This window comes from Streptomyces sp. NPDC030799 (assembly GCF_055572255.1).
This window is the reverse complement of sequence record NZ_JBVIDS010000008.1, coordinates 234226-291896: the sequence shown is the minus strand read 5'-3', so window position 1 is coordinate 291896 and position 57671 is coordinate 234226. Positions and strand designations below refer to the sequence as shown.

48 protein-coding genes and 1 tRNA gene (2 of these 49 only partly in view) are annotated in these 57671 nt (G+C 71.5%); 27 read left to right on the top strand and 22 right to left on the bottom strand.

From position 1 onward, the window contains the following. From gltB to ACZ41I_RS21960, 3 genes are all read left to right on the top strand, one after another. Positions 1-3712, top strand: partial view of a glutamate synthase large subunit gene (gltB, locus tag ACZ41I_RS21970; protein WP_363213595.1) — the 3' portion only. It extends 881 nt beyond the left edge of the window; only the last 3712 of its 4593 coding nucleotides appear in the window; its start codon lies off the left edge, out of view; its stop codon occupies positions 3710-3712. Further along, a complete protein-coding gene (locus ACZ41I_RS21965; protein WP_363213596.1) occupies positions 3705-5168 on the top strand; it encodes a glutamate synthase subunit beta in 1464 nt (487 codons plus the stop codon). Before gltB ends, ACZ41I_RS21965 begins: the two co-directional genes overlap by 8 nt. A gap of 128 nt (positions 5169-5296) precedes the next feature. Continuing rightward, positions 5297-6022: a VWA domain-containing protein gene (locus ACZ41I_RS21960; RefSeq protein WP_399770084.1), complete on the top strand. Its 726-nt coding sequence runs from the start codon at positions 5297-5299 to the stop codon at positions 6020-6022. A gap of 1 nt (position 6023) precedes the next feature. On the opposite strand, the gene ACZ41I_RS21955 is transcribed toward ACZ41I_RS21960, so the two are convergent. Next, positions 6024-7034 carry an acyl-CoA dehydrogenase family protein gene (locus tag ACZ41I_RS21955; protein WP_468514853.1) on the bottom strand — a complete coding sequence of 337 codons (1011 nt, stop codon included), beginning with the start codon at positions 7032-7034 and terminating at the stop codon, positions 6024-6026. Then, entirely contained in the window at positions 7034-8173 is a 1140-nt protein-coding gene (locus ACZ41I_RS21950; protein ID WP_468514852.1) for an acyl-CoA dehydrogenase family protein, read from the bottom strand. Before ACZ41I_RS21950 ends, ACZ41I_RS21955 begins: the two co-directional genes overlap by 1 nt. A 60-nt stretch (positions 8174-8233) precedes the next feature. On the opposite strand from ACZ41I_RS21950, the gene ACZ41I_RS21945 reads away from it, so the two are divergent. From ACZ41I_RS21945 to ACZ41I_RS21935, 3 genes are read left to right on the top strand one after another with little or no spacing between them, the layout of a single operon-like run. After that, on the top strand, positions 8234-9019 hold the full coding sequence (locus ACZ41I_RS21945; RefSeq protein WP_468514851.1) for an SDR family oxidoreductase: 786 nt from the start codon (positions 8234-8236) through the stop codon (positions 9017-9019). Positions 9020-9040: 21 nt separating this feature from the next. Further along, positions 9041-9652 carry a TetR/AcrR family transcriptional regulator gene (locus ACZ41I_RS21940; protein WP_363213601.1) on the top strand — a complete coding sequence of 204 codons (612 nt, stop codon included), beginning with the start codon at positions 9041-9043 and terminating at the stop codon, positions 9650-9652. Positions 9653-9692: 40 nt separating this feature from the next. Next, positions 9693-10850 carry an acetyl-CoA C-acetyltransferase gene (locus ACZ41I_RS21935; protein ID WP_399770092.1) on the top strand — a complete coding sequence of 386 codons (1158 nt, stop codon included), beginning with the start codon at positions 9693-9695 and terminating at the stop codon, positions 10848-10850. On the opposite strand, the gene ACZ41I_RS21930 is transcribed toward ACZ41I_RS21935, so the two are convergent. Genes ACZ41I_RS21930 through ACZ41I_RS21915 form a run of 4 tightly spaced genes read right to left on the bottom strand, consistent with a single transcriptional unit; the run spans position 10834 to position 14242 of the window. Beyond that, positions 10834-11910 carry an NAD(P)H-dependent flavin oxidoreductase gene (locus ACZ41I_RS21930; protein WP_468514850.1) on the bottom strand — a complete coding sequence of 359 codons (1077 nt, stop codon included), beginning with the start codon at positions 11908-11910 and terminating at the stop codon, positions 10834-10836. The genes ACZ41I_RS21935 and ACZ41I_RS21930 overlap by 17 nt on opposite strands. Continuing rightward, positions 11910-12665, bottom strand: coding sequence for a CoA-transferase subunit beta (locus ACZ41I_RS21925; RefSeq protein WP_363213605.1), 756 nt, complete (start codon positions 12663-12665; stop codon positions 11910-11912). The genes ACZ41I_RS21930 and ACZ41I_RS21925 overlap by 1 nt, the downstream gene beginning before the upstream one ends. Next, positions 12662-13498: a CoA transferase subunit A gene (locus tag ACZ41I_RS21920; protein WP_468514849.1), complete on the bottom strand. Its 837-nt coding sequence runs from the start codon at positions 13496-13498 to the stop codon at positions 12662-12664. Before ACZ41I_RS21920 ends, ACZ41I_RS21925 begins: the two co-directional genes overlap by 4 nt. Next, the gene (locus tag ACZ41I_RS21915; protein WP_468514848.1) at positions 13499-14242 is read right to left on the bottom strand and encodes an enoyl-CoA hydratase family protein; all 744 of its coding nucleotides are present in this window, start codon (positions 14240-14242) and stop codon (positions 13499-13501) included. It abuts the gene before it with no gap. Between the two features lie 94 nt (positions 14243-14336). Between ACZ41I_RS21915 and ACZ41I_RS21910 the strand changes: the two genes are divergently transcribed. Then, a complete protein-coding gene (locus ACZ41I_RS21910; RefSeq protein WP_468514910.1) occupies positions 14337-15110 on the top strand; it encodes an SDR family oxidoreductase in 774 nt (257 codons plus the stop codon). Between the two features lies 1 nt (position 15111). After that, the gene (locus ACZ41I_RS21905; protein ID WP_468320146.1) at positions 15112-16017 is read left to right on the top strand and encodes an SDR family oxidoreductase; all 906 of its coding nucleotides are present in this window, start codon (positions 15112-15114) and stop codon (positions 16015-16017) included. Between the two features lie 6 nt (positions 16018-16023). Here ACZ41I_RS21905 and ACZ41I_RS21900 read toward each other — a convergent pair whose 3' ends face one another. Beyond that, a complete protein-coding gene (locus ACZ41I_RS21900; protein ID WP_468514847.1) occupies positions 16024-16506 on the bottom strand; it encodes a MarR family winged helix-turn-helix transcriptional regulator in 483 nt (160 codons plus the stop codon). Between the two features lie 122 nt (positions 16507-16628). Here ACZ41I_RS21900 and ACZ41I_RS21895 point away from each other — a divergent pair, with 122 nt between their 5' ends. After that, on the top strand, positions 16629-18068 hold the full coding sequence (locus ACZ41I_RS21895; protein ID WP_468514846.1) for an MFS transporter: 1440 nt from the start codon (positions 16629-16631) through the stop codon (positions 18066-18068). A 226-nt stretch (positions 18069-18294) separates the two neighbouring features. Here the strand turns inward: ACZ41I_RS21895 and ACZ41I_RS21890 are convergent, their stop codons facing one another. Next, positions 18295-19176, bottom strand: coding sequence for a hypothetical protein (locus tag ACZ41I_RS21890; RefSeq protein ID WP_363213611.1), 882 nt, complete (start codon positions 19174-19176; stop codon positions 18295-18297). Positions 19177-19234: 58 nt separating this feature from the next. Next, entirely contained in the window at positions 19235-20995 is a 1761-nt protein-coding gene (locus ACZ41I_RS21885) for a glycoside hydrolase family 35 protein (RefSeq protein WP_468514845.1), read from the bottom strand. Positions 20996-21093: 98 nt separating this feature from the next. On the opposite strand from ACZ41I_RS21885, the gene ACZ41I_RS21880 reads away from it, so the two are divergent. The 6 genes from ACZ41I_RS21880 (at position 21094) to pyk (ending at position 29687) form a co-directional block, all read left to right on the top strand. Then, positions 21094-22011 (top strand): helix-turn-helix domain-containing protein, encoded by a 918-nt coding sequence (locus tag ACZ41I_RS21880; RefSeq protein WP_468514844.1) that lies wholly within the window; start codon positions 21094-21096, stop codon positions 22009-22011. A 5-nt stretch (positions 22012-22016) separates the two neighbouring features. Further along, complete coding sequence (locus tag ACZ41I_RS21875) at positions 22017-22364, top strand: chorismate mutase (RefSeq protein WP_363213614.1); 348 nt, start codon at positions 22017-22019, stop codon at positions 22362-22364. Positions 22365-22533: 169 nt separating this feature from the next. Further along, positions 22534-25092 carry an aminopeptidase N gene (gene pepN / locus ACZ41I_RS21870; RefSeq protein WP_468514843.1) on the top strand — a complete coding sequence of 853 codons (2559 nt, stop codon included), beginning with the start codon at positions 22534-22536 and terminating at the stop codon, positions 25090-25092. Between the two features lie 254 nt (positions 25093-25346). Continuing rightward, positions 25347-26705, top strand: coding sequence for a pyridoxal phosphate-dependent decarboxylase family protein (locus ACZ41I_RS21865; RefSeq protein WP_468514909.1), 1359 nt, complete (start codon positions 25347-25349; stop codon positions 26703-26705). Continuing rightward, positions 26702-28114, top strand: coding sequence for a lysine N(6)-hydroxylase/L-ornithine N(5)-oxygenase family protein (locus ACZ41I_RS21860; RefSeq protein ID WP_399770110.1), 1413 nt, complete (start codon positions 26702-26704; stop codon positions 28112-28114). Before ACZ41I_RS21865 ends, ACZ41I_RS21860 begins: the two co-directional genes overlap by 4 nt. Before the next feature lie 136 nt (positions 28115-28250). Next, positions 28251-29687, top strand: a complete 1437-nt coding sequence (gene pyk / locus ACZ41I_RS21855) for a pyruvate kinase (protein ID WP_363213617.1) — start codon at positions 28251-28253, stop codon at positions 29685-29687. A gap of 76 nt (positions 29688-29763) precedes the next feature. On the opposite strand, the gene ACZ41I_RS21850 is transcribed toward pyk, so the two are convergent. Further along, a tRNA-Leu gene (locus ACZ41I_RS21850) sits at positions 29764-29838 on the bottom strand. A 98-nt stretch (positions 29839-29936) separates the two neighbouring features. Here ACZ41I_RS21850 and ACZ41I_RS21845 point away from each other — a divergent pair. Then, positions 29937-30593 carry an ANTAR domain-containing response regulator gene (locus ACZ41I_RS21845; protein WP_363213619.1) on the top strand — a complete coding sequence of 219 codons (657 nt, stop codon included), beginning with the start codon at positions 29937-29939 and terminating at the stop codon, positions 30591-30593. 132 nt (positions 30594-30725) lie between these two features. Here ACZ41I_RS21845 and ACZ41I_RS21840 read toward each other — a convergent pair whose 3' ends face one another. The 7 genes from ACZ41I_RS21840 to ACZ41I_RS21810 all read right to left on the bottom strand — a co-directional run bounded on the left by ACZ41I_RS21840 (position 30726) and on the right by ACZ41I_RS21810 (position 39837). After that, positions 30726-31442 (bottom strand): ABC transporter ATP-binding protein, encoded by a 717-nt coding sequence (locus ACZ41I_RS21840; RefSeq protein WP_363213620.1) that lies wholly within the window; start codon positions 31440-31442, stop codon positions 30726-30728. Then, positions 31439-32395, bottom strand: coding sequence for an ABC transporter ATP-binding protein (locus ACZ41I_RS21835; RefSeq protein ID WP_468514842.1), 957 nt, complete (start codon positions 32393-32395; stop codon positions 31439-31441). Before ACZ41I_RS21835 ends, ACZ41I_RS21840 begins: the two co-directional genes overlap by 4 nt. Positions 32396-32401: 6 nt before the next feature. Next, positions 32402-34186, bottom strand: coding sequence for a branched-chain amino acid ABC transporter permease (locus tag ACZ41I_RS21830; protein ID WP_468514908.1), 1785 nt, complete (start codon positions 34184-34186; stop codon positions 32402-32404). A 5-nt stretch (positions 34187-34191) separates the two neighbouring features. Continuing rightward, positions 34192-35130: a branched-chain amino acid ABC transporter permease gene (locus ACZ41I_RS21825; RefSeq protein WP_363213622.1), complete on the bottom strand. Its 939-nt coding sequence runs from the start codon at positions 35128-35130 to the stop codon at positions 34192-34194. 108 nt (positions 35131-35238) lie between these two features. Then, positions 35239-36447 carry a branched-chain amino acid ABC transporter substrate-binding protein gene (locus ACZ41I_RS21820; RefSeq protein ID WP_468514907.1) on the bottom strand — a complete coding sequence of 403 codons (1209 nt, stop codon included), beginning with the start codon at positions 36445-36447 and terminating at the stop codon, positions 35239-35241. A 537-nt stretch (positions 36448-36984) separates the two neighbouring features. Then, positions 36985-37476 (bottom strand): hotdog fold thioesterase, encoded by a 492-nt coding sequence (locus ACZ41I_RS21815; RefSeq protein WP_363213624.1) that lies wholly within the window; start codon positions 37474-37476, stop codon positions 36985-36987. 48 nt (positions 37477-37524) lie between these two features. Next, entirely contained in the window at positions 37525-39837 is a 2313-nt protein-coding gene (locus ACZ41I_RS21810; protein WP_468514841.1) for an FdhF/YdeP family oxidoreductase, read from the bottom strand. A gap of 200 nt (positions 39838-40037) precedes the next feature. Here ACZ41I_RS21810 and polA point away from each other — a divergent pair, with 200 nt between their 5' ends. Both polA and ACZ41I_RS21800 read left to right on the top strand, forming a co-directional pair. Next, positions 40038-42764 carry a DNA polymerase I gene (gene polA / locus ACZ41I_RS21805; protein WP_468514840.1) on the top strand — a complete coding sequence of 909 codons (2727 nt, stop codon included), beginning with the start codon at positions 40038-40040 and terminating at the stop codon, positions 42762-42764. 346 nt (positions 42765-43110) lie between these two features. Beyond that, positions 43111-43521 (top strand): hypothetical protein, encoded by a 411-nt coding sequence (locus ACZ41I_RS21800; protein WP_468514839.1) that lies wholly within the window; start codon positions 43111-43113, stop codon positions 43519-43521. Here ACZ41I_RS21800 and ACZ41I_RS21795 read toward each other — a convergent pair. Further along, positions 43439-44299, bottom strand: coding sequence for a DUF4184 family protein (locus ACZ41I_RS21795; RefSeq protein ID WP_468514838.1), 861 nt, complete (start codon positions 44297-44299; stop codon positions 43439-43441). The genes ACZ41I_RS21800 and ACZ41I_RS21795 overlap by 83 nt on opposite strands. A gap of 316 nt (positions 44300-44615) precedes the next feature. Here ACZ41I_RS21795 and ACZ41I_RS21790 point away from each other — a divergent pair, with 316 nt between their 5' ends. From ACZ41I_RS21790 to pgfA, 3 genes are all read left to right on the top strand, one after another. Continuing rightward, positions 44616-46367, top strand: a complete 1752-nt coding sequence (locus ACZ41I_RS21790) for a lytic transglycosylase domain-containing protein (protein WP_468514837.1) — start codon at positions 44616-44618, stop codon at positions 46365-46367. A gap of 158 nt (positions 46368-46525) precedes the next feature. Next, complete coding sequence (locus ACZ41I_RS21785; protein WP_363213631.1) at positions 46526-46660, top strand: SPW_0924 family protein; 135 nt, start codon at positions 46526-46528, stop codon at positions 46658-46660. Positions 46661-46688: 28 nt separating this feature from the next. Further along, positions 46689-47681, top strand: coding sequence for a cell envelope lipid trafficking protein PgfA (gene pgfA, locus ACZ41I_RS21780; RefSeq protein ID WP_399770128.1), 993 nt, complete (start codon positions 46689-46691; stop codon positions 47679-47681). Here the strand turns inward: pgfA and hrpB are convergent. Both hrpB and ACZ41I_RS21770 read right to left on the bottom strand, forming a co-directional pair. Then, positions 47671-50196, bottom strand: coding sequence for an ATP-dependent helicase HrpB (gene hrpB / locus ACZ41I_RS21775; RefSeq protein WP_468514836.1), 2526 nt, complete (start codon positions 50194-50196; stop codon positions 47671-47673). The two genes, pgfA and hrpB, sit on opposite strands and share 11 nt — an antisense overlap. Positions 50197-50266: 70 nt before the next feature. Then, positions 50267-51103, bottom strand: coding sequence for a class I SAM-dependent methyltransferase (locus ACZ41I_RS21770; RefSeq protein ID WP_399770510.1), 837 nt, complete (start codon positions 51101-51103; stop codon positions 50267-50269). A gap of 364 nt (positions 51104-51467) precedes the next feature. Here ACZ41I_RS21770 and rpsA point away from each other — a divergent pair, with 364 nt between their 5' ends. The 4 genes from rpsA (at position 51468) to ACZ41I_RS21750 (ending at position 55288) form a co-directional block, all read left to right on the top strand. After that, positions 51468-52958 (top strand): 30S ribosomal protein S1, encoded by a 1491-nt coding sequence (gene rpsA, locus ACZ41I_RS21765; RefSeq protein WP_023551529.1) that lies wholly within the window; start codon positions 51468-51470, stop codon positions 52956-52958. Positions 52959-53249: 291 nt separating this feature from the next. Then, a complete protein-coding gene (locus ACZ41I_RS21760; RefSeq protein WP_363213636.1) occupies positions 53250-54188 on the top strand; it encodes a PAC2 family protein in 939 nt (312 codons plus the stop codon). A gap of 45 nt (positions 54189-54233) precedes the next feature. Next, a complete protein-coding gene (gene coaE, locus ACZ41I_RS21755; protein WP_399770133.1) occupies positions 54234-54857 on the top strand; it encodes a dephospho-CoA kinase in 624 nt (207 codons plus the stop codon). Positions 54858-54907: 50 nt separating this feature from the next. Continuing rightward, positions 54908-55288 carry a tetratricopeptide repeat protein gene (locus ACZ41I_RS21750; protein WP_468514835.1) on the top strand — a complete coding sequence of 127 codons (381 nt, stop codon included), beginning with the start codon at positions 54908-54910 and terminating at the stop codon, positions 55286-55288. 18 nt (positions 55289-55306) lie between these two features. Here ACZ41I_RS21750 and ACZ41I_RS21745 read toward each other — a convergent pair whose 3' ends face one another. Beyond that, positions 55307-55630 carry a DUF6343 family protein gene (locus tag ACZ41I_RS21745; RefSeq protein ID WP_468514834.1) on the bottom strand — a complete coding sequence of 108 codons (324 nt, stop codon included), beginning with the start codon at positions 55628-55630 and terminating at the stop codon, positions 55307-55309. Between the two features lie 273 nt (positions 55631-55903). On the opposite strand from ACZ41I_RS21745, the gene ACZ41I_RS21740 reads away from it, so the two are divergent. Next, a complete protein-coding gene (locus ACZ41I_RS21740) occupies positions 55904-56335 on the top strand; it encodes a DoxX family protein (protein ID WP_468514833.1) in 432 nt (143 codons plus the stop codon). Between the two features lie 142 nt (positions 56336-56477). Here ACZ41I_RS21740 and ACZ41I_RS21735 read toward each other — a convergent pair whose 3' ends face one another. Beyond that, positions 56478-57239, bottom strand: coding sequence for an RNA-binding S4 domain-containing protein (locus ACZ41I_RS21735; protein ID WP_468514832.1), 762 nt, complete (start codon positions 57237-57239; stop codon positions 56478-56480). Between the two features lie 136 nt (positions 57240-57375). On the opposite strand from ACZ41I_RS21735, the gene ACZ41I_RS21730 reads away from it, so the two are divergent. After that, positions 57376-57671 carry the beginning of a uracil-DNA glycosylase gene (locus tag ACZ41I_RS21730; protein WP_399770141.1) on the top strand. The gene runs 400 nt beyond the window's last position, so 296 of the gene's 696 nt are visible here — the first part of the coding sequence; it begins with the start codon at positions 57376-57378; the stop codon falls past the right edge of the window.

Sequence of the window (57671 nt, the reverse complement as noted above, 5' to 3'; positions counted from 1 at the left end):
CACGCCGGACGCCTCCGACTCGGCGTCCTTCGACGAGGTGCTGGAGCTGCTGCACCTGGGCGGCCGTTCGCTGCCGCACTCCGTGCTGATGATGATCCCCGAGGCGTGGGAGAACCACGCTTCCATGGACCCGGCCCGGCGCGCCTTCTACCAGTTCCACTCCACGATGATGGAGCCCTGGGACGGCCCCGCCTGCGTCACCTTCACCGACGGCACCCAGGTCGGCGCCGTGCTCGACCGCAACGGCCTGCGCCCCGGCCGCTACTGGGTGACCGACGACGGCCTCGTCGTCCTCGGCTCCGAGGTCGGCGTGCTCGACATCGACCCGGCCAAGGTCGTCCGCAAGGGCCGTCTGCAGCCCGGCCGTATGTTCCTCGTGGACACCGCCGAGCACCGCATCATCGAGGACGACGAGATCAAGGCGTCCCTGGCCGCCGAGAAGCCGTACGCGGAGTGGCTGGAGGCCGGCGAGATCGAGCTGGGCGACCTGCCCGAGCGCGAGCACATCGTCCACACCCACGCCTCGGTCACCCGCCGCCAGCAGACCTTCGGGTACACCGAGGAGGAGCTGCGCGTCATCCTCGCCCCGATGGCCCGCTCCGGCGCCGAGCCGATCGGCTCCATGGGCACGGACTCGCCGATCGCGGCCCTGTCCGAGCGCCCGCGCCTCCTCTTCGACTACTTCACCCAGCTGTTCGCGCAGGTCACCAACCCGCCGCTGGACGCGATCCGCGAGGAGCTGGTCACCTCCCTGCGCTCCTCGCTGGGCCCGGAGGGCAACCTGCTGGACCCGACGGCCGCCTCCTGCCGCTCGGTCACCCTGCCCTTCCCGGTCATCGACAACGACGAGCTGGCCAAGCTCATCCACATCAACGCCGACGGCGACATGCCCGGCTTCAAGGCCGCGACCCTGTCCGGCCTGTACCGGGTCTCCGGCGGCGGTGACGCCCTCGCCGCGCGCATCGAGGAGATCTGCGCCGAGGCCGACGCGGCCATCGAGAACGGCGCCCGGCTGATCGTCCTCTCGGACCGGCACTCCGACGCCGAGCACGCGCCGATCCCGTCGCTGCTGCTCACCGCGGCCGTGCACCACCACCTCATCCGCACCAAGCAGCGCACCCAGGTGGGCCTGCTGGTCGAGGCCGGTGACGTCCGCGAGGTCCACCACGTCGCCCTGCTCATCGGCTACGGCGCCGCCGCGGTCAACCCGTACCTGGCGATGGAGTCGGTGGAGGACCTGCTGCGCGCGGGCACCTTCATCGACGGCATCGAGCCCGAGAAGGCCATCAAGAACCTGATCTACGCCCTCGGCAAGGGCGTGCTCAAGGTCATGTCGAAGATGGGCATCTCCACCGTCGCCTCCTACCGCGGCGCCCAGGTCTTCGAGGCCGTCGGCCTGGACGAGGCCTTCGTGGAGAAGTACTTCAACGGCACCGCGACCAAGATCGGTGGCGTCGGCATCGACGTCATCGCCCGGGAGGTCGCCGCCCGCCACGCCAAGGCCTACCCGGCCTCCGGCATCGCCCCGGCGCACCGTGCGCTGGAGATCGGTGGCGAGTACCAGTGGCGCCGCGAGGGCGAGCCGCACCTGTTCGACCCGGAGACGGTCTTCCGCCTCCAGCACTCCACGCGCACCGGCCGCTTCGACATCTTCAAGAAGTACACCGAGCGGGTGAACGAGCAGTCCGAGCGCCTGATGACGCTGCGCGGCCTGTTCGGCTTCAAGTCCGACCGTCAGCCGATCCCGATCGACGAGGTCGAGCCGGTCTCCGAGATCGTCAAGCGGTTCTCGACGGGCGCGATGTCGTACGGCTCCATCTCCAAGGAGGCGCACGAGACCCTCGCCATCGCCATGAACCAGCTGGGCGGCAAGTCCAACACCGGTGAGGGCGGCGAGGACCCGGAGCGCCTGTACGACCCGGCCCGCCGGTCCGCCATCAAGCAGGTCGCCTCCGGCCGCTTCGGCGTCACCTCCGAGTACCTGGTCAACGCGGACGACATCCAGATCAAGATGGCCCAGGGCGCCAAGCCCGGCGAGGGCGGCCAGCTGCCCGGCCACAAGGTCTACCCGTGGGTCGCCAAGACGCGTCACTCGACCCCGGGCGTGGGCCTGATCTCCCCGCCGCCGCACCACGACATCTACTCCATCGAGGACCTGGCCCAGCTGATCCACGACCTCAAGAACGCGAACCCGCAGGCGCGGATTCACGTCAAGCTGGTCTCCGAGGTCGGCGTCGGCACGGTCGCCGCGGGTGTGTCCAAGGCGCACGCGGACGTCGTGCTCATCTCGGGCCACGACGGTGGTACGGGTGCCTCCCCGCTGACCTCGCTGAAGCACGCCGGTGGTCCCTGGGAGCTCGGCCTCGCCGAGACCCAGCAGACCCTGCTGCTCAACGGCCTGCGCGACCGCATCGTCGTCCAGACCGACGGCCAGCTGAAGACCGGCCGAGACGTGATCATCGCCGCGCTGCTCGGCGCCGAGGAGTTCGGTTTCGCGACCGCTCCGCTCGTCGTCTCCGGCTGCGTGATGATGCGCGTCTGCCACCTGGACACCTGCCCGGTCGGCATCGCCACCCAGAACCCGACGCTGCGCGACCGCTTCGCCGGCAAGGCCGAGTACGTGGTGAACTTCTTCCAGTTCATCGCCGAGGAGGTCCGCGAGCTGCTGGCCGAGCTGGGCTTCCGCTCCATCGAGGAGGCCGTCGGCCACGCCGAGGTGCTGGACGTCGAGCGCGCCGTGGACCACTGGAAGGCGCAGGGCCTGGACCTGGAGCCGCTGTTCCACGTGCCCGACCTGCCCGAGGGCGCGGTCCGCCACCAGCTGATCGAGCAGGACCACGGCCTGGAGAAGGCGCTGGACAACGAGCTGATCAAGCTCGCGGCCGACGCCCTCGCCGCGAACGACGCCACTGAGGCACAGCCGGTGCGCGCCCAGGTCGCCATCCGCAACATCAACCGCACGGTCGGCACCATGCTCGGCCACGAGGTGACGAAGAAGTTCGGCGGTGCGGGCCTGCCCGACGACACCATCGACATCACCTTCACCGGCTCGGCCGGCCAGTCCTTCGGCGCGTTCCTGCCGCGCGGTGTCACGCTGCGCCTGGAGGGCGACGCCAACGACTACGTCGGCAAGGGCCTCTCCGGTGGCCGCGTCGTCGTCCGCCCGGACCGTGCGGCCGACCACCTCGCCGAGTACTCGACCATCGCGGGCAACACCATCGCCTACGGCGCCACCGGCGGCGAGCTGTTCCTGCGCGGCCGTACCGGTGAGCGGTTCTGCGTCCGCAACTCCGGTGCGCTGGTCGTCTCCGAGGGCGTGGGCGACCACGGCTGCGAGTACATGACCGGCGGTCACGCGGTCGTCCTCGGCCCGACCGGCCGCAACTTCGCGGCGGGCATGTCCGGCGGTGTCGCCTACGTCATCGACCTCGACCGCGACAACGTCAACGTCGGCAACGTCGACTCGGTCGAGGCGCTGGACGACACGGACAAGCAGTGGCTGCACGACGTGGTGCGCCGCCACGCCGAGGAGACCGGCTCGACGGTCGCCGAGAAGCTGCTCGCCGACTGGGACGCGGCCGTGGCCCGCTTCAGCAAGATCATCCCCAGCACGTACAAGGCAGTGCTCGCCGCCAAGGACGCCGCCGAGCGAGCCGGTCTCTCCGAGACCGCGATCACCGAGAAGATGATGGAGGCGGCGATCAATGGCTGACCCGAAGGGCTTCCTGAACCACGGCCGCGAGGTCGCCAAGACCCGGCCCGTCGGTGAGCGCGTCAAGGACTGGAACGAGGTCTACGTCCCCGGCTCCCTGCTGCCGATCATCAGCAAGCAGGCCAGCCGGTGCATGGACTGCGGCATCCCGTTCTGCCACAACGGCTGTCCGCTGGGGAACCTGATCCCCGAGTGGAACGACTACGCCTACCGCGAGGACTGGGCCGCCGCCCAGGAGCGGCTGCACGCGACCAACAACTTCCCGGAGTTCACCGGTCGTCTCTGCCCGGCCCCCTGCGAGTCGGCGTGCGTGCTGGGCATCAACCAGCCGCCGGTCACCATCAAGAACGTCGAGGTCTCGATCATCGACAAGGCGTGGGAGACCGGGGACGTCGCCCCGCAGATCCCCGAGCGCCTGTCCGGCAAGACGGTCGCGGTCATCGGCTCGGGCCCGGCGGGTCTCGCCGCCGCCCAGCAGCTGACCCGGGCCGGCCACACGGTCGCCGTCTACGAGCGCGCGGACCGCGTCGGAGGCCTCCTCCGGTACGGCATCCCCGAGTTCAAGATGGAGAAGCGGCACATCAACCGCCGTATCGAGCAGATGCGCGCGGAGGGCACCCGCTTCCGCACCGGCATCGAGATCGGCCGCGACCTCAAGGCGACCGACCTGAAGAAGCGGTACGACGCGATCGTGATCGCCGCCGGTGCGACCACGGCCCGCGACCTGCCGGTGCCGGGCCGCGAGCTCAAGGGCATCCACCAGGCGATGGAGTACCTGCCGCTGGCCAACAAGGTCCAGGAGGGCGACTACGTCACCGCGCCGATCTCGGCCGAGGGCAAGCACGTCGTCGTCATCGGCGGCGGTGACACCGGCGCGGACTGCGTGGGCACCGCCCACCGCCAGGGCGCGGCCTCCGTCACCCAGCTGGAGATCATGCCCCGCCCGAACGACGAGCGGCACCCGACCAACCAGCCCTGGCCGACCTTCCCGATGCTCTACAAGGTCACCAGCGCGCACGAGGAGGGCGGCGAGCGGGTCTACTCCGTCTCCACGACCCACTTCGAGGGCGACGAGGACGGCAACGTCCAGTGGCTGCACCTGGCGGAAGTGGAGTTCGTCGACGGCAAGTTGACCTCCAAGCCGGGTACCGAGCGCAAGATCCCCGCCCAGCTGGTCACCCTCGCCATGGGCTTCACCGGCACCGACCGGGAGAACGGCCTGGTGGAGCAGTTCGGCCTGGACCTCGACGAACGCGGTAACATCGCCCGCGACGCCGACTTCCAGACCAACGTGCCGGGTGTGTTCGTCGCCGGTGACGCCGGCCGCGGACAGTCCCTCATCGTGTGGGCGATCGCGGAGGGCCGCTCGGCCGCCCGCGGTGTCGACCGGTTCCTGACCGGTGCCAGCGACCTGCCGGCCCCGATCCGCCCGACGGACCGCGCCCTGGCGGTCTGACGGCACCCCGAAGAACGTCCCGTACAACGGCGTACGGAACACCGCGGCGCCTGCCCACTGTCCCCGACCGGACTGGGCAGGCGCCGCAGCATGTAGGCTCGGGCGCCTGACCAGCCCAGGGGGAGACCATGGCCGCGATCAGCCTGCGCAAGGTGGAGCAGACCGCGCCCGCGCTCGTCGGCGCCTACAAGTCGGCCGGGGTGTCGCTCACCAAGCACGGCCTGGACGGCCTGCGCGCCGCGGTCTATCTGGTGGTCGACTACTCCGGCTCGATGAAGCCGTACTACAAGGACGGCAGCGTGCAGCTGCTCGCCGACCGGGTGCTGGGCCTGTCCGCGCATCTGGACGACGACGGCCGGGTGCCGGTGGTGTTCTTCTCCACGGACGTCGACGCGGTCACCGACATCCACCTGGACCGCCACCACAACAGCGTCGAGCGGATCGTGACCGGACTCGGGCACATGGGCAGGACCAGCTATCACCTGGCGATGGACGCCGTTATCGACCACTACCTGGACAGCGGCGCCACCGACCCCGCCCTGGTGGTGTTCCAGACCGACGGGGGACCGATCAACAAGCTCGCCGCCGAGCGCTATCTGTGCAAGGCGGCCGAACTCCCCCTGTTCTGGCAGTTCGTCGGCTTCGGCGACCCCGGCAGCCGGCAGTTCGAGTTCCTGCGGAAGCTGGACGAGCTGGCCGTACCGGGCAAGCGGATCGTCGACAACGCCGGCTTCTTCCACGCCGGCCAGGACCCGCGGCGCGTCTGTGACGCCGAGCTGTACGACCGGCTCGTCGGCGAGTTCCCGCAGTGGCTCGCGGCGGCACGCGCCGCGGGCGTCGTGCGGCCTGCGTGACTCACGGCCCGGCTCTCCCGACCGCGTCGGCGAGCACCGCCTCCCGGCACTCCTCCGGCGTGCCCCACGCCGTGCGCAGCGCGCGGGCCTTGGTCAGCCACAGGGAGAGGTCGTATTCCGCGGTGTAGCCGATCGCGCCGTGCAGCTGCAGTGCCGTACGGGCCGTGCCGTACGCCGCCTCGCACGCCGTGAGCTTGGCGGCGGCCACGTCCGCGGGGCGCAGGGAAAGCGCGGCGCCGAGGACCAGGGGACGGGCGAACTCCAGTGCGGTCCTGGCATCCGCGAGACGGTGCTTGACCGCCTGGAAGGATCCGACGGGGACGCCGAACTGAGTGCGCCGGCGGACGTGGGCGACCGTGCGGTCGAGGAGAGCGAGTCCGACGCCGAGAGCCTGGGCGGCGGTGGCCAGGCGGGCCCAGGTGAGGGCGCGGTCGCGCGGCGGATCGGGGGTGAGGAGTTCGCCGTCCGGGGTGAGCGGGGTGAGGCGGCGGGCGGGGTCGAAGGAGCGGCGCAGGGGGCCGGCGGCCGTGGCGGACAGGCGGAGACCGTCGGCGGTGAGCGCGAGGCGGACGGTGGCCGCGTCGGCGTCGAGGGCGTGGCCGGCGGATGTTTGAGTGGTGGCTCCGGTGCCGAGGGCGTGCCCGATGGGCGCCGCCACCGTCGCCAGGTCCGTCCCTGCCGCGAGGCCCGGCAGGAAACGCTTGGCCGAGGGCAGGCCCTGGACGAGGACCGCCGCGGCGACCGTCTCCGCCAGTGGACCCGGCACCGCGTGCTGCCCCAACTCCACGAAGGCGAGGGCCAGTTCCACGGGATGGGGCCCCAGCCCGCCGTACTCCTCCGGTACCACGAGGCCGAACACCCCCGCCTCGGCGATCCGCGACCACAGCGCGCGCCCGCTCGCATGGTCGCCGCGGCTCCAGTCCCGGATCACCGCCGGGGTGTCCGCGGCCGACAGCATCGCGTGCAGGGAGTCGGTGAAGGCACGCTGTTCGGCGTCGACGAGGAAGCGCATCAGCGGCGTCCCTTCGGCAGGCCGAGCAGCCGCTCGGCGATGATGTCGCGCTGGATCTCGTTGGTGCCCGCATAGACAGGACCGGCGAGCGAGAAGACGTACCCCTCGGACCAGTCCGTGTCCGCCGCCTCGCCTTCCGGACCCAGCAGATCGAGGGCCGTCTCATGCAGCGCGAGGTCCAGCTCGGACCAGAAGACCTTGTTCATGCTGGACTCGGCGCCGAGCTCCGCGCCCTCCAGGAAGCGGGAGGCGGCGGCGTAGGTGAACAGCTGATAGGCACGGGCGCCGATCAGGGCGTCGGCCACCCGTGCTCGGGCGTGCTCCGGGCAGCCGCGCGCCCGCCACAGCTCGGCCAGCCGGTGGGCCGAGGCGAGGAAGCGGCCCGGTGCGCGCAGGGTCAGCCCGCGTTCGTTGCCCGCCGTGGACATCGCGATCCGCCAGCCCTGCCCGGGCTCGCCGATGACGTCCTCGTCCGGCACGAACACGTCGTCCAGGAACAGCTCGGCGAAGGCCGGCTTGCCGTCCAGGCGGCCGATCGGACGGACCGTGACGCCCGGTGCCCGCAGGTCGAACATCAGGTACGTCAGCCCCTGATGGGGTTTCGGGGTGCCCGGGTCGCTGCGGAACAGACCGAAGGCCCGGTCGGCGAAGGCCGCCCGCGAGGACCAGGTCTTGTGCCCGCTGAGCAGCCAGCCGCCGTCCGTCCGCAGCGCCCTGGAGGTCAGCGAGGCCAGGTCGGAACCCGCCTCCGGCTCGGACCAGGCCTGCGCCCAGACCACCTCGCCGGTGGCCATCGGCGGCAGCACGCGTACGCGTTGCTCCTCGGTGCCGTGGTCGAAGAGCGTCGGGGCGAGCAGGCTGATGCCGTTCTGGCCGACCCGGCCCGGCGCGCCCGCCGCCCAGTACTCCTCCTCGAAGACCAGCCAGCGCAGCAGTCCCGCGTCCCGGCCGCCGTACCGCTCCGGCCAGGACACCACCGACCAGCGGTCCGCGGCGAGTTCGGCCTCCCAGCCGCGGTGCGCCGCGAAGCCCTCCGCCGTCTCCAGGGACGGCAGCGGTGCGCGCGGCACATGCGCCTGCAGCCAGGCCCTGGCCTCGGCACGGAACGCCTCGTCCGCCTCGGAGTGGGACAGATCCACCGCCGTCGCCTCCCTTCCGGCAGCTTCCCTAACAAGTGTTTGGTAGGTTAGCGTGGCCCTATGACAGGCGTCGAGAGCCCGGCCTACGTGCCCGGGCACGGACTGCTCAGGGGCCGCACCGCCGTCATCACCGCGGCGGCCGGCGCCGGCATCGGCGGAGCGACCGCGCGCCGCTTCCTGGAAGAGGGTGCGCATGTGCTGATCAGCGACGCGCACACGCGCCGGCTGAAGGAGCAGGAGGCCGAACTCGGCCGCAAGTTCCCGGCCCGGGTGACCGCCGTACCGTGCGACGTCACCGACGAGGGCCAGGTGCGGGCCTTGTTCGAGGCGGCCGCGGCCGAGCACGGAAGGCTGGACGTCGTCGTCAACAACGCCGGCCTGGGCGGCACTTCCAACCTCGTCGACATGACCGACGAGCAGTGGTCCAGAGTCCTGGACGTCACGTTGAACGGCACCTTCCGGTGCACGCGCGCCGCCCTGCGGGCGATGCGGGAGACCGGCGGCGGGGTGATCGTCAACAACGCCTCCGTCGTCGGCTGGCGCGCCCAGGCCGGTCAGGCGCACTACGCCGCCGCCAAGGCCGGGGTGATGGCCCTGACCCGCTGCGCGGCGATCGAGGCCGCCGCGTACGGCGTGCGGGTCAACGCGGTGGCCCCGAGCCTCGCCATGCACCCGCACCTGGCGAAGGTCACCTCGCCCGAACTGCTGCGGGAACTGACCGAACGGGAAGCCTTCGGACGGTACGCCGAGCCCTGGGAGGTGGCCAACGTGATCGTCTTCCTGGCCTCCGGCTACTCCTCCTATCTGACCGGCGAGGTCGTCGCCGTCAGCAGCCAGCATCCCTGACGGACAGACCACAATGGGTGCGTGCCGACCAAGAAGAAGCCCCAGGTGACCCCGGCAGCGGCCCGGCGCGGCGAGCTCCTCAGCACCGCTGCCGAGGTCTTCGCCGAGCACGGATACAACGCCACCACCGTCCGCAGGATCGCCGACCACGCCGGGATGCTCGCGGGCAGCCTGTACTACCACTTCGACTCCAAGGAGTCGATGCTCGAGGAGATCCTGCGCTCCTTCCTCGACGAGCTGTGGGACGGCTACGACTCCGTCCTCGCCGCGGGGCTCGGGCCCCGCGAGACGCTGGAGGCGCTCGTCACCGAGTCCTTCCGGGAGATCGACCGGCACCGCGCGGCCGTCGCGATCTACCAGAAGGAGAGCAGGCAACTCGCCGCCCAGGACCGGTTCGCGTTCCTCGCCGAGTCCCAGCGCCGGTTCGAGAAGGCCTGGCTCAGCACGCTGGAACGCGGGGTCGCCGAGCACGCCTTCCGCGCCGACCTCGACGTCCGCCTCACCTACCGGTTCGTGCGCGACACCGTGTGGGTCGCCGCCTCCTGGTACCGGCCCGGCGGACAGCACAGCCCGGAGGAGATCGCCCGCCAGTACCTGTCGATGGTGCTGGACGGGATCGCCGTACGTGAGTGACACCGTTCGCATAACGCCCCTTTCCTGTGAGGGAGTTGCCATGGCCGAGGCCTACATCGTCGAAGCGGTCCGTACACCCGTCGGGCGGCGCGGGGGAGGGCTCGGCGCCGTCCATCCCGCCGACCTGGGCGCCCATGTGCTGACGGCGCTGGTGGCGCGCGCCGGGATCGACCCGGCCGCCGTGGACGACGTGGTCTTCGGCTGTCTGGACGCGGTGGGGCCGCAGGCCGGGGACATCGCCCGCACCTGCTGGCTGGCCGCCGGGCTCCCCGAGGAGGTGCCCGGTGTGACCGTCGACCGGCAGTGCGGCTCCTCCCAGCAGGCCGTGCACTTCGCCGCGCAGGCCGTGCTGTCCGGCACCCAGGACCTGGTGGTCGCCGGCGGGGTGCAGAACATGTCCCAGATCCCCATTGCCTTCGCCTCCCGCCAGGCCGCCGAACCCCTCGGTCTGACCGACGGGCCCTTCCTCGGCAGCACCGGCTGGCGCGCCCGCTACGGCGACCAGCCCGTCAACCAGTTCACCGGTGCCGAGATGATCGCCGCCAAGTGGGGCATCGGCCGCGAGGAGCAGGAGCAGTTCGCCCTCGGCTCCCACCGAAGGGCGGTCCGCGCCATCGACACCGGCCGCTTCGCCCGCGAGACGGTCCCCTACGGCGAGGTCGCCGTGGACGAGGGTCCGCGCCGGGACACCACGCCGGCGAGGATGGCCGCGCTGAAACCCGTCCTCGACGGCGGCACCATCACCGCCGCCTGCTCCTCCCAGGTCTCCGACGGCGCCGCCGCCCTGCTGCTCGCCTCCGAGCGGGCGGTACGCGACCACGGGCTGCGCCCGCGCGCCCGCGTCCACCATCTCTCCGTGCGCGGCGAGGACCCCATCCGGATGCTCTCCGCCCCCATCCCGGCCACGGCGCACGCCCTGAAGAGGACCGGCCTCACCATCGACGCCATCGACCTCGTCGAGATCAACGAGGCCTTCGCCCCGGTCGTCCTGGCCTGGCTGAAGGAGACCGGCGCCGACCCGGAGAAGGTCAATGTCAACGGCGGCGCCATCGCCCTCGGCCACCCGCTCGGCGCGACCGGCGCCCGCCTGATGACCACCCTGCTGCACGAACTGGAACGCACCGGCGGCCGCTACGGCCTGCAGACCATGTGCGAAGGCGGCGGCCAGGCCAACGTCACGATCATCGAACGCCTCTGAGTGCTCCCGGTCCCGCCGGCCCCGCAAGCCCTTCCAGTACCTCTTCCGCCTCCTCCACGATCCGCTCCACCAGCTCCGCGCAGGTCGGCAGGTCGTCGATCAGCCCGGCGACCTGCCCGGACGCCATCACGCCGAGGTCAGTACGGCCGTCCACCATCGCGGACTTCAGCAGCATCGGCGTGTTCGCGGCCAGCAGGACCTGGCTCCAGGACAGCTCCTTGCCCTGCTTGAGCGCGAGTCCGTCCCGGACCAGCTGCCGCCAGGTCAGCCCCGACAGCCGCCGGAAACCGGCCGCCTTCCCTATCGCATGGGCCAGGACCCGTGCCCGGCCCGACCGCTCCAGCGTGGCCACCAGGTCCGTGCGCAGCACCCGGTGCGGCAGGCCGTCCACCGCCCGGGTGACCGTGATGTCCCGGACCGTCGCCGCCAGGTACCGGGCCTTCACCGCGTCCGGCACCGTCGAGTCGGAGGTGAGCAGGAACCGCGTGCCCATCGCCACCCCGGCCGCCCCGTACGCCAGCGCCGCCACCAGACCCCGCCCGTCGAAGAAGCCGCCCGCCGCCACGACCGGGATGTCCACCGCGTCCACCACCTGCGGCAGCAGCACGCTCGTCGCCACCTCGCCGGTGTGCCCGCCGCCCTCGCCACCCTGCACGATCACCGCGTCCGCGCCCCAGGCGGCCACCTTCTCGGCGTGCCGGCGCGCACCGACCGACGGGACGACGACCACACCCGCCTCCTTGAGCGCGGTGATCAGCTCACGCGTGGGCGCCAGCGCGAAGGACGCCACCCGGACGCCCTCCGCCAGCATGATCTCCACGCGGTCCGCCGCGTCGCCCGCGTCGGCGCGCAGGTTCACCCCGAACGGCGCGTCGGTACGGGACTGCACCTCCCGTATCGCCTCGCGCAGCCGGTCCCGTGTCATCGTCGCGGACGCCAGGATGCCGAGCGCGCCCGCGTTCGCCGCGGCCGAGACCAGCCGCGGGCCGGCCACCCAGCCCATCCCGGTCTGGACGATCGGATGGCGGACCCCGACCAGCCGGGTCAGCGCGGTGTCCATCAGACCGGAACCTCCCCGGCCCGGGTGTTGCCGGGATCGATCACCTCACGGATCAGGAGCAGTTCGGCGGCCGTCGGTGCACGCGTGTACGGCACCTCGTCCGGGATCACGAGGTCGAACCCGGTCGCCTCTTGCACCTGCTCCACCGTCACCCCCGGATGCACCGAGACCAGCCGCATCGTGCGGCCCGGCGTGGCGAAGTCGAAGACGCCGAGGTCGGAGACGACCCGCGGGATGCGGTGGTACCGCGCACCGGCCGCGTGGTCGTACCCGACCCCGCACACCATGTCGACCTTCTCGACGAAGACCCGCCGGGAATGCTTCGGGATCCAGTAACTCGTCGGGTTGTTCAGCGTGTTGACCGGTGCCCCGCGCACCCCGAGCAGCTGCCGCGCCGGCTTCGCCCAGTCGCCGATGCAGGAGATGTTCTGGTTGCCGTACCGGTCGATCTGGCTCGCGCCCATCATCACGTGCCGGCGGCCCCCGGTGACCAGTTCCAGATGCCTGCGGTACGGCAGCCAGCCCTCGACCGTGCCGTCCGGGCCCACGAGCATCGCCTCCCCGTCGGTCAGCAGCAGGTCGGGTGCGAAGGTCCGCTTGGCGAGACGGGCGGCCACCGACGGGACGGGGCCCATCGGGCTCGCCAGGATCTCGCCCCCGTCCCGCCAGGCCTCCGCGCAGGCGATGACGCAGTACTCGGCGCGGGACGCGACGCCGTGTCCGACCGGGGCGGCCGCAGGGTCGGCTCCGCTCATGACTCCTCCTCGACCGCCGTCCGGTAGTGACGTTCGTCGCCGGCCAGGTAGCGCGCCGCGAACCGGGGCCAGGGCGTGGTTGCGTACCGCTTCTGGAACGTCTCGTCCCGGCCGTAGTCGGGGGCGCAGGACGTGAAGTGCGCGCCGCCCGGGGCCTCCACGACCCCGGTCACCACATGCCGCTTGACCAGCAGGGTCTGCGGCGCCGCCGCCTTCGTCAGCTCCGCCGTGTCCACGATCCGTTCGCAGGAGACGTACGCCGCGTCCGCCGCCTCGCAGAACAGATCGTCGAAGTACGGGTCCGGGCCGAGATACTGGCCGTTGCCCAGCCGGTCGGCGCGGTTGACGTGCACCAGGGCGGCATCCAGGCGCAGGGCGGGCACGGCGACGAACGTCTCCCCGTCCTCGTACGGCGAAGTGACCGTCCGCAGGCCGGGGTTGACCCGCATGACGTCCGAGCCGAGGCCCGCCCGGACCGGCAGGAAGGGCAGCCGGTGCGCGGCGGCGCGCAGCCCCCACATGAACATCGCCTCGTCGATCTCCATCAGCTCGAAGGCGCCGCGCTCGCGTGCCGCCCGGTAGTGCGGTTCCAGAGGGATGGAGTCGAGGGTGACGAAGGCGGTGACCAGCTTGCGGATCCGGCCGGCCGCGGCCAGCATCCCGACGTCCGGGCCGCCGTACGACACGACCGTGAGGTCGCTGATCCCGGTCCGCAGCAGGGCTCTGACCAGTGCCATCGGCTTGCGGCGGGAACCCCAGCCGCCGATGCCGAGGACCATTCCGCTCTCCAGCCGGGAGACCACCTCGTCGGCGGTCATCGTCTTGTCACCCATCTACGCCCCCTCCTTCCCGAACGTGTCGCGGACCCGGTCGGCCAGGCCGCTGAGGCCCGCCTCGAAGGTGAAGCCCTGTTCGAACCGGTAACTGCGGCGTACGTCGACCGGATCGATGCCGTTGATGGCGGCCTTGGCCATGCGCAGCAGCCGCCCGTCCTTGGCGGCGATCTCGCGGGCCAGCTCCAGCGCCGCCGCCCGTAACCGCGCACGCGGCACCACGCGCCACACCGACCCGTGCCGGCGCAGCTCCTCGGCGCTCGCCGTGCGCCCCGTGTAGTACAAGGCGCGCATCACGTGCTGCGGGACCAGCCGGGCCAGATGGGTCGCCGCCCCCAGCGCGCCCCTGTCCAGCTCGGGCAGACCGAAGGCGGCGTCCTCGCTCGCCACGATCGCGTCCGCGTTGCCCACCAGGCCTATCCCGCCGCCCAGGCAGAAGCCCTGCACCGCCGCGACGACCGGGACCGCGCAGTCGTAGACCGCCGCGAAAGCCTCGGCGCAGCCGTGGTTGGCGCCGATCAGCGCCTGCTGCCCCTGCGCCTGTATCTCCTTGATGTCCACGCCCGCGTTGAACCCGCGGCCCTCGGCGGTCAGCACCACGCACCGGACACCGGCGTCGCGGCCCGAGGCGCGCACGGCGTCGGCCAGGTCGAACCAGCCGCGCACCGGCAGTGCGTTCACCGGTGGGAAGTCGACCGTGACCACGGAAATCCCTTTTTCCGGGGACGAACAGGAGACACCCATGGGCGCATCAGCTACCTTTCCACCAAACATTTGTTAGGTGCGAGGCTTCGAAGCTAGCAGTCTGCGCAGACAAGCGGGAGAGCCTGTGGACAAGTTGCCGCGCGACAGGACCGGCGACACGACCGGCGACAGGACCAGTGACAGAACCGTGGTCGTCACGGGCGGCACCCGGGGGGTCGGAGCCGGGATTGCCCGGGCGTTCGCCGAGACCGGTGCCCGGGTCGTGGCCTGCGCCCGCCGGCCGCCCGAACAGCCCCTGGACGGCGTCGAGTTCGCCCCACTCGATGTGCGCGACCCGCCCGCCGTACGGGCCTTCTTCGCCGCGCTGCCCCGGCTCGACGTCCTCGTCAACAACGCGGGCGGCACGCCCTACCGGCGGCTCGCGGACACCGACGCCGAACGGCATGCCCGGGTGGTCGAACTGAATCTGATCGCCCCGCTGACCGCCTCGCTCGCCGCGCACGAGCACCTGCGGCGCAGCCGGGGCTCGGTCGTCATGGTCGGCAGCGTCAGCGGCGGCCGGCCCTCGCCCGGTTCGGCGGCGTACGGCGCGGCCAAGGCCGGTCTGGCGAACCTGGCCGCCTCCATGGCCGTGGAATGGGCGCCGGAGGTCCGCGTCAACACGCTCGTGGTCGGCATGGTCCACACCGAGCTGTCGCATCTGCACTACGGCGGCCCCGACGGCATCGCCGCCGTCTCCCGTACCGTCCCGCTCGGCCGGCTGGCCGTCCCGGCCGACATCGGGTCCGCCGCCGTCTTCCTCGCCTCCGACGCCGCCGCCTACATCAGCGGAGCCAGTCTGCACGTGCACGGGGGCGGGGAGCGGCCCGTCTTTCTGGACGCCGCAACCGTCAACAGGGAGAAGTGAGATGAGCGGAATCTGCGAGGGCCGGGTGGTCGCCGTCACCGGAGCCGGCCGCGGGCTCGGCCGCGCGCATGCCCTGGCCTTCGCGGCCGAGGGCGCCCGGGTCGTCGTCAACGACCTGGGTGTGGGACTGGACGGGGCGCCCGGCGCGGAGAGCCCGGCCGAGGCCGTCGTCGCGGAGATCCGGGCCGCCGGCGGCGAGGCGGTCGCGCACGGCGGTGACATCGCCACGACCGACGGCGCCGCCTCCCTGGTCCGTACCGCCCTGGACGTGTACGGCCGGCTCGACACGCTCGTGAGCAACGCCGGGTTCCTGCGCGACCGGATGCTGGTCAATCTCGACGAGGACGACTGGGACGCCGTGATCCGCGTTCACCTCAAAGGGCACTTCCTGCCCCTGAAGCACGCTGCCGCGCACTGGCGGGGCGAGGCCAAGGCCGGGCGTGTCCCGCAGGCCCGGATCGTCCACACCAGCAGCGGGGCCGGTCTGCTGGGCTCGGTCGGGCAGGGCAACTACAGCGCCGCCAAGGCCGGCATCGTCGGGCTGACCCTGGTCGCGGCGGCCGAACTCGCCCGCTACGGCGTCCAGGTCAACGCCGTCGCGCCCGCCGCCCGCACCCGCATGACGGAACGCACCTTCGCCCAGGCCATGGCGGCCCCGGCCACCGGTTTCGACGCCATGGCCCCCGAGAACGTCTCCCCGCTGGTGGTCTGGCTGGGCTCGGCCGCGAGCGCGGGGGTCACCGGCCGGGTCTTCGAGGCGGAAGGCGGCCGGATCACCGTCATGGAGGGCTGGCGGCCGGGCCCCACCGCCGACCAGGGCACACGCCGGACGCCGGCCGAGGCGGGGGAGACGGCACGCAAGCTGCTGGCGGAGGCGGCGCGGCCGGGGGCGGTCTACGGGGCGTAGCGATGGTCAGCCGGTCAGGCGGGCCGCCGCCGCGTGCTGCCGCTCGCTCATCACCGACAGGAAGCGGATCACCGTCCTGAGCTCGTCCGTGCTGAATTCCTCGCACGCCTCGACGACGTCCCGCGCCCAGTCCTCGAAGAACGCGGCCAGCTCGGCGAGCTTGTCCTGGTTCAGTTCGACCAGCACCCGGCGTTTGTCCGTCGGGTGCCCGACCCTGCGCACAAAACCCTTGTCCTCCAGCCGGTCGAGCAGCCCCGTGACGGACGCGGGGGCGAGTCCGGTCAGCCCGGCGAGGTCCTTCGCGGTGAGCGGGCCGTGCCGCTGGAGGAGATCGAGGGTCTTCGTCTCCGTCGCGTTCAGGCCCTGCTTGGCGGCGACCGCCGAGTGGAACATGACGGTGACCGCGCTGTGCGCCCGGCCCACCTGCATGAGCTGCTCCAGCGCCTCGGACCGCGCCGTCTCGTCCCGTTTCTCGTCTTCCTCGGCCATGTCTCCAGGCTAGCAAAAATTTCGTTCGATCGAACTAACTACTTGCGGCAATGACTGCGTCGGTGCAACTCTTTCGTTAGGTCGAACGAAATAAATCCCGTCCAGGAGCCGAGGAGACCGTCATGTCAGCAACGCTCGCCGAACATCCCGCCGGCGCGACGGCACCCCATCCGCGCCGCTGGGCCGCCGCCGTCGTGATGATGATCGCGGCGCTCATGGATCTGCTGGACACCACGATCGTCAACGTGGCCGTGCCCTCCATCAGCCGTGATCTGCACGCCTCGGCCAGCGACCTGCAATGGGTCGTCTCCGCCTACCTGCTCGGCTTCGCCGCCGCCCTGATCGTCTCCGGCCACCTCGGCGACCGCATCGGCCGCCGCTCGCTCTTCCTCGCCGGCACGGCCGGTTTCGGACTGGCGAGCCTGGCCTGCGGGATCGCCCAGTCACCGGGGCAGCTGATCGCCGCCCGCGCCGTCCAGGGCGTGCTGGCGGCCGTGCTGGTGCCGCAGGTGATCGGCTCGTTCCGCACCCTCTTCCAGGGCAGGGAACGCGGGGCCGCCTTCGGGATGTACGGCGCCGTCGCCGGGTTCGCCTCCGCCGTCGGGCTGCTGCTCGGCGGGGTGCTCACGGACGCCGACCTGTTCGGCTGGGGCTGGCGCTCGGTGTTCCTGGTGAACGTGCCGGTGGCCGCGGCGACCTTCGTCGGCGGGCTGTTGCTGGTCCCCGCCACGCGGGAGCGGTCGGCGGGCCGGCCGGACGTCGTGGGCAGTGTGCTGCTGGCCGGGGGCCTGGTCGCGATCGTGCTGCCGCTGGTGCAGGGCCGGGAGAACGGCTGGCCGCTGTGGGGCTGGGCCTGCCTGGGGGCGGGTGCCGTGGCCGTGGTGGGGCTCGGGGTGTACGAGGCCCGGCGGCACCGGCCCGGGACGGTGCCGCTGCTGCCGGCCCGTGCCTTCCGGCTCCCCGTGTTCTCGGTGGGTGTGCTCGTCCAGTTGCTGTTCTCCGTCGGTATGCAGGGCTTCTTCCTGGCCTTCGCGGTCTGGCTGCAGGCCGGCGAGGAGTACACGCCGATGCAGGCCGGGCTGGTGACGGTCGCCTTCTCGGCGGGCGGTTTCCTCACCGCGCCGGCCGCGGACGGGCTCGCCGTACGGTACGGGCGGCTGGTGCTCGGTGCCGGGGCGCTGATGATGGCCGGCGGCCTCGGCTGGGTCGGGGCCGTGGCCGAGGGGGCGCAGGCCGCGCACACCGGGGCGTGGCCGCTGGTGCCGGGGCTGCTCGTCGCCGGGGCGGGGCTGGGCTTCCTGGTGGTGCCGCTGGTGAACGTGGTGCTGTCGGCGGTGCCGGGGGAGTTGGCCGGCGGGGCGTCCGGGATCTTCTCCACGGCTCAGCAGTTCGGGGGAGCGGTGGGGGCCGCCGTGATCGGCACGGTGTTCTTCGGGGCCGTCGGGGAGGGAATGACCAGGGCGTTGGGCGATGCGATGCCGTGGGTGACCGGGGTGTTCGTGGCGTGCGGGGTGTTGTGTGCGGCGCTTCCCCGGCGGGCGGCGTCCGAGCAGCTCGGCTGACACACGGGGCCACCCGGGGGCTCCGCCCCGGACCTCCTGGCTCACCCGCCCGCCCGACTCGGTCGGCCGGAAAGCGAGGCAGAGGGCGCCGGGCCCCTGCCGGCCGCGTCGGCTCCCGGGCCTGCCGGCCGACCGAGCCTGGTCCCGAGCCTCCCTGCCGACCGGGGCGGGTGGGTCGGCAAGACGTGCGGTGCGGGGGCGGAGCCCCCGGCGCGGTGCCGTGGACCTATGTGTCGCACTCCAGCACCGTCCGGCACAAGCCGCACCGCGCCCGCACCCGCCCCTTCACCGGCACCCTGATCCGCTGCTGGCAGGTAGGGCAGGGAAAGGTCACCCGGAGCCGGCCGGCGGGGTCGGGGGAGAAGGCGTAGGCGGCCGTCGGCTGGACACCGGACGCGTGCCGGCGGTCGTGGGCGTACCGCCGCCGGCCCGCCCAGCCGGCCCCGGTCAGCGGCGGCTGCTGCTCGTCCCGGCGGGCCAGGGCCATCCCCTTGCCGTACGCGTCGTAGGCCTGCGGGCTGGTGAACCACACCGAGGGGTCCTCCTGGAAGAGCAGCGCCCGCTTGGCCAGGACGTAACCGAACTCCTCCGGGGTGAGGTAGCCGAGCTTCTGCGAGGAGACCGCGTCCTCCCGGTAGGCGTCCAGCAGCAGCCAGCCCGCACCCAGGTAGGTCGTCACCGTGTCCGTGAGGATCTCGTTCTCCGCCGTGGTCGGGAAGGACAGGTCCAGGCGGTGCAGGTAGACGTGCGCCACCTCGTGGGCGAGCGCCGCGCCGATGTCCCTGCGGTGGGTGCGGAAACGGTCGTTCAGTTCCACGAAGTACTCGGGACCGGCCGCCAGTTCGACGTTCGCCGCATGGGTCATCTCCCGGAAGCCGACGATCAGCCGCGCGTCCGGCAGCCGGAAGTGCCGCACGATCTCGCGGGCCACCCGCTGCGCGCCCAGATGCAGGTCGTCGGTGTCGCAGAAGGCCACGTCGGCGGGGACCACGCTGGTCGAGAACGTCTGGACGGTGGTGTAGGACAGGCGCTTGTACAGCGCGGTGATGGCGGCCCGCACCGTCTCCAGGTGCGGGTAGCCGTGCTGGACCGGTCCGCCGTTCGCCACGTCCGCACCCCCAAAGACGCCGGAACCCCTTTCCACTGTAGGCGGCGGGGACGGCTGGTCACACGGGCAGCAGACGGGGCGGCGCCGGGTGGTCCGCGTCCGTCTGCTGCAGCTCCAGCACCCACACCTCGTTCGCGCCCTCCCGCAGCACCGGGCCGGGGACGTACAGGGACCGCTGGGGGCCCACCGACCAGTAACGGCCCAGGTTGAAGCCGTTGATCCAGACGAAGCCACGGGTCCTGCCGGGCAGCTCCAGCCGGGCGTCGCCGGCTCCGTGGACCACGACCGAGCCCCGGTACAGGCCCGGTGCGCCCTCCTGCGGCAGGGCACCGAACGGCACCGCGTCCACGCCCCCGTCGAACGCGCCCAGATCCAGGCCACGCGCGCGTACCCCGTGCAGAAACTGCCGCTCGTGCAGGATGCCGCCGGTGATGCCCTTCACCTCGCCGAAGCGCGGCCCGTAGTTCACCCGCCCGAGGGACTCCACCCACAGCTCCACGCGCGCGGGGCCCGCCACCGGCTCCTTCAGGCGCGGCTCCTCCTCGGTGAGCACCCCGGCCCGCTCCCCGTCGACGTACACCACCGCGAGGTCCCGCAGCCCGCGCAGGGTCAGCGGGTACGGCTGCCGCGGGCCGGGCACGTCGACCTGGTAGCGCACCAGGCCGCGGGTGACGTGCAGTTCCTCGAAGGAGGGCGGCAGCGGTGCGACCGTCTCCGCGCCGCCCAGTGTCTCCAGGACGTCACCCAAGGGCGCCCAGCCGTCGAACGTGACCTCCGTCGGGCGGGCCAACGGGGCCGGCAGGGGCGGGAGTTCGGGCAGCGGTTCGGAGTGGTACGCGGCCAGCACCCCGCGGAAGCGCCAGAACTTCTCCGTGGGGCGGCCGTACTCGTCCACCGGGGCGTCGTAGTCGTACGAGGTCACATCGGGCTCCAGCGGGCCCTCGTGCAGCTCGCCGCCGCCCCGGTTGGCGCCCGACCAGCCGCCGAAGCTGGTGCCGCCGTGCGCCATGTAGAGGTTCACCGACGCCCCGCACTCCAGGATCTCCCGCAGCGCCCCGGCGGCCTCCTCCGGGTCCCGTACGACATGCTCGCCGGCCCAGTGGTCGAACCAGCCGCACCAGAACTCCATGCACATCAGCGGGCCCTCGGGGCGGTGTCGGCGCAGTGTCCCGAAGGCCTCGCGCGCGTGGGAGCCGAAATTGACCGTGGCGAGCACCCCGGGCAGCGAGCCGCCGGTCAGCATGTGGTCCTCGGGGCCGTCCGAGGTGACCAGCGGTACCGTGACGCCCTCGGCGCGCAGCAGAGCGGCCAGCTCCTCCAGATGGCCGGTGTCGCTGCCGTAGCTGCCGTACTCGTTCTCGGCCTGCACCAGGATCACCGGGCCGCCGCGGTCGATCTGCCGGGGCACGACCTGGTGCATCAGATGGTGGAACCAGTGCTTCACATGCGACAGATAACGCTCGTCACGCGTGCGCACGCGCGTGCCCGGCTCGCCCGTCACCCAGGGCGGCAGTCCGCCGTTCTCCCACTCGGCGCAGATGTAGGGGCCCGGCCGCACGATCGCCCACAGGCCGGCCTCCCGCACCGCGTCCAGGAACCGGCCGAGCGCCTGCACGTCCCGGTAGCCGCCCGGGGCGGGCTGGTGCAGGTTCCAGGGGACATACGTCTCCACGCAGTTCAGGCCCATCGCACGCAGCATCGCAAGGCGGTGCCGCCAGTGCCCCTCGTGCACCCGGAAGTAGTGCAGCGCCCCGGACAGCAGCCGCAGCGGCCGCCCGTCCAGCAGGAAGTCGCGTGCCCCCACCGTGAACTCGCTCATGCGCCTCAGCCTCACCCCTTCCGGCGGTCAGCACCATGGACGAAGATCGGCGCTGCTTGGACAAAAGTCCGCGGCCGCCGACGCCGGGAGGAGCACCGATGTACCAGACCTGGATGCGGTTCTTCAGCCCCGGCCCCGCCCACCACGGCCTCGGCCTGGTGTGCCTGGGCGTCGGCCTCCAGCACGGCGTGCTGCCCACGGTCGGCCCGCGCACCCTCGACCACCACGTGGCCGTCGTGATCAACGCGGGCGGCGGCTGGTACCGGGGTGCCGACGGCCGCCGTACGACCGTCACCGCGCCCGCGCTGCTCTGGCTCACCCCCGGTGTGTCCCACCACTACGCGCCCGACCCGGACACCGGCTGGGACGAGGGCTTCGTGGACTTCGCGGGACCCGCAACCGCCACATACACCGAACTCGGCTACATCGAGCCGGACCGGCCCGTCGTCCCGCTCTCCGACGCCTCCGGGCCCCGCGCGGTGGTCGCCCGTATCGCCCGTGCCGCCCGCCGTGGCAACCCGCTGCTGGAGGTGGAGACCGGCGCCGCCGTGCACGAGCTCCTCGTCGCCCTGCGCCGTGCCCGTGCCGACCTCGCCCCGGACGGCGACCAGGTGCTCGAGGCGCTCGCGCGGGACGCCTGCACGCCGATGAGCGTCGCCGACCACGCGCGCGTGCACGGCATGACCCCCGCCGAGCTGCGCAGCGCCGTCCGCCGGGCCGCGGGCTGCAGCCCGAAGGACTATCTGCTGGGCATCCGCCTCGGCCGCGCCAAGGAACTCCTCGCCGCCACCGAGCTGCCCGTCGCCGCCGTCGCCCGCCGCGTCGGCTACGACGACCCCGCCTACTTCTCCCGGCTGTTCACCCGCCGCGTGGGCCTCGCACCGGCCCGCTTCCGCGCCCAGCAGGGCCGCACTGTCCCCGGTGGCTGGAGCGACCGCGTCCCGGACCCCGACGATCCGCCGATGATCCACTCTCCGGACACCGCCGAGGCCGGGCCCGGCGACCCCCTAGGCTGACGCCCATGACCACCAGCAACATCGGAAACGGTGACGTGGACCCCGAGGTCCGTCAGGAGCTGGAGCGGCTGCGCGACAGCATCGACAACATCGACGCGGCCGTCGTCCACCTGCTCGCCGAGCGTTTCAAGGCCACCCAGCAGGTCGGCAGGCTCAAGGCGGTGCACCAGCTGCCGCCCGCCGACCCGGCCCGTGAGGCCCGCCAGATCGAGCGGCTGCGCCGCCTGGCGGAGAACGCCAAACTCGACCCGGCCTTCGCGGAGAAGTTCCTGAACTTCATCATCGCGGAGGTGATCCGCCACCACGAGCGCATCGCCGAGGACGCCGCCAACGGACAGCAGACGCAGGCCTGATCTCGCGCCGAGGCGCGCGCGGCCGGGCGGGGGGACGGGTCGGGACACGGGGCCGGGGGACTGGCTCGCGGGACCGGCTCGGGGGAGTGGCTGGGGGACGAGTGGGACATAAGGCGTGAAGTTGCCCACCCTCTGTGCGGTGTCAGCGGGATCAGGCAGCATGGCCTGCATGTCCGTACTCACGCGCGACGAAGCGCAGCTCCGAGCACAGCTCCTCGACGTCCATCGCTACACCGTCGAACTGGACCTCACGACCGGGGACGAGACCTTCGACTCCCGTACCGTGATCCGGTTCACCGTGCGGTCCGCCGGGGACACGTTCGTCGAGCTGAAGCCCGCCGAGTTGCGCGCTGTCACGCTCGACGGGGCGCCCCTCGACCCCGAGTCGCTGCAGGACGGCCGGCTGGCGCTGACGAACCTCGCCGCGGGCGCACACGAACTGCGTGTCGACGCGGCCATGCGTTACTCCCGTACCGGCGAGGGCATGCACCGCTTCACCGACCCGAGCGACGGCGAGACGTACGTCTACACGCAGATGTTCATGGACGACGTCCAGCGCGTCTTCGCCGCCTTCGACCAGCCCGACCTCAAGGCCGTCTTCGAGGTCTCCGTCAAGGCGCCGGAGGGCTGGACCGTACTCGCCAACGGCGTCACCGAGCACCGGGGCGACGGCGTCTGGCAGGCCGCACCCACCCCGCTGATCTCCACCTACCTGGTCGCCGTCGCCGCCGGCCCCTGGCACTCGGTGCGCACCGAGCACCAGGGACTGCCCTTCGGCATCCACTGCCGCCGCTCCCTCGCGCCGTACCTCGACACCGACGCCGACGAGATCTTCGACGTCACGCGCGCGTGCTTCGACCGCTACCACGAGAAGTTCGAGGAGCCGTACCCCTTCGACTCCTACGACCAGGCGTTCGTCCCCGAGTTCAACGCGGGCGCCATGGAGAACCCGGGCCTGGTCACCTTCCGCGACGACTTCGTCTACCGCTCCGCCGTCACCGACACCGAGCGGCAGACCCGCGCCATGGTCATCGCACACGAGATGGCCCACATGTGGTTCGGCGACCTCGTCACGCTCAAGTGGTGGGACGACATCTGGCTCAACGAGTCCTTCGCCGAGTACATGGGCTACCAGACCACCGCCGAGGCAACCCGCTTCACCGGTCCCTGGACCGAGTTCGGCGTGACCCGCAAGGCCTGGGGCTACGACGCCGACCAGCGGCCCACCACCCACCCGGTCGCCCCCGAGAAGGTCGACGACACGGCCTCCGCGCTGCTCAACTTCGACGGCATCTCCTACGCCAAGGGCGCCTCCGCGCTGCGCCAGCTGGCCGCCTGGCTCGGCGAGAAGGACTTCCTCGCCGGCATCAACACCCACTTCGCCCGGCACAGGTTCGGCAACGCCACCCTCGCCGACTTCATCGACTCCCTCGCCTCCGCCACCGACCGCGACGTGCCCGCCTGGGCCGACAGCTGGCTGCGCACCACCGGCGTGGACCAGCTCACGCCGGTCATCGCCGCCGCCGACGGCAGCTGCACCCTGACCGTCGACCGCACGGGCGCCCGCCCGCACCGCCTCACCGCCGGCCTGTACGACCACGACGTGGCCGACGAGGGCCGGCTGGTGCTGCGCGAGCGCCTCGACGTCGACGTCCCGCAGACCGCCCCGCAGCCCATCGGCAAGCGTCCCGCGCTGCTGCTGCTCAACGACCGCGACCTCACCTACGCCAAGGTCCGCTTCGACGCCGAGTCCTTCGCCACGGTCCGCTCCGGCCTGTCCGGCCTGCCCGACCCGCTCACCCGCGCGGTCGTCTGGAACGCCCTGCGGGACGCCGTGCGCGACGGCGAACTCCCGCCCGAGGCCTACCTGGAGGCGGCCCGCGCACACCTCCCGCGCGAGACGGACCTGGCCCTCGCCCAGGGCGTCCTCGCCTTCGCCTCCGGGCAGATCGCCGACCAGTACCTGAGGCCCGAGGACCGCCCGGCCGCCCTGTCGACCCTCACCGCCCTCTGCCGCGACCTGCTGCGCCGCACCGAGGACGGCGACCACCCGGGCCTGCGCCTGATCGCCGTACGGCACCTGATCTCCGTGGCCGCCCACCCCGACACCATCGCCGCCTGGCTCGCCGACGGCACGGTGCCCGGCGGTCCGGAACTCGACCCCGAGCTGCGCTGGCGCATCCTCGGCCGGCTCGCCGCGCTCGGCGCCACCGACGAGGCCGCCATCGCCGCCGAGCTGGAGCGCGACCCCTCCGCCACCGGCCAGGAGGGCGCCGCCCGCTGCCGGGCCGCCCTGCCCGACCCGGACACCAAGCGCGCGGCCTGGGAGGCGATGTTCGCCGGCGACGACCTGTCCAACTACCTCTTCACGGCCACCGCCCAGGGCTTCTGGCAGCCCGAACAGGCCGATCTGGTGCGGGAGTACGTGCCGCGCTTCTACGCGGACGCGGTCGCCGTCAGCGCCCGGCGCGGCCCCGCCATAGCGGTCGCAGCCGGCCGCTGGGCCTTCCCGGCGCATGCCGTCGACACCGAGAACCTGCTGCTGGGGGAGGCCTGTCTGCGCGACGCCGACCCCACCCCGGCCCTGCGCCGCACCCTCGCCGACCGTCTCGACGACCTGGCCCGCGCCCTGCGGGTGCGCGGCAGGCAGGAGCAGGGGGCGCAGGCGGAGAACGGCGGACAGGAGGAACGGAAGGGAAAGGGGCTGCCGGAGAAGCAGATCCGGTGATCCGGGGCGTGGCTGGTCCCTGCCGTCGCGCCGGCGCTCAGCGGGCCCGGGACCACGGGGAGGACTCCGGCGGAGGGGGCTGAACGGCTCGCCCGAAACCCAGGCTCTTCCCCAACACGCCTTCCTCACACGGCAGTACCCACTTTCGGGTGCGATCGTCGTCCTTTCGGGACAAGCGGTCCTCTTCCCGTACAAGCTGGATACCGAAGGTCAGCTTATGAGCGGGAGGACAGCCGATGAGCGGTGCGGAACCTCTGCATACGCCGCCCCTCGCCTCGGGCCCCCACGGTCCCGGCACCCTGCGCCCCCTCCTCGGCACCGTCCTCGACGCGCTCGCGGCCGGAAGCCGGGAGCGCGGGGGGCCGCTGCCCGCCGGGGGACCCGAGGCCGTCGCCGCGCGCGTCGCCGATGTCCTCGGGGACGTCCTGGCGGACCACGGCGACCCCGATGCCCTGCACGCCCTCGTGCAGGCCCTGGCGGAGGGCGCCGCCGATCCGGCCGACCCGCTGTGTGCCGCCCATCTGCACTGCCCCCCGCTCGCCGTGGCCACCGCCGCCGACCTCGCCGTCAGCGCCCTCAACCCGTCCCTGGACTCCTGGGACCAGGCCCCGGCCGCCTCCGCCCTGGAATCCGCCGTCACTCGCGCACTCGCCCACGCCGCAGGGCTCGCCGACGCCCTCGTCACCTCCGGAGGCACCGAGTCCAACCAGCTCGCCCTGCTGCTGGCGCGCGAGGCCCACGGCGGCAGCGTGCGCCTCGTGTGCGGGGCCAACGCCCACCACTCGCTGCCGCGCGCCGCCTGGCTGCTCGGCCTGCCCGACCCGGTCGTCGTCCCGGCCGCGGCCGGCACGCTCGACCTCGCCGCCCTCGACGAGGCCCTCACCGCGCTCTCCGGCCCACTGCTGGTCGCCGCCACCGCCGGCACCACGGACGCCGGGCTCATCGACCCGCTGCCGGAGATCGCCGGACTGTGCACCGCCCACGGCGCCCGCCTGCACATCGACGCCGCCTACGGCGGTGGCCTCCTCTTCAGCGACCGGCACCGGGAGAAACTCGCCGGCCTGGAGGCCGCCCACACCGCCACCCTCGACCTGCACAAGCTCGGCTGGCAGCCGGTCGCCGCCGGCCTCCTCGCCGTCGCCCGCCCCGCCGAACTCGCCGTGCTCCACCACCGTGCCGACTACCTGAACGCCGACGACGACACCGAGGCCGGACTCCCCGACCTGCTCGACCGCTCCCTGCGCACGACCCGCCGCCCCGACATCCTCAAGACCGCCGTCACCCTGAAGACCCTCGGCCGCACCGGACTCGGCGCCCTGGTCGACCACGTCTGCGCCCGGGCAGCCGAGTTCGCCGCGCTGATCCAGGAACACCCCGGCTTCGAGCTGTACGACCGGCCGGTGATCAGCACGGTCCTGTTCCGGCCCGCAGGCGCCGCCGACGACACCGTGGCCGCCGTACGCCGCAGGCTGCTGCACGAGGGCCGGGCCGTCCTGGGGCGCGCCCGGCTCGACGGCCGGCTCTGGCTCAAGGCCACGCTCCTCAACCCGCACACCCGGCCGGGCGACCTGGCCCAGCTCCTGAAACTCGTGGAAGAAGGCACCCTCGCATGACCAACCCCCCATGCCACGAGCCGGCCTCCCCCCGCGACCTGGTCGGTATCGGCATCGGACCGTGCAACCTCTCCCTGGCCGCCCTCGCCCATCCGCTCGCCGAACTGGACGCCGTCTTCTACGAACAGCGCCCCGGCTTCGACTGGCACCCCGGCCTGCTCATCGAGGGTGCCACCATCCAAGTGCCCTTCCTGGCCGACCTGGTGACCCTCGCCGACCCGACCAGTCCCTGGAGCTTCCTGAACTACCTCAGAACGCACGAACGGCTCTTCCCCTTCTACTTCGGCGAGCGCTTCCACATCCAGCGCGCCGAGTACGACGCCTACTGCCGCTGGGTCGCGCAGAGCCTGCCCGGGCTGAGATTCGGCCACCAGGTCGACTCGGTCTGCTGGAACCCCGAACGGGACGTGTTCGAGGTGGACTTCACCCAGCTGGGCGCCGACGGCGAGACGGAGGCCCTGGGCCGTACCTACACCCGGAACGTCGTCATCGGCGTCGGCACCGCTCCCTATGTGCCCGACGCGCTCCAGCCGCTGGTGGACGCCCCGGGCGTGCCCGTCATCCACGCCGCCGACTACCTGGACCACCGCTCCGCCGTCCTGGCCGCCGAGCACGTCACCGTCGTCGGCTCCGGACAGTCCGGCGCCGAGGTCTTCCTCGACCTGCTGCGCCACCGCCCCGCCGGCCGCGAGAAGCTGCACTGGATCGGCCGCAGCGAGGCGTTCGCGCCGATGGAGTACTCCAAGCTCGGCCTGGAGCACTTCACGCCCGACTACACCCGCTACTTCCACGCCCTCGCCGAGCCCGTCCGCGACCGGCTGGTCGCCGCCCAGGGGCAGCTGCACAAGGGCATCGACGCCGGCACCCTCGCCGCCATCCACGACGAGCTGTACCGGCGCACCCTGCACGGCGGCTGGCCCGACGCCGTCCTCACCCCCGGCGTCCGGGTCCGTACGGCGGGCCGCATCGCCACCACCAAGATCGAGCTGCATCTGGAACACCTCCAGCAGAACAGCCGCTCCCGGCTGACGACGGACGCCGTCGTCCTCGCCACCGGCTACCGGGAGCGCCCTCTCGGCCGCCTGCTCGCCGGGCTCGACGCCTATGTGCGCCGCGACAGCAGCGAACGCCCGCGGATCGACGAGGAGTTCCGGCTCGTTCTCGACCCCTCGGTCACCGGCTCGGTGTACGTCCAGAACGCCGAACTGCACACCCACGGTGTCGGCGCGCCCGACCTCGGCCTCGCCGCCTGGCGCAGCGCCGGCATCCTCAACTCCCTCACCGGAAAGGAGCCGTACACGCTGCCCACCCGCACGGCCTTCACCACCTTCGGCCTCCAGGAGTCCCGGCCCCGGATCCCGCGGGCCCGGCAGGCACCGCGGCTCACACCGCTGGTCGAAGTGAGGTAGGGAACGGCCGGCCGGCTCGCTCATCGGAGCGAGTCGCCGCACAATTCAACACTTGTCAATAAGGCTTCACCCAAAGGTTGTTGAGCGGACATCCGCTCCGGAATCGCTACCCGCGGGTAAGGCCTAGGCTCGACTTATGCGCCGAGCAAAGATCGTCTGTACTCTGGGGCCCGCCACCGACTCGTACGACCAGATCAAGGCACTGGTCGAGGCCGGAATGGACGTCGCCCGGTTCAACCTCAGCCATGGCACGCACGTCGAACACGAGGAGCGATATCAGCGCGTGCGCAAGGCGGCCGACGAAACCGGCCGCAGCGTCGGAATCCTCGCCGACCTTCAGGGTCCGAAGATCCGGCTCGGCCGATTCGCCGAAGGACCGGTACTCCTTGAACGCGGCGACACCTTCACCATCACCGTGGAGGAGGGCGTCGAGGGCGACCGGCACCAGTGCGGCACCACCTACGGCGGTCTCGCGGCCGACGTCACCCCCGGGGAGCGTGTCCTCGTGGACGACGGAAAGGTCTGCCTGGAGGTCATCGCCGTCGACGGCCCCCGCGTCCGCACCCGCGTGGTCGAGGGCGGCGTGATCTCCGACCACAAGGGCCTGAACCTCCCCGGAGTCGCCGTCTCCGTCCCCGCCCTCTCCGAGAAGGACGAGGACGACCTGCGCTGGGCGCTGCGCACCGGCTTCGACGTCATCGCCCTCTCCTTCGTCCGCACCGGTGACGACGTCAGGCCCGTGCGCCGCATCATGGCCGAGGAGGGCCGCCGCCTCCCGGTGATCGCCAAGGTCGAGAAGCCGCAGGCCGTGGCGGACCTCGACGGCATCGTGGCCGCCTTCGACGGGCTCATGATCGCGCGCGGCGACCTGGGCGTGGAGATGCCCCTGGAGCAGGTGCCGATCGTGCAGAAGCGCGCGGTCAAGCTCGCCAGGCGCAATGCCAAGCCGGTCATCGTCGCCACCCAGATGCTCGACTCGATGGTCGACAGCTCCCGGCCGACCCGCGCCGAGGCCTCCGACGTGGCCAACGCGGTCCTCGACGGCACGGACGCGGTGATGCTCTCGGGCGAGACGAGCGTGGGCAAGTACCCGGTCGAGACCGTGCGCACCATGGCGAAGATCGTCTCGGCGGCCGAGGAGGACATGCTCGCCAAGGGCCTGCCGCCGCTGACCGAGCGGAACAAGCCGCGCACCCAGGGCGGTGCGGTCGCCCGGGCCGCCGCCGAGATGGGTGACTTCCTCGGCGCGAAGTTCCTGGTGGCGTTCACCCAGTCGGGAGACACCGCCCGCCGGCTGTCCCGCTACCGCTCGCCGATCCCGCTGCTCGCCTTCACCCCGGAGCCGGCCACCCGCTCCCAGCTCAGCCTCACCTGGGGTGCCGAGACGTTCCTGGGGCCGCATGTGGACTCCACCGACGCCATGGTCGACCAGGTGGACGAGCTGCTGCTGAAGTACGGCCGCTGCGAGAAGGGGGACGTCGTGGTGATCACGGCGGGTTCCCCGCCCGGTGTCTCGGGCTCGACCAACATGGTCAGGGTGCACCACATCGGCGAGGACGACAGCCCGAAGTAGGGAGGCCTACGACGACGAAGGGCCCCTCATCGAGAGGGGCCCGCCAAAAGGGCTGACCTTGGAATCCAAGGAAAAGTGCCCCGAGTCGGACTCGAACCGACACTGTACGGGTTTTGAATCCGTTGCCTGCTGCCAATTGGGCTACCGGGGCTCGCAGAATCCAAGGTTTCCCCCGACCCTCCGCGCGTCCACCATACCGTAGCTAGGTAGGCTCTTGTAAGCAGTGCCCTGCCTGAACGAGGAGCCCCCGTGACCGCCGAGTCGCCCCAGCCCGAAGACGCGCCCGACGACGACAAGTCGCACGTGCCTCCGCTGACGACCCGTGTCGTCATCGCCGAGGACGAGGCCCTGATCCGGCTCGACCTGAAGGAGATGCTGGAGGAGGAGGGGTACACCGTCGTCGGTGAGGCCGGCGACGGCGAGCAGGCCGTCGAGCTGGCCCGCGAGCACAAGCCGGACCTGGTCATCCTGGATGTGAAGATGCCCAAGCTGGACGGCATCTCCGCGGCCGAGAAGATCGCCGAGGAGTCCATCGCACCGGTCCTGATGCTCACCGCCTTCTCGCAGCGCGACCTCGTCGAGCGCGCCCGGGACGCCGGCGCCATGGCGTACCTGGTCAAGCCGTTCAGCAAGAGCGACGTGGTCCCCGCCATCGAGATGGCCGTCTCCCGCTTCACCGAGCTGAAGCAGCTGGAGAAGGAGGTCGCCGACCTCACCCAGCGCCTGGAGACCCGCAAGCTGGTCGATCGCGCGAAGTCCATCCTGCAGACCGAGTACGGCCTGACCGAGCCGGCCGCGTTCCGCTGGATCCAGAAGACCTCCATGGACCGTCGCATGTCGATGCAGCAGGTCGCCGAGGCGGTCATCGCGGACAGCGAGGAGAAGAAGGCGGCCAAGAAGGGCTGACTCTTCCCGCCGACGTTCCCCGCGCCGACCAAGGGGCGCGGGGAACTGCGCGACCGGACACGACGGAGCCGCGGTGTCCGGCCGAACCGGCGGAGCTGGGGGTGTCGTTTGGATCATCCCGGCGTCGCGGGCCTAGTCCTCGCCCAGGTACGCCTTGCGGACCGACTCGTCGTGCAGCAGATCCTGGCCCGTGCCGGACAGGACGATGTTGCCGACCTCCATGACATGACCCTGATCGGCGAGTGAGAGCGCCGCCTGGGCGTTCTGTTCGACCAGCAGGATCGTCGTGCCCTGCGACTTCAGCTCGGAGATCGTCGCCATGATCTTCTGCATCATGATCGGCGACAGACCCATGGACGGCTCGTCCAGCATCAGCAGCTTGGGCTGGGACATCAGGGCGCGCCCCATGGCCAGCATCTGCTGCTCACCGCCGGAGAGGGTGCCGGCGGCCTGCTTGCGCCGCTCCCCGAGGATCGGGAAGAGGTCGTAGGCGCGCTGGATGTCCTTCTCGATGCCCTCCTTGTCCTTGCGGAGGAAGGCGCCGAGCTGGAGGTTCTCGGCGATGGACAGGCGGGGGAAGATGTGCCGGCCCTCGGGGGAGTGGGCGAGCCCCAGGGCGACGATCTTGTGCGCCGGTACGCCGGTGAGCGGCTTGCCGTCGAACACGATCTTCCCGGACGTGGGCTTGAGCAGCCCCGAGAGCGTGCGCAGGGTCGTCGTCTTGCCGGCGCCGTTGGTGCCGATGAGGGTGACGACCTGGCCGGCCTCGACGCTGAACGAGATGCCCTTGACGGCCTCGATCTTGCCGTAGGCGACCCTGAGGTCCTCGACCTCCAGCAGTGCGGTCACTGGGCCTCTCCCTTGGTGGTGCTGGTGCTCTCCGCGTCGGCGGCCCCGTCGGACTCCGCGTCGGATTCGTCTGCCGGACCGGCGTCGGACTCCGCGTCGGACTCCTCTGCCGGACCGGCGTCGGATCCGGCCTCGGCGGCGGCCTCGGCGGCCTCGACCTCTGTGGCCTCCGCCTCCCCGGGGTCGCCCTCGAAGGGTTCGCCCAGGTAGGCGGCGACGACGCGCTCGTCGGCCTGGACGACCTCGGAGGTGCCCTCGACGAGCTTCTCGCCCTGGACGAGCACGGCGACCCGGTCGCACAGGTTGAAGATGAACCGCATGTCGTGCTCGATGACGAGGACGGCGACGCCCTTGTCCCGGATGGCGAAGACCAGTTCCTCCGTCGTCCGGGTCTCCTGCGGGTTCATGCCGGCCGTCGGCTCGTCGAGCAGCAGCAGGCCCGGCTCGCTCGCCAGTGCCCGCGCGATCTCCAGCTTGCGCTGCTCGCCGTAGGGCAGGTTGCGGGCGAGGTGGTCGCGCTTGGCGTCGAGGCCGACGAACTCCAGGAGTTCCATGGCCTTCGCCTCGGACTCCTTCTCGGCCTTGCGGAACCCGGGGCCGCGCAGCAGCGCCGACCACAGGCCCTCCTTGGTCCGCGTGTGGCGGCCCACGAGGACGTTCTCCAGCACGGTCATGTTCGCGAAGAGCCGGATGTTCTGGAAGGTGCGGGCGATGCCCGCCTGCGTCACCAGGTGCGGCTTGGGCGGCAGCACCTTGCCCTGGTAGGCGACCGTGCCCTCGGTGGGGACGTACAGACCGGTGAGGCAGTTGAAGAAGGTGGTCTTGCCGGCGCCGTTCGGGCCGATGAGGCCGACGATCTCGCCGCTGTTGACCGTGAAGTCGACGGACCGGACGGCGGTCAGACCGCCGAAGCGCATCGTGACGTCACGGGCTTCGAGTACAGGTGTCGTCATGGTTCCTTACGCCCCTGCCTTGGTGACGGCCGGATCGTCGGTCAGCGTCGCTTGCGCCGGTACGTCGAGCTGGCCGGTCTCGTGGAACTCCAGCTGGCGGCGGCGGTTGGCGATGATGCCCTCCGGGCGGAAGCGCATCAGCAGGATCAGCGCGATGCCGAAGGTGAACAGCTCGTAGTTCTGCAGGAACTGGAGCTTCTCCGGGACCAGGTAGAGGACGCTCGCGCCGAGCAGCGGGCCGCTGACGGTGCCCATGCCGCCGAGGACGACGGCGGCCAGGAGGAAGGCCGAGTTGGGCGGGGCGGCGCCGGCGAACTGGTAGGGCTGCGGGTTCACGCTGAAGTTGACGTGTGCCATCACGGTGCCGGCGAGGCCCGCGAGGGAGGCACCGAGGGCGAAGGCGATCAGCTTGACGCGGAAGCCGTTGATGCCCATGGCCGTGGCGGCGGTCTCGTCCTCGCGGATGGCGATCCAGGAGCGGCCGATGCGGGAGTCGGCGGCGCGGGTGAAGACGAGCACGACGATCGCCGTGACGACGAGCATCAGGAGCAGGTAGTTGGCGAACCGGCCCAGGGTGAATCCCCCGATGTCGTGCGCCTCGCCCAGGTTGAAGCCGAAGATGTTCAGATCCGGGATCTGGGTGATGCCGTTGGGGCCGCGGGTGATGTTCGGCCCGGAGTCGCCGTCGAGGTTGTTGACGGTGATACGGAAGATCTCACCGAAGCCGAGCGTGACGATGGCCAGGTAGTCGCCCCGCAACCGCAGGGTCGGCGCGCCGATCAGCACACCGAAGACCAGGGAGGCGGCCATGCCGGTGAGGGCTGCGGCCCAGAACGGGAAGTGCACACCGGAGAACCGGGAGTACTCCGAGCCGGAGACCAGGGCGGCCGCGTAGGCGCCGACACCGAGGAACGCGACGTAACCGAGGTCGAGCAGACCGGTGAGGCCGACGACGATGTTCAGACCGAGGGCGACGGTGGCGAAGATCAGGATGTTCACGCCGACGTTGGCGTTGTGGTCGTCGCTCTGGGTGAAGGGGAAGACCACTGCGGCGACGAAGGCGAGGGTCGCGGCGAAGCCCTTGTGCTGTGCCGAGATCGTCGCGTAGCGGTCGACGAGACCGGTGTGGACGAGACCCCAGGTGGCGAAGGCGACGAGGAGCATGAAGCCGATGAAGGTCTCGCTCGCGTCGTTGTCGATGCCGATGCCGTAGGTGAAGGTCACCAGGGCGATCCCGACGCCGGCGGTGATGATCCCGCGCCCGGCGAGCGGGGACACCGTGCCGGGGCGCGGCTGCTGCGGCTTGGTGACGTAGCCGCGGAGGCCGGTGCCCGGAGCCGGGTGGGGCAGGGCGAGGGCGCCGACGACGGGCAGCGCGGAGGCCGCCATCGCGACAAAGGCGCCGGGGTCGAGGTTGACCAGACCGCCGAGGTCGACGGCGATGGCGATGCCGGTGAACCAGCAGACGGAGAACGCCGACAGGGCCGTCAGCAGCACGGGGGAGGCCGCGTTCGCCGGGTTCAGCCAGCGCAGCCCCTTGACGTTCCACAGAGTGAGCCCGAACAGCAGGGTGAGGGCGCCGGCCACGAGGGCAAGGGTCTGCAGGCCCGCCGGGTATCCGTAGTAGGTCAGGTCGCCGGGGAATTCGGGCGTCCAGGTCCAGCTGAGGAAGGTGCTGGCGATGGTGCCCACGGCGCCGACGGCGATCAGCAGACGCGCGACGGCGAGGGGCAGCGGGACGAGCCCGTGCCCGGCAGCCTCGGCCGGGGTCTGGGTGGTGATGTCGGTCATGCTGCTCACGCCCTGTCCGCGACGCGTTCGCCGAGCAGGCCCTGTGGCCTGAAGAGGAGTACGAGGATGAGGAGGACGAAGGCCCACACGGCGGCCCAGCCGCCGCCGCCGAGCTGCTGCATGCCGGGGATGTCGGCGATGTAGGCGGTGGCCATGGCCTCCGCGATGCCGAGGACGATGCCGCCGAGCATGGCGCCGTAGATGTTGCCGATGCCGCCGAGGACGGCCGCGGTGAACGCCTTCAGACCGGCGATGAAGCCCATGTCGTAGGAGACGGAACCGTACTTGAGGCCGTACGAGACACCGGCGACGGCCGCGAAGAAGCCGCCGATGGCGAAGGCGATGACGATGATGCGGTTGGTGTCGATGCCCATCAGCTGGGCGGTGTCCGGGTCCTGGGCGGTGGCCTGCATGGCGCGGCCGGTGCGGGAGAGCCGGACGAAGAAGGCGAGGACCGCCATGCACACCGGGGCAGCGATGATCAGGAAGACGTCACCGCTCTGCACGGTCACGGAGCCGAGGTGCAGCGGGCCGAACGGCAACTGCGGGAAGACCCGGGCGGACTTGGCGTCGCCGTCGATGTTGTACCAGTTGAAGACCGCCTGCTGCAGCGCGAGCGACAGACCGATCGCGGTGATCAGCGGGGCGAGGCGTGGCGCGCCGCGCAGCGGACGGTAGGCGAAACGCTCGGCGCCGACGGCGATGAGTACGGCGACCAGTGCACCGCCGATCAGCATCGCCGGCAGGGCTATCCACATGGATATGCCGTCCGGCAGGACGAGGTAGACCGTGAGGGCGCCGAAACCTCCGGTCATGAAGATCTCGCCGTGGGCGAAGTTGATGAGCTGGACGATGCCGTACACCATCGTGTAGCCGATGGCGATCAGCCCGTACATCGAGCCGAGGAACAGCCCGTTGGCCAGCTGCTGCGGCAAGGTGTTCACCGCATGGCCTCCATGTGGGTGGGGAGAGTCAAGGGGGGTAGAAGGCGGGCCGCGCGGTGACGGTGGTCTGCGCCGCGCGGCCCTGGTGAGGCGGTGTGCTCGGGTGGGTTACTTCGGGTTGGCCGTGCCGCTCTTGACGGACTTCCACTCACCCTTGGTGACCTGGTAGACGGTCAGCTGCTTGTTCGTGGTGTCGCCGTACTCGTCGAACGAGATCTTGCCGGAGATGCCGTCGAAGGAGGTCTTCTGGACGGCGTCGACGACCTGGCTGCGGGCGTCGGACGGAATCTTGCCGTCCTTCACGACCTGGCCGACGGCCTTGATGATCGCGGTGGTGGCGTCGTAGGAGTACGAGCCGTAAGTGCCGTAGTCACCGGGGTACTTCTTGGCCTTGTAGGTGGCCACGAAGTCCTTGGCGGCGGGCAGGGTGTCGACCGGGACACCGATGGAGGTCACCAGGTCGCCCTCGGCGGCCTTGCCGGCGGTCTTGATGTAGGTCGGGGTGAACATGCCGTCGCCGCCGAACAGCGGGATCTTGGCGCCGGCGTCCTTGAGCTGCTTGGTCAGCACCTCGGACTCGTCGTACTGGCCGCCGTAGTACAGAATGTCGGCGCCCGAGTTCTTGATCTTGGTGACCAGCGTGGAGAAGTCGCGGTCACCGGTGTTGACGTGGTCGGTGCCGATGATCTTTCCGCCCTGCTTGACGAACTGCTCCTTGAAGATCTTGGAGAGGCCCGCGCCGTAGGTCTGCTTGTCGTCGACGACGAACGCCTTCTTCTTGTGAATGCCGTTGTAGGCGTAGTCCGCCGCGTAGGCACCCTGCAGTGCGTCGGTGGTCGCGGTGCGGAAGTAGGTCTTGAACGGGCGGGACTTGCTGGTCTGCCAGTTCTTGCCCTGGGTCAGCTCGACTCCCGTGTTGGACGGGGAGATCTCCACCAGGTTGGCGGTGGCGAAGACCTGCTGCATCTGCGTGGCCACACCGGAGTTGAGCGGGCCGACGACGCCGAGGACGCTCTTGTCCTGGACGAGCTGGGTGGCGTTCTGCTGGCCGGTGGCGGGGATCGCCTTGTCGTCCAGCGGCTTGATCTTGAAGGTGACGCCGGGGACGGTCTTGTTCTTGTTGGCGTCGTCGACGGCGATCTGGGCGCCGTACTGAATACCCAGACCCGTCGCGGAGTTCTGGCCGGTCAGCGGGGCGTCGACGCCGATCGTGACCGTCACGTTGCCGCCGTCGCCGCCCTTGTTGTCCTTGTCGCGGGAGCCACACGCGGTGAGAGTCAGAGCTCCGGTGGTCAGCACGGAGGTAAGAATCACCAGAGAACGCTGTCGCACAATCGATCCTTTCCGCAGGCACATTCCACCCCCGGAACAAGGGGAGCGGTGGGTGCCGCGCCGGTACCGAACTCCCGATGGAGCGGTGACTGGCGGTGACTCTAAGCGTGTGTAGGGAACGTGGAGGAGAGCTTGACCAAGGCTGTGACGCTCTTGTTATGACACGGGGTAATGCAGAGCGGTACAGCGTGGGGTGGAAAACAGGAATTCAGGCCGATTCACCCCGTCCGCATTCTGAGAACCCGCAGGACCCACCATGATCAGTTCAGGTGTCTCAGGCGATTTGCTAATGACGCATCACTGTTGCTGCAGGCGACTTCCGGGGGCCCCGAGGGGCGTTGTCCACACCGGGAGGCGGGAGTGAATGCACAAATGTATATTGCACGCGTATTACGGAGAGTTACGCGGGGGAAAAGAAGACGAGGCTTCCGGGCGGACTCGTGGGCCGTCGGCTGATCTGCCGTCAAGTCTTCGAGGGGTACGGCGGCTTGGCGGGGCCGCGTGGGCCCCGCCGAGTCGACGTCAGGCGCCCGCGCCCCGGACGCGCGCCGCGTCGTCCTTGTTCACGTCCCGCAACAGGCAGGTCAGCCGGGCACTGCACACCCGGCGGCCCTCCTCGTCGCTGATCACGATCTCGTACGTCGCCGTCGAACGGCCCCGGTGCACCGGCGTGGCCACACCCGTCACCAGGCCTGAACGGACCCCGCGGTGGTGCGTGCAGTTCAGGTCCACTCCCACCGCGATCTTCGAGTGGCCGCCGTGCAGCATCGAGCCGACCGAACCCAGGGTCTCCGCCAGCACCGCGGAGGCGCCGCCGTGCAGCAGGCCGTACGGCTGGGTGTTGCCCTCCACCGGCATGGTCCCGACGACCTTGTCCGGCGATGCCTCCAGGATCTGCACACCCATGCGCGTGCCGAGGTGCCCGGCCGAGAACAGGGCGGGCAGGTCGACACCGAGCGCCGCGTACTCGTCGATGATCTCCTGCGGGAACTTCACTCGCTGCTGCTCGCCCATGGGCCCGGCTCCGTTCTTGGTCCAGCTGACTCCTGGCTGAGCAAACGCTCAGTCGGTCGCCGATTGTTCCAGACGGCCGTCCGTGGCCCCGGTGTGACGTTCGAGACGTACGACCACGGACTTGCTGGCCGGAGTGTTGCTCGTGTCGGCGGTGGCGTCGAGCGGGACCAGGACGTTCGTCTCGGGGTAGTACGCCGCGGCGCAGCCCCGGGTCGTCGGGTAGTGCACGACCCGGAAACCGGGCGCCCGCCGCTCCACGCCGTCCTTCCACTCGCCGACCAGGTCCACGTACGACCCCTCGGCGAATCCCAGCGACCGCGCGTCCTCGGGATGCACCAGCACCACCCGGCGCCCGCCCGTGATGCCCCGGTACCGGTCGTCCAGGCCGTAGATCGTGGTGTTGTACTGGTCGTGCGAGCGCAGTGTCTGCAACAGCAGCCGCCCCTCGGGCAGTTCGGGATACTCCACCCGCGCCGCCGTGAAGTTCGCCTTGCCCGTGGCGGTCGGGAAACGGCGCTCGTCGCGCGGGGCGTGCGGCAGCGTGAAGCCGCCCGGCCGGGCCACGCGCGCGTTGAAGTCCTGGAAACCGGGGACCACGCGCGCGATGCGGTCCCGGATCGTCGCGTAGTCCTTCTCGAACTCCTCCCACGGCACGACGCTGTCCGCGCCGAGCACCCGGCGTGCGAGGCCGCAGATGATCGCCGGTTCCGACCTCAGCTGCGGGCCCGCCAGCGCCAGCCGCCCGCGCGAGGCGTGCACCATGCCCATCGAGTCCTCGACGGTCACGAACTGCTCGCCGCTCGCCTGCAGGTCCCGCTCGGTGCGGCCCAGCGTGGGCAGGATCAGCGCCCGCGCGCCCGTGACGACGTGCGAGCGGTTCAGCTTGGTCGACACATGCACGGTCAGCCGCGCGCGGCGCATCGCGGCCTCGGTCACCTCGGTGTCGGGGGAGGCGGAGACGAAGTTGCCGCCCATGGCGAAGAACACCTTCGCCTCGCCGTCGCGCAGCGCGCGGATGGCCCGTACGACGTCGAAGCCGTGCTCGCGCGGCGGCGCGAACCCGAACTCCTTCTCCAGCGCGTCCAGGAAGGCCGGCGCGGGACGCTCGAAGATGCCCATCGTGCGGTCGCCCTGCACGTTCGAGTGGCCGCGCACCGGGCACACGCCCGCGCCCGGCCGGCCGATGTTGCCGCGCAGCAGCAGGAAGTTGACCACCTCGCGGATGGTCGGGACGGCGTGCTTGTGCTGGGTGAGGCCCATGGCCCAGCAGACGATGGTCCGCTGCGAGGCGAGCGCCATGCCGAGGGCCTGCTCGATCTCTTCCCGGGTGAGGCCGGTCGCCTTCAGCGTCTCGTCCCAGTCGGCGGCCCGGGCCGCGTCTGCGAACTCCTCGAAGCCATGGGTGTGTTCGCGGACGAACTCCTCGTCGACCGCGCCGTCCGTCTCCAGGATGAGCTTGTTGAGGAGCCGGAAGAGCGCCTGGTCGCCCCCGATGCGGATCTGCAGGAACAGATCCGTGAGCGAGGCGCCCCTGAGCATGCCCTTCGGGGTCTGCGGGTTCTTGAACCGCTCCAGGCCCGCCTCGGGCAGCGGATTGACGCTGATGATCTTCGCGCCGTTCGCCTTGGCCTTCTCCAGCGCCGAGAGCATGCGCGGGTGGTTCGTGCCCGGGTTCTGCCCGGCGACGATGATCAGGTCGGCCTTGTACAGGTCCTCGAGCAGGACGCTGCCCTTGCCGATGCCGATGGTCTCGCTGAGCGCCGACCCGGACGACTCGTGGCACATGTTGGAGCAGTCCGGCAGGTTGTTCGTGCCCAGCTCGCGTGCGAAGAGCTGGTACAGGAACGCGGCCTCGTTGCTGGTACGGCCCGAGGTGTAGAAGACGGCCTCGTCGGGGGAGGAGAGCGCGGCGATCTCCTCGGCGACGATGTCGAAGGCGCGCTCCCAGCCGACCGGCTCGTAGTGCGTGCCGCCCTCGGGCAGATACATGGGGTGCGTGAGCCGCCCCTGCTGACCCAGCCAGTAACCGCTCCGCGTCGCCAGGTCGGCCACGGAGTGCGCGGCGAAGAACTCCGGGGTGACCCGGCGCAGGGTGGCCTCCTCGGCCACCGCCTTCGCGCCGTTCTCGCAGAACTCCGCCTTGTGCCGGTGGTCCGGCTCCGGCCAGGCGCAGCCAGGGCAGTCGAACCCGTCCTTCTGGTTCACCCGCAGCAAGGTCAGCGCCGTGCGCCGCACGCCCATCTGCTGCTGGGCGATGCGCAGCGTGTGCCCGATGGCGGGCAGCCCCGCGGCCGCGTGCTTCGGCCCCGTGACCTGCGGAGCGTCCTGAACCGGATCACCCTTCGGCGGCTTCGTCGCCATCGCACGCTCCTCTTCGACTGCGCGGTCCGAGTACGCAGACGATCCTCCCACGCGCCACCGACAACGGTGCCGCCCCCTGCCCGCCCCGGCCGCCCTCCCTCCGTCCGTCCGTCGCTCGCTCGTCGATCGCTGTGCCGGTGCTCACAGCCACCAGCCGGACGCGACCCGGACTGTCAGTGCGGCGTGGCAGGATCGGGGACGTGGCAGAGACAGCATCGAAGAAGACCGACAAGACCCCCGGCGGCCCCCGTCCCCGGCTGATGCTCATGGACGGGCACTCCCTCGCTTACCGCGCGTTCTTCGCGCTGCCCGCGGAGAACTTCACGACCGCGACCGGCCAGCCGACGAACGCGATCTACGGCTTCGCGTCGATGCTGGCCAACACCCTGCGTGACGAGGAGCCCACGCACTTCGCCGTGGCCTTCGACGTCTCCCGCAAGACCTGGCGCTCCGAGCGGTTCACCGAGTACAAGGCGAACCGCTCCAAGACCCCGGACGAGTTCAAGGGCCAGGTCGAGCTGATCGGCGAACTGCTCGACGCGATGCACGCCCCGCGCTTCGCCGTCGACGGCTTCGAGGCGGACGACATCATCGCCACCCTCGCCACCCAGGCCGAGGCCGAGGGCTTCGAGGTGCTGATCGTCACCGGCGACCGTGACTCCTTCCAGCTGGTCACCGACAACATCACGGTGCTCTATCCGACGAAGGGCGTCTCGGAGCTGACCCGGTTCACCCCGGAGAAGGTGTTCGAGAAGTACGGCCTGACACCGGCCCAGTACCCGGACTTCGCGGCCCTGCGCGGCGACCCGTCCGACAACCTCCCCGGCATTCCCGGCGTCGGCGAGAAGACCGCCGCGAAGTGGATCAACCAGTTCGGCTCGTTCGCGCAGCTGGTCGAGCGCGTCGACGAGGTCAAGGGCAAGGCCGGGCAGAACCTCCGCGACCACCTGGAATCGGTCAAGCTCAACCGCGTCCTGACCGAGCTGGAGCGCCAGGTCGAGCTGACCAGGTCGGTCGCCGACCTGGAGCGGGCCGCGTACGACCGCAAGGCCGTCGCGATGGTCCTGGACACCCTGGAGATCCGCAACCCGTCCCTGCGCGAGCGCCTCTTCGCCGTCGATCCCGGCACCGAGGAGGCCGAGGTCACGCCGATCGCCACCGACGGCGTGGAGCTGGACGGCACGATCCTGCACACCGGCGAGCTGACCGGCTGGCTCGCCGAGCACGGCGCCGAGACCCTGGGCGTCGCCACCGTCGACACCTGGGCGCTGGGCACCGGCTCGGTGGCCGAGGTCGCCCTGGCCGCGGCCGGGGGAGCGGCGGCCTGGTTCGACCCGGCGGAGCTGGACGAGGCCGACGAGAACGCGTTCGCGGCCTGGCTGGCCGACGCCGCCCGCCCCAAGGTGTTCCACGACGCCAAGGGCGCCATGCGCGTCTTCGCCGAGCACGGCTGGTCCGTCGACGGTGTGACCATGGACACCGCGCTCGCCGCCTACCTCGTCAAGCCGGGCCGTCGCTCCTTCGACCTGGACGCGCTGTCCTTGGAGTACCTGCACCGCGAGCTGGCGCCCGCCGCCGCGGCCGACGGCCAGCTGGCCTTCGGCACCGACGAGGGCGCCGAGGCCGAGGCGCTGATGATCCAGGCCCGCGCGGTCCTCGACCTCGGTGCCGCCTTCCGGACCCGCCTCGAAGAGGTCGGCGCGGCGGAACTGCTGCGCGACATGGAGCTGCCGACGTCCGCCCTGCTCGCCCGCATGGAGCGGCACGGCATCGCGGCCGACCGGGCGCACCTCGAAGCGATGGAGCAGATGTTCGCGGGCGCGGTGCAGCAGGCCGTGAAGGAGGCGCACGCCGCCGCCGGCCACGAGTTCAACCTGGGCTCGCCCAAGCAGCTCCAGCAGGTCCTCTTCGAGGAGCTGGCCCTGCCGAAGACCAAGAAGACCAAGACCGGCTACACCACCGACGCCGACGCCCTGGCCTGGCTCGCCACCCAGACCGACAACGAGCTGCCGGTGATCATGCTCCGCCACCGCGAGCAGGCGAAGCTGCGGGTCACGGTCGAGGGCCTGATCAAGACCGTCGCGGGTGACGGCCGTATCCACACCACCTTCAACCAGACGGTGGCCGCGACCGGCCGGCTGTCCTCCACGGACCCGAACCTGCAGAACATCCCGGTCCGCACGGACGAGGGCCGGGCCATCCGCCGCGGCTTCGTCGTGGGCGAGGGCTTCGAGTCCCTGATGACCGCCGACTACAGCCAGATCGAGCTGCGCGTGATGGCCCACCTCTCCGAGGACGAGGGCCTGATCCAGGCGTTCACCTCCGGCGAGGACCTGCACACCACCGCCGCCTCCCAGGTCTTCGGCGTCGAGCCCGGCGCGGTGGACGCGGAGATGCGCCGCAAGATCAAGGCGATGTCGTACGGCCTGGCCTACGGCCTGTCCGCCTTCGGCCTCTCCCAGCAGCTGAACATCGAGGCGGCGGAGGCACGCGCCCTGATGGACGCGTACTTCGAGCGCTTCGGCGGCGTCCGGGACTACCTCCGCCGGGCGGTCGACGAGGCACGGGCGACGGGCTACACGGCGACGCTCTTCGGCCGCCGCCGTTACCTGCCGGACCTCAACAGCGACAACCGCCAGCGCCGCGAGGCGGCCGAGCGCATGGCCCTGAACGCGCCCATCCAGGGCACGGCGGCCGATATCGTCAAGATCGCCATGCTCAAGGTGGACAGCGCACTGCGGGCAGCGGACCTGAAGTCCCGCATGCTCCTCCAGGTCCACGACGAAATCGTCCTGGAGATCGCCCCCGGCGAGCGGGCCGCCGCGGAGGAGATCGTCCGCCGCGAAATGGCGAACGCCGTCCAGCTGCACGCTCCCCTGGACGTCTCGGTGGGCGTGGGCCCGGACTGGGAGTCGGCAGCCCACTAGCCGCCGGCGCCTCGGTGGAAGGGGGCGTCGCAGCCGCCCTGACCTGCAACGCCCCCTCCACAGCAGCGGTACCGGCAACAGCACGACGAGGACACGAGGACCGCGCCAACCACCACGGCCGCCGCCGACAAGCGCGCCGCCGACAGCTTTTTCGCCGCCGCAGCGGCGCTCAGCCCCCGGCGCACACCGGCGGTGCCGGATGCGCCGTAACCCGCGACTCCCGCCCACCCCACCTGCGCAGTGACCCGGCGCCCACGCAAATCCGGCCGAACCCCCGGAGGGAACCGTCACTCACGTGGCCCCCGCCAAAACGCCCCCCACCCCCCACAGCCGCAAAACTGCGGGCATGGGTATACGCATGCTTCACCGCCGGACGCCCGAGGCAGACACCCGGGCCTGGGCGGACACCGCCTCGGCGCAGGCCATGCCCGCCTCGCCGGTCCCGGCCCTCGCGGCCGACGCAAGCACCGCCCGCATCCCCGCCGACCTGGCCGCGACGGTCCGCAGAGCCGCCACGCACCTGCGGCACGGACTCGCCGGTCTGACCGCCCACGCGGGCCACGCTCCGGACTGGCGCCAGTGGGCCGACCTCGCCCGCGGCTACCTCGCCCTCGCGCTCACCGCGGTCCCGAGATCGCGTCCCCGGCCCACCCTCACGGTCTTCGTCGCGTCCCTCACCGAGCGACCGGCTTCGTCCGGCCCGCACCGACCACCCCACCGGGGCCGTCCGGAACCGGGCCCGGACGCCACACCCTGACGCCGACGGCGTACAGCACCAGCCCCAGGACCAGCCCGGCGCCCACCCCGAAGCACAGGGTGGGCACCAGCTCCCACGGCCGCTCCGGCGTGCCCCTGGACGACCACCAGCGCGCGGCCCGCTGTACCGCCCCGGCCACCGCACAGCCGCCGATCACCGCGCCGGCCCACCACCGGTCCCGCCTGCACAGCACGGGCACCCCCACCGGCTCTCCGGCCGGAGCCCGCCGGAGGGCACGCACGGCGAACACCGCAATGACGAGCGCGCCCGCCACGGACGAGCCGTACTGCAGCCACGAGTACAGCGGCATGCCCGCCGGGCCGCCCCGCCCGACGGCCGGTATCAGTCGCGTCCCCCACCGCCCGTGATGCGTGAACGCGTCCCACACCACATGGGTCAGCGCGCCCAGCACGGCGGAGCCGTACCACCGCCCCACCGACACGGCCCGTACCCGCGCGCGTGGCGCACCGCAGCGCAGCAGCACGGCCGGCCGCCCCTGCCTGCTGCGGGGCAGCAGTGCGAGCAACGGTTCTCGGACGAGCAGCCACAGCCCCACCAGCGTCCAGGAGATGAGTACATCGACCGTGCCGACCCCGGCGAACGAGTGTGTGACGGCGCCGAATTCCATGGCACCCGGAAGGACACTCGCCCCATAGAAGGTCATGTCGGGCGCGAAGGACCCCGCGACGAGCACCGCCGGCACCAGCGGCCCACGGCCGGTCCCGTCCCGGCGGACCGCGGGCAGGACGGCGGCGGCATGACTGAGCGTGAACGGCAACAGAGCCCCCTGGAGCGGTCGTCGGCCACGGCGCCGGACCGATGATCAAGTCCGTCCAGTATGCGGGACACCCGTCCGGAGCCGGAGGCGCCGACGGCAGTTGGCCAACCGGTGAAAACGGGCCAGAACGGTTCCCGGCCCCAAGAAAGTTGCCGTAGGGTCACCTGCGTCCCCTGCCGGGCGCTCGGGGTCGAACACACGTCACAGAGACTCAAGGGCGACACAGGGCAACCAGATCACCGGGTCAACCGTCACACCAGAGCAGACGCAGATAGACGGAGACGGACGCAGGGCGTCCACAGGAGGGGTTCACTCGATGGCGGCGCATTTCGGAAGGCGGCTGCGCAAGGGAGCGGCGACCACCGCCGTGGCCGCGGCAGCGGTCGCGGCTCTGTCCGCGTCCCAGGCTCCGGGAGCGACCGGCGAGGACCACGGCAGACAGACCACGGCCGGCGCCTCCGCCCCCGTGCCCGACACGTCCTCCGACGACAACGCCACCGGCAACTCCCCGTACTACACGGACCTGCCGCCGCTCAACAGCCCCAATCCCAGCCCCTCGCCGACCGCCGGCACTCCCGTGGCCCGGGGTGACGCCGAGGCCGGTATCCCGGCGACGGTCCTCGACGCCTACAAGAAGGCCGAGGCCGAACTGCGCTCCTCCAAGCCCGGCTGCAATCTGCCCTGGCAACTGCTCGCCGCCATCGGCAAGGTGGAGTCGGGCCAGGCCCGCGGCGGCCGGGTCGACGCGGACGGCACCACGCTCGGCCGGATCCTGGGCCCGGCCCTCGACGGCAACGGCTTCGCGCTCATCAAGGACACCGACCACGGCGCGTACGACGGCAACAGCGTGTACGACCAGGCCGTCGGCCCCATGCAGTTCATCCCGTCGACCTGGGCCTGGGCCGGCCGCGACGGCAACGGCGACGGCAGGAAAGACCCCAACAACGTCTACGACGCCGCCCTCGCCGCCGGCCACTACCTGTGCCGCAGCGGGTGGGACCTCTCGGACGAGCGAGACCTGCACCAGGCGATCCTCAGCTACAACAACTCGCAGGACTATCTGAACCTGGTCCTCAACTGGCTGGAGTACTACCGCAAGGGCACCCACTCCGTGCCCGACGGCACCGGCGGTCTGCCCGCCCACCGCAGCGACGACGACATCCCGCGCGCCCAGCCCCGGAAGCACTCCAACCCGCCGAGGACCAAGCCTCGGCACAAGCCGGATCCCAAGCCGGACCCCAAGCCCAGCACGCCCGGCAACGGGCACGACAGCCCGAACCCGAACCCCAAGCCGCCGAAGCCGCCCGTCCCGCCGACGACCCCGCCGACCCCCACCGACACGGTGGACCACCTGGAGGACGCGGGCACCGCCAAGCTCACCGCGATGGCCGGCCACTCCTTCACCGAGCGGATCGGCACCCGCGCCGAGACCAAGGCCGACAAGTCCGTCGCCAAGGTCAGGGTCCGGTTCACGATCAGCGGAGACACCGACGCCACCTTCACCGGCGGCGAGACCGTGGCCACGGTCACCACCGACGCCAAGGGCGTCGCCCTCGCCCCGGCGCTGGAGGCGGGAGAGAAGACCGGCGACTTCAAGGTCACGGCCACCGTCGTGGGCCGCAAGGTCAAGGGCGTCGACTACCCGGCCACCGTCACCGAGCGCGCCGCCGACACCCTGGCCCGCACCAGCGACACCCCGCTGACCTGCACCCCGGACGGCGAGTTCGCCGACCAGGTCCAGGTGAAGGCGACGTACAAGGGCGCCGTCGCGGACAAGGTCGCGGCCACCGCCACCCTGATCACGTCCGACAAGGACACCACCGAGAACGACAAGGGCCCCTACTTCAAGGACGCCGACGGCAAGCCCGTACGCACCCTCACCGGCCTCCAGACCGACGCCAAGGGCCTGCTGACCCTGCCGAAGCTGTACGCGGACGACACCACCGGCACCTTCCTGCTCCGCATCACCACCCCCGGCGGCGGCACCCTCACCGTCGAGCTGAAGGTCGCCGCCGACGACACCTCGGCGAGCCCGTCCCCGTCCCCGAGCCCGTCGGCCTCCTCCTGACCCGCAGCGACCCGGGCGCCCTCTCCGCACCGGCGGGGAGGGCGCACCCGTTCATGGGTGCACCCCTGTTCTCATCTCGCCCGCCCGTTGCTACGGTGCCGGACCTGACGATCCATCAGCAAGCTGCCGGGACACAGACCGTCCGCCGGGAGGTCCGTATGCGCGCCCTGATCGCCGCCGCGACCGGTCTCGCCCTCGCGCTCGCCGTCGTCCTCACCATCAGCGCGACGGGCGCGCCGTCGGGCCGGACGTCGCCCGAGCCGCTGCTGACGACGGTGCCCTCGCATCCGTAGCCGCGCCCCTCCGGGAGGGAGGCCCTCCATGCGCCGCAAGGCAAGCCTGGTCCTGCTCGCCTGCGCCGTCTTCTGTGCGGCGCTGTCCCCGCTCATGCGCTGGTACGCCTTCCCGCGCCTGGCCAGGATCCCCGCGAACCAGTACCAGGACATGGTCCTGGAGGCCAACGGCGCCACCCTCCTCGACTACGGCACCATGCGCGCGAAGAAGGTCTCCAAGGTCACCATCGTGCAGACCCTCAAGGGAAATGTGGAGGCCGCGAAGAAGATCGAGAAGACGGCGGGCCGGCCGGTCGTGGTCTGGGACAGCCTCTCCTACGTGCAGGGACCCGACGGCAAGATGGTCTCCCGCATCCCCGAGCGGTACATCTTCGACGCCCACAGCCAGGACCCCGTCCATGCCACCGGCGAGATGGTCGACGGCGACCCGGTCACCCGTCAGGGCATCGAGTTCAAGTGGCCCTTCCTGACACAGAAACGCGACTACGAGTACTTCGACGCACAGACCCGCACCGCCGGCCCCATCCACTACAAGGGCACCCAGACCTTCCGCGGCCTGAAGGTCTACTACTTCGAACAGACCATCCCCTGGACGAAGGTCCCGATGCCGAAGACCATGCCCGTCCAGGGCATCACCCCCGAATCGGTCGCCAGGACGGGCACCACCCGCTGGTACAGCACCGTCCGCAGGTTCTGGGTCGAACCGGTCACCGGCGCACCCGTCTACGGCGAGGAACTCCACAAGGAGGAGCTGCGCGGCGGCACCCTGCTGGGCGGCCGGGACAGGGTCACGGCGTTCGCCGGGGACGTGAGGATGCGCGAGGACTACACCGAGCACACGGTCGCCCTGGTCAAGCACAACCGCACCCTGGTCCTGATGCTCACCTCGTACGTGCCCTGGGCCTCCCTGACGGCAGGCCTGCTGCTCCTGGCCTTCTCCCTCTACCTGGAGGCCCGCGCCCGCCGCCCCGAGGACCCGGCCCCGGCCCGGACGACGGAACCCGAACCGGTCAGCGCCTGAGCCGCGCGTTCGTGTGCCGGGTGGGCTCGGCGGTCGCCGGGTCCTCGGGCCACGGATGCTTCGGATACCGCCCGCGCAGCTCCGCGCGTACGGCCTTGTAGCCGTCCTTCCAGAAGGAGGCGAGGTCGGCCGTGACGGCGGCGGGCCGCCCGGCGGGGGAGAGCAGATGGACGAGCAGCGGTACGCCGCTGACGGCAGGCGTGTCGCGCAGCCCGAACATCTCCTGGAGCTTCACCGCGAGTACGGGCCGCCGGGGATCCCGATAGTCGATCCGGATTCTGGACCCACTCGGCACGGTGATCCGCTCGGGCGCCAGCTCGTCCAGCCGCGCGGCGTGCCCGCTCGCCCACGGCAGCAACCGCGCCAGCCCCTGCCCTGCGTCGATCCGCCCGAGATCGGCCCGCCGTCGCGCCCTGCTCAGCTCCGGCTCCAGCCACTCGTCCACGCGCGCGTGGAGCGCACCGTCGGACACGTCCGGCCACGGCTCTCCGAGATGCGCCCGCAGAAAGGCCAGCCGCTGCCGCAGCAGCTCGGCGTCCGCTGACCAGCGCAACAACCCGAGCCCCTCCTGCCGCAGCCCTTCGAGGAGGGCCGCGCGTACGAGGGCCGGCTCGGTCTCCTTCAGGGGCCGCACGGCCAGCTCGACGGCCCCCAGCCGCTCCACACGCCGGGCCACGACATCACCGTCGGCCCAGTGCACCTCGTCCCGCTCGGCGAGCAGCGTCCCGGCGGCGGCGAGAGCCACCCCCTCCTCCACGGCAGCCCCGAGCAGCACACGCGCGTGCCCCTTCCCGGCGGGCCGATCGGCAACGGCGACGACGATCCAGGGGGCCCCACGCAACCCGGACCCCTCCGCCAGCTCGGCCCGGGTCCCGGACGCCATGAGGTACGACCCCCCGTCCAGCTTGGCGACCCGCTCGGGAAAGGCGAGCGCGGCAACAAGCGCAGCGAGCGCGTCATCACCGGTGCCTCGTCCGACCCGGACGGCGCCCTGTGGCCGACGGCCGGGGGACGACGGGTGGGAAGACTCCCCCGAGCCGGCCCGCAGCCGCCCTACTTCCGCGGTCCACCGCGCAGAGTAGGCGTCACCGCCGCGCCGAGCACGGCGCAACGCGCCGGCAAGATCATCCCCGTAGTCCCGAGGCACTTCTTCGGAGAGCAGAGCGACGACTTCCGCACCTTCGCCGGCCGTATCCAGGAGCGCCCGCCCCAGCCGAGGGTGCACCCCCAGCCGAGCCAACCGCACTCCGGTGGGAGTCGCCCGACCGACGCAGTCCACCGCCCCCACCGCTGTCAGCGCGGAGCGCGCCGCCGCCATCCCTCCACCCGGCGGCGGATCGAGCAGCGCCAGCCCGGAGGCGTCCGGATCCCCCCAGCAAGCCGCCTGCAAGGCAAACGCCGTCAGATCGGCCACCTTGATCTCCGGCGCCGGAAACGCCGGCAGACGCCCGTCCTCGGCCTCCGTCCAGCACCGGTACACCACCCCCGGTGCCTCGCGCCCGGCCCGCCCCGCCCGCTGCCGTCCGGTGGCCCGCGAGGCGCGTACCGTCGTCAGCCCGCTCAGCCCACGCGCGTGGTCCACCCGTGGCTCCCGCGCGAGCCCCGCGTCCACCACCACCCGCACCCCGGGCACCGTCAGCGACGACTCGGCCACCGAGGTCGCCAGGACCACCCGGCGCCGCGCCCCCGGAGCGAGCACCGCGTCCTGCACGGAAGCCGGCGCCCGTCCATGGACCTGCAGCACATCCACCGCTCCGAGATCCCCGAGCTGCCCCGCCACCCGCGCGATCTCGCCCGCCCCGGGCAGGAAGCACAGCACGTCCCCGTGCCGCTCGGCCAGCGCCCGGCGCACCACCGAGGCGACGTGCGCCAGCAGCGCCGGATCGACGCGCATCCCGTGCGGCGGCCGTACCGGGCGTGCGGGAGGCGCCCACACCACCTCCACCGGATGGGCGACGCCCTCCGCCTCGACCACGGGCGCCCCGCCCAGCAGCCGCGCCCAGCCCTCCGCGTCCGTCGTCGCCGAGGCGGCCACCAGCCGCAGCTCCGGCCGCAGGGTCTGCCGTACGTCCCACAGGAACGCAGCGACCGTGTCGGCGTCCAGATGCCGTTCGTGGCACTCGTCCAGCACGACGACGTCCACGCCGGCCAGCTCCTGGTCGCGCTGCAGCCGCTGCAGCAGCACACCGGTCGTCACGACCTCCACGCGTGTGTGCCGCCCGGCGACCCGCTCGCCGCGCACCGTGAAGCCGACGCTCTCGCCCGGCCGCTCGCCCAGCAGCCAGGCCATCCGCCGGGCCGCCGCCCGGGCCGCGATCCGGCGCGGCTCGGCCACCACGACCCGCCGCGCGCACCCGCCGCCGACCAGCCCCGCCAGCACGAGCGGGACCAGCGTCGTCTTGCCGGTGCCGGGCGGTGCCACGAGCACGGCGGTACCGGCATCCTCCAGGGCCTCGGTCAGAGCGGTCAGGGCGGAACGCACGGGCAGCGCGTCCAGGGCGTCGTAACGGATCACGCCCCCAGTGTCGTACGACGGCGAAGCAGACCCTCACGCGCGCATGGTCCCGGTGATCGGCAGGGGCCGGTCAGTCCCTCTCGCACACGAAGATCGCCGTGCCCGGGATCAGACTGCCGCGCAGCGGCGACCAGCCGCCCCACTCCGAGGTGTTCCAGGACGGCCACTCCGGCTCCACCAGGTCCACCAGCCGGAAGCCGGACGCCGCGATGTCCCGGACGCGGTCACCGAGCGTCCTGTGGTGCTCGACGTAGACCGCGCGGCCGTCCTCGTCCTGCTCCACGTACGGCGTGCGGTCGAAGTAGGAGGAGGACACGGACAGGCCCTCGGGTCCCGGCTCGTCGGGGAACGCCCAGCGGATCGGATGCGTCACCGAGAAGACGAACCGGCCGCCCGGCCGCAGCACCCGGCGCACCTCGCGCAGCACCAGCCGCGGGTCGGCGACGAACGGCAGCGCGCCGTACGCCGAGCAGGCCAGGTCGAAGGAGCCGTCCGCGAAGGGCAGTGCGCCGGCGTCCGCGCAGATCAGCGGAAACGAGCCGCCGATGCGCAGGGCGTGCTGCAGCTGGCGGTGCGAGAGGTCCAGCGCCACCGGGCGGGCGCCCTGGGCGGCCAGCCAGCGCGCGCACTGCGCCGCACCCGCGCCGATCTCCAGGACGTCCTTCTCCTTCAGTTCCTCCGGCGGGCCCAGCAGCTCGGCCTCGACCTCGTCCAGGCCCTCCGGGCCCCACACGAAGCGGTCGTCGCCGAGGAACGTGCCGTGCTCGGTCTGGTACTCGTCCGCGTTGCGGTCCCACCAGCCCCGGTTGGCCCGTGTGCTCTCCGCGACGCCCGCGTCACGTCGCGTGGCCTCCGGCTCGTGCGCCTCGGGTCCTTCGGGCTCGTATGCGTCCGGCTCTTGGATGATCGGCTCCCTCGTCGTACTCTTCCGTCCAACCGGAAGGGGTCCATGACGGAAGCGGTCCCACGGGCCTCGTGGCCTCAAGGGACGTTTCTTCTGCCGGTTGTGCGGGGTTCTGCCCCGGGTGTGCGACTTCGCGCATTGACCATGTCCGGCTGCCCCCGTATGCTACAAGTTGCGCTGCGGGCCTGCGCACCTCAGACGTAGCAGGCTGCGCTCGCATCTGTTGTATGTCCCCTCGGTTGTCGAGGCGCCATCACCAGTCTCTGGTGGGGCGCTTCCTTGGCTGTCCGGCTTCTGCAGAGCGAAACGGGCTCCCGGCGTAAGCAGTACCTACGACTTCAATGTCCGTACCGGAGCCCTTTCCCACATGACGAGCAGCACCGAGACCACCGCCACCACCCCGCAGGTAGCGGTCAACGACATCGGTAACGAGGAAGCCTTCCTCGCAGCGATCGACGAGACGATCAAGTACTTCAACGACGGCGACATCGTCGACGGCGTCATCGTGAAGGTCGACCGGGACGAGGTCCTGCTCGACATCGGTTACAAGACCGAAGGTGTCATCCCGAGCCGCGAGCTCTCGATCAAGCACGACGTCGACCCGAACGAGGTCGTCGCCGTCGGCGACGAGATCGAGGCCCTGGTCCTCCAGAAGGAGGACAAGGAAGGCCGCCTGATCCTCTCGAAGAAGCGCGCCCAGTACGAGCGTGCCTGGGGCACCATCGAGAAGATCAAGGAAGAGGACGGCATCGTCACCGGTACCGTCATCGAGGTCGTCAAGGGTGGTCTCATCCTCGACATCGGCCTCCGTGGCTTCCTCCCGGCCTCCCTGGTCGAGATGCGCCGCGTCCGCGACCTCCAGCCGTACGTCGGCAAGGAGCTCGAGGCCAAGATCATCGAGCTGGACAAGAACCGCAACAACGTGGTCCTGTCCCGCCGCGCCTGGCTGGAGCAGACCCAGTCCGAGGTCCGCCAGACGTTCCTCACGACCCTCCAGAAGGGTCAGGTCCGCTCCGGTGTGGTCTCCTCGATCGTCAACTTCGGTGCCTTCGTGGACCTGGGTGGCGTCGACGGTCTGGTCCACGTCTCCGAGCTGTCCTGGAAGCACATCGACCACCCGTCCGAGGTCGTCGAGGTCGGCCAGGAGGTCACCGTCGAGGTCCTCGACGTCGACATGGACCGCGAGCGCGTCTCCCTGTCGCTGAAGGCGACCCAGGAAGACCCGTGGCAGCAGTTCGCCCGCACCCACCAGATCGGCCAGGTCGTGCCCGGTAAGGTCACGAAGCTGGTTCCGTTCGGTGCGTTCGTCCGCGTGGACGAGGGCATCGAGGGTCTGGTCCACATCTCCGAGCTGGCCGAGCGCCACGTGGAGATCCCGGAGCAGGTCGTCCAGGTCAACGACGAGATCTTCGTCAAGGTCATCGACATCGACCTCGAGCGCCGCCGCATCAGCCTCTCGCTGAAGCAGGCCAACGAGTCCTTCGGTGCCGACCCGGCCTCGGTCGAGTTCGACCCGACCCTGTACGGCATGGCCGCGTCCTACGACGACCAGGGCAACTACATCTACCCCGAGGGCTTCGACCCGGAGACCAACGACTGGCTGCCGGGCTACGAGAAGCAGCGCGAGGAGTGGGAGCGCCAGTACGCCGAGGCGCAGGCCCGCTTCGAGCAGCACCAGCAGCAGGTCATCAAGTCCCGCGAGGCCGACGCCGCTGCTGCGGCCGAGGGCGGCGAGGCTGCGGCTCCGGCCGCGACCGGCGGTTCGTACTCCTCCGAGGGCGCCGACACCTCCGGTGCGCTGGCCTCGGACGAGGCGCTGGCCGCGCTGCGCGAGAAGCTGGCCGGCGGCCAGAGCTGATCGCTGCCGCTGAGGCTTAGCCGATAGCCGGCTCTGAGGGGCCGTACCTTTCCGGGTACGGCCCCTCAGGCATTTCCGGGGGCTGTTCGTCGTCTTTCGCGTGCGGGCCGTCTGCGGCTTGTCGCGCCCACGCGGCGGAGCCGCACATCGACACGGCCCCGCGCCCCTGGGGAGTTGCCCGTGCCCTTTGTGCGTACCGGCTCCACGAGATCCCTGATCAGCGGCGTGTCGCGGGAATGCCCCCGCTCCAGGGCGTGTTGACGATGACGAACACGAGGAGGAGCGGTCACAGTGCTTGATCCGCAGGGTTTGTACGCATGGGAGCCGAAGGGCCTCGCCGTGGTCGACATGGCGCTCGCCCAGGAGTCGGCCGGCCTTGTCATGCTCTACCACTTCGACGGATACATCGACGCGGGCGAGACCGGAGACCAGATCGTCGACCGGCTGCTCGACTCACTGCCCCACCAGCTCGTCGCCCGCTTCGACCACGACCGGCTCGTGGACTACCGGGCCCGCCGGCCCCTGCTGACCTTCAAGCGGGACCGCTGGACCGACTACGAGGTCCCGGCCATCGAGGTCCGCCTCGTCCAGGACGCCACGGGCGCCCCCTTCCTCCTGCTGTCCGGGCCCGAGCCGGACGTGGAGTGGGAGCGGTTCGCGGCAGCCGTACGGCAGATCGTGGAGCGGCTCGGTGTACGCCTGTCCGTGAACTTCCACGGCATCCCCATGGGCGTCCCGCACACCCGGCCGGTGGGGCTCACGCCGCACGGCAACCGCACCGACCTCGTCCCGGGCCACCGCAGCCCCTTCGACGAGGCACAGGTCCCCGGCAGCGCCGAGTCGCTGGTGGAGTACCGGCTGATGGAGGCCGGGCACGAGGTCCTGGGTGTCGCCGCGCACGTCCCGCACTACATCGCCCGCTCCGCGTACCCGGACGCCGCGCTGACCGTCCTGGAGGCCATCACGGCCGCCACCGGGCTGGTGCTGCCGGGGGTCGCGCACTCGCTGCGCACGGACGCGCACCGCACACAGACGGAGATCGACCGGCAGATCCAGGAGGGCGACGAGGAACTCACCGCGCTCGTCCAGGGCCTGGAGCACCAGTACGACGCCGCCGCGGGCGCCGAGACCCGGGGCAACATGCTCGCCGAGCCCGTCGACATCCCGTCGGCCGACGAGATCGGACGCGAGTTCGAGCGGTTCCTGGCGGAGCGGGAGGGCGAGAACTGACCTCCGCCGGGCCCGCTGTCAGTGGCAGGGCCTAAGCTTCCGGACATGCTGAGAGTGGGCCTGACCGGTGGGATCGGCGCCGGCAAGAGCGAGGTGTCACGGCTGCTCGTGGAGCACGGGGCCGTACTGATCGACGCGGACCGCATCGCGCGTGAGGTCGTGGCGCCGGGCACCCCCGGCCTCGCCGCCGTGGTCGAGGCCTTCGGCGAGGCCGTCCTCACCGCGGACGGCAGCCTGGACCGGCCCAAGCTCGGCTCGATCGTCTTCGCCGACCCCGAGAAGCTCGCCGTCCTCAACGCGATCGTGCACCCCCTGGTGGGCGCCCGCTCCAGCGAGCTGGAGGACGCCGCGGCCGATGACGCCGTGGTGATCCACGACGTGCCCCTCCTCACCGAGAACGCACTGGCGCCGCTCTACGACCTCGTGATCGTCGTGGACGCGAGCACCGAGACCCAGCTCGACCGGCTGGTCCGGCTGCGCGGGATGACCGAGGAGGACGCCCGCGCGCGTATGGCCGCGCAGGCGACCCGCGAGCAGCGCCGGGAGATCGCGGACATCCTGATCGACAACGACGTACCCCTGGACGCCCTGCACAAGCGCGTCGCAGAGGTGTGGGAGGACCTCGTACGGCGGGCGCGCACGCGTTCCGCGGAACAGGGGTCGGAATAGCGGCTCCCTCCGCGGGCGTTGAAGTGCCGCAGTGAGGGAAGGACTCTGCCGTGCCCGAGACCAGCGGTTCCACCGGACGTACCCCGGAGACGCATGTCATCGACTTCCGTGCAGCCGAGCAACTGCTCAACTCGCGGGATCCGCGGGGCGCGGTGAAGCTGCTCGACGGCGTCATCGCCGCGTACCCGGAGAACACGGCGGCCCGCCTGCTCCGTGCGCGTGCGTTCTTCGCCGCGGCCCAACTGCGGCCCGCCGAGCTTGAGTTCACCATCGTGCTGGAGCGGGAGCCGGACAACGCGTTCGCGCACTTCGCACTGGCCCGCACCTATGAACGCCAGGGCCGTCCCGACCAGGCCAAACGCCATTTCCGCCTCGCGGCCGCGCTGGACCCGAACCCGCAGTACCTGAAGGCGGCGCGCTTCGACGGCTGAGCGGCGCGCCTCGGCCGCTCATGGATGCCGGTGCCTCGGAGGTCCGGGATACGGCCGTCTCGGCCTCGGTCCCGGGTACGGTGGTCCGCCATCCGGCGGCTGGTACGGCGGCACGTCGCGGCCCGGCTGGTAGTGCGGACCCTGCCGGATGTGTCTGAGGACCATGGTCATGTCCGCGGTGACCACCAGCCACAGCACCCCACAGGCCGCCGCCCAGCCCGGGCGCCCGGCGACCGCGAACGCCGCCGTACCGAAGACCGCCCAGGCCAGCCCCCACATGCACAGCCAGAACCGCGCTCGCAGAGCACTGCGCGCGGTCACCGGTTCACTGCCCGTACGCATCGGAATCACCACTCCTCCTTGCAACGTACTCTTCGGTGACGAGGTTCATCAACGACGCGCATCCACTGTGTGCATCAGCGGCGCGCGGTACCTGCCGGCCGACTCCAACATCGTCCGCTTCCAGAACCGGTTCCGCACCGCCCGCGAGGACACCGAGCCGTCCGACACCGAACCGACCAGTTCGGGAGGGATGCACAAGGCGCGATGAGTTTCCGGACCCTGCCGGGTCTACCTCGGTGCAAGCAACCGGCACCGCTTCCCCAGGAGACCCTCATGTCCGAGACCACCACTTCCGCCGCCTCCACCGGCTCCCTCGGTGTCCGCAGGCGCTCGGCCCAGGTCGCGCTGCGGTCCGTGCAGGTCCTGCTCGCGCTGTTCTACGGCATCGCGAGCGCGCTGCCCAAGCTCATCGCGCATCCCTCGGCCGTCGAGTCCTTCGACAAGATCGGCTGGGGCAGCGGGGCCATGTACACCATCGGCGCGCTCGAACTCGCCGGGGCCACAGCACTGTTGATCCCCGTACTGCAGTCCTTGGCGGCGATCGCGCTCAGCGCGCTCATGGCGGGCGCGTTCATCGTCCAGCTCACGGTCTTCGACGGCCAGAACGCGGCGACCCCGCTGATCCTGATGGTGCCGCTCGCCCTGATCGCCTGGGCGCGACGCGGGCACAACGGGGAGCTGCTGCGGCTGGTGCGGCGAGGGTGACACCGCTGGGCCATGACGCCGGTGGCGATCACGAGGATGCCTGCGGGCAGGGTGGCTGCCTGGGGGGTCTCCCCCTCGGATCACCGCCTCCGAGGCTGCCCAGCCGGTCCCACCCGGACCCCGACCCGTCGTGCCCGTCGGATCAGACTCTGCCGCGCCTGCCGCTGCCGCCGGATCGGGATCCACCGGTCTCGCCGGACCGGGAGCCGCCGCGTCCGCCGGCTCCGCCGGATCCACTGCGGCCGCCGGACGCGGATCCGCCCCGCCCGCCCGATCCGCCGGGCCCGCCGAGCGCGGCGAAGCCGGTGGGGCCTGCGGGGCCGCCGGAGGTGCCGAAGGCGCCCGGGCCCGGGAGGCCGCGCAGGCGCTCCAGTTCGCGGCGATCGCGTTTGGTGGGGCGTCCGGTGCCCCGGTCGCGGAGGCCGACGGGCGCGACGGCCTCGCGGGGCGGGGGCGGAGGGGAGTTGTCGATGTAGCACTGGGCGGCCACCGGGGCGCCGACCCGCTTGCGGATCAGGCGCTTGACGATCACGATCCGTTCCCGGCCCTCGTGCCGCAGGCGCACCTCGTCGCCGACGCGCACGGAGTAGGCAGGCTTCACCCGCTCGCCGTTCACATGGACGTGGCCGCCCCGACAGGCGGTGGCGCCCAGGGAACGCGTCTTGATGAGACGCACGGCCCAGATCCAGCTGTCGATCCGGACCGTCTCGCCCGGCCCCGGCCCCGCGGCCTCGGCGGCGGCAACCGCGGCGGTGATCTTCGGATCGACGTTCCGGTCAGCCCTGGCGGGACGATCAGCGGAGGCACCGGTCCCGGGGGCATCCTGGGCAGCCTGAGCGGAGCCGGTCCCGTCCGGTTCGCCGGTCCCACCGTTCACGTTCTCGTCCGCAACCTCGGAAGCCATGTCCCCGACCTTAACTCCCGGTCGGGCTGAGCCGGAGGCGATTTTCCCGGGGCGCGGGGGTGGCCGGGTGGCGGAGAGACCGGTGCCGGTGCGGGACACATCGAGCGGATCGACCTGCCCGGCATACGGTGGCCGTATGGACGACAGCAGCGCTCTCGCCCGGCTCGACCGGCGTGTCGCGGACTGCCGGGCCTGCCCTCGGCTCGTCGAGTGGCGGGAGGAGGTGGCCCGTACCAAACGGGCCGCGTTCGCCGACTGGACGTACTGGGGGCGGCCGGTGCCCGGCTTCGGTCCGGCCGACGCGCGGCTGGCGATCATCGGGCTGGCCCCCGCCGCGCACGGCGGCAACCGCACCGGCCGGATGTTCACCGGCGACCGCTCCGGAGACGTGCTCTACCAGGCGCTGTATGAGGTGGGGCTCGCCTCGCAGCC

What these genes read in the sequence shown, in the direction of transcription:
- ACZ41I_RS21935 (WP_399770092.1), top strand. Translation starts at nt 9,693, where the DNA reads ATGGCCGAGGCCTACATCGTCGAAGCGGTCCGTACACCCGTCGGGCGG.
- ACZ41I_RS21885 (WP_468514845.1), bottom strand. Translation starts at nt 20,995, where the DNA reads ATGAGCGAGTTCACGGTGGGGGCACGCGACTTCCTGCTGGACGGGCGG.
- ACZ41I_RS21915 (WP_468514848.1), bottom strand. Translation starts at nt 14,242, where the DNA reads ATGGGTGTCTCCTGTTCGTCCCCGGAAAAAGGGATTTCCGTGGTCACG.
- ACZ41I_RS21745 (WP_468514834.1), bottom strand. Translation starts at nt 55,630, where the DNA reads ATGCGTACGGGCAGTGAACCGGTGACCGCGCGCAGTGCTCTGCGAGCG.
- ACZ41I_RS21810 (WP_468514841.1), bottom strand. Translation starts at nt 39,837, where the DNA reads ATGGCGACGAAGCCGCCGAAGGGTGATCCGGTTCAGGACGCTCCGCAG.
- ACZ41I_RS21830 (WP_468514908.1), bottom strand. Translation starts at nt 34,186, where the DNA reads ATGACCGACATCACCACCCAGACCCCGGCCGAGGCTGCCGGGCACGGG.
- ACZ41I_RS21900 (WP_468514847.1), bottom strand. Translation starts at nt 16,506, where the DNA reads ATGGCCGAGGAAGACGAGAAACGGGACGAGACGGCGCGGTCCGAGGCG.
- ACZ41I_RS21740 (WP_468514833.1), top strand. Translation starts at nt 55,904, where the DNA reads ATGTCCGAGACCACCACTTCCGCCGCCTCCACCGGCTCCCTCGGTGTC.
- pepN (WP_468514843.1), top strand. Translation starts at nt 22,534, where the DNA reads ATGTCCGTACTCACGCGCGACGAAGCGCAGCTCCGAGCACAGCTCCTC.
- ACZ41I_RS21875 (WP_363213614.1), top strand. Translation starts at nt 22,017, where the DNA reads ATGACCACCAGCAACATCGGAAACGGTGACGTGGACCCCGAGGTCCGT.
- ACZ41I_RS21815 (WP_363213624.1), bottom strand. Translation starts at nt 37,476, where the DNA reads ATGGGCGAGCAGCAGCGAGTGAAGTTCCCGCAGGAGATCATCGACGAG.
- ACZ41I_RS21955 (WP_468514853.1), bottom strand. Translation starts at nt 7,034, where the DNA reads ATGCGCTTCCTCGTCGACGCCGAACAGCGTGCCTTCACCGACTCCCTG.
- ACZ41I_RS21800 (WP_468514839.1), top strand. Translation starts at nt 43,111, where the DNA reads ATGGGTATACGCATGCTTCACCGCCGGACGCCCGAGGCAGACACCCGG.
- ACZ41I_RS21925 (WP_363213605.1), bottom strand. Translation starts at nt 12,665, where the DNA reads ATGAGCGGAGCCGACCCTGCGGCCGCCCCGGTCGGACACGGCGTCGCG.
- ACZ41I_RS21930 (WP_468514850.1), bottom strand. Translation starts at nt 11,910, where the DNA reads ATGGACACCGCGCTGACCCGGCTGGTCGGGGTCCGCCATCCGATCGTC.
- ACZ41I_RS21945 (WP_468514851.1), top strand. Translation starts at nt 8,234, where the DNA reads ATGACAGGCGTCGAGAGCCCGGCCTACGTGCCCGGGCACGGACTGCTC.
- ACZ41I_RS21905 (WP_468320146.1), top strand. Translation starts at nt 15,112, where the DNA reads ATGAGCGGAATCTGCGAGGGCCGGGTGGTCGCCGTCACCGGAGCCGGC.
- ACZ41I_RS21965 (WP_363213596.1), top strand. Translation starts at nt 3,705, where the DNA reads ATGGCTGACCCGAAGGGCTTCCTGAACCACGGCCGCGAGGTCGCCAAG.
- pyk (WP_363213617.1), top strand. Translation starts at nt 28,251, where the DNA reads ATGCGCCGAGCAAAGATCGTCTGTACTCTGGGGCCCGCCACCGACTCG.
- coaE (WP_399770133.1), top strand. Translation starts at nt 54,234, where the DNA reads ATGCTGAGAGTGGGCCTGACCGGTGGGATCGGCGCCGGCAAGAGCGAG.
- pgfA (WP_399770128.1), top strand. Translation starts at nt 46,689, where the DNA reads ATGCGCCGCAAGGCAAGCCTGGTCCTGCTCGCCTGCGCCGTCTTCTGT.
- ACZ41I_RS21880 (WP_468514844.1), top strand. Translation starts at nt 21,094, where the DNA reads ATGTACCAGACCTGGATGCGGTTCTTCAGCCCCGGCCCCGCCCACCAC.
- ACZ41I_RS21920 (WP_468514849.1), bottom strand. Translation starts at nt 13,498, where the DNA reads ATGGGTGACAAGACGATGACCGCCGACGAGGTGGTCTCCCGGCTGGAG.
- ACZ41I_RS21785 (WP_363213631.1), top strand. Translation starts at nt 46,526, where the DNA reads ATGCGCGCCCTGATCGCCGCCGCGACCGGTCTCGCCCTCGCGCTCGCC.
- ACZ41I_RS21790 (WP_468514837.1), top strand. Translation starts at nt 44,616, where the DNA reads ATGGCGGCGCATTTCGGAAGGCGGCTGCGCAAGGGAGCGGCGACCACC.
- ACZ41I_RS21860 (WP_399770110.1), top strand. Translation starts at nt 26,702, where the DNA reads ATGACCAACCCCCCATGCCACGAGCCGGCCTCCCCCCGCGACCTGGTC.
- ACZ41I_RS21960 (WP_399770084.1), top strand. Translation starts at nt 5,297, where the DNA reads ATGGCCGCGATCAGCCTGCGCAAGGTGGAGCAGACCGCGCCCGCGCTC.
- ACZ41I_RS21895 (WP_468514846.1), top strand. Translation starts at nt 16,629, where the DNA reads ATGTCAGCAACGCTCGCCGAACATCCCGCCGGCGCGACGGCACCCCAT.
- rpsA (WP_023551529.1), top strand. Translation starts at nt 51,468, where the DNA reads ATGACGAGCAGCACCGAGACCACCGCCACCACCCCGCAGGTAGCGGTC.
- ACZ41I_RS21835 (WP_468514842.1), bottom strand. Translation starts at nt 32,395, where the DNA reads ATGACGACACCTGTACTCGAAGCCCGTGACGTCACGATGCGCTTCGGC.
- ACZ41I_RS21735 (WP_468514832.1), bottom strand. Translation starts at nt 57,239, where the DNA reads ATGGCTTCCGAGGTTGCGGACGAGAACGTGAACGGTGGGACCGGCGAA.